Raw genomic sequence first — 55,832 nt, 5'->3', positions numbered from 1 at the left:
TTCGGCTCCACCCACCTGTTGTTTCTGCTCACCGGCCAATACCTGGAGTTCAGCCCCTTCTGGTGCGGGGTGACGGCGTTGTCGCTGTTGTTTGCCGCCTATGCCGCCCAGACCCTGCGTGGCGCGCTGAACGCGGTTTCCCGGGGGCAGCGCCAGGCCGCCCAGGCTCTGGGGTTGCCGCCGCTGTATACCTTTTTTCGTATCGTGCTGCCCCAGACCTGGCGCCACGCCCTGCCGGGGCTGGGTAACCAGTGGCTGATCCTGCTGAAGGACACCGCCCTGGTATCACTTATCGGGGTACACGACCTCATGTACCAGGCCAAGTCGGTGGCGGCCAGCACCTATCAGCCCTTCACCTGGTACGGTATCGCCGCCCTGATTTACCTGGCGATTACCGTGCTCAGCCAGCAGGGGCTGAAGCGGCTGCAGGGGAGGGTAACCCGCTATGACTAAGTGGCTCGACTACCTGCCGACCCTGTTGCAGGGGCTGGAAATTACCCTGACCATCACTTTTGCCGGCCTGCTGCTGGGGCTGTTCATTGCGCTCGGGCTGACCTGGATCCTGGATCGCCGGGTGCCGGTGCTGGCCCAGTTGGCGGAAGGCTACCTGCTGTTGCTGACCGGTACCCCGCTGCTGGTGCAGATTTTCCTGGTCTACTACGGCCCGGCCCAGTTCGACTGGGTAAAGCAAAGCTGGGCCTGGACCTATCTGCGCGAGCCCATGTTCTGCGCCATACTGGCGCTTGGCATGAATGCCGGTGCCTATACCTGCCGGCTGTTCAAGGGCGCCCTGGATGCGGTGCCCAGGGGCGAGACCCTGGCCTGCCAGGCGCTCGGCATGAGTGAGTGGCAGACCCTCAGCGTCAAGCTGCGCCATGCGGCGCGGCGGGTGATACCGGCCTATTCCAACGAGGTGGTGCTGGTGCTCAAGGGCAGCTCCCTGGCCAGTACCATCAGCATTATGGAGATCATGGGGCTGGCCCAGCGGATCAATGGCCAGACCTACGACACCCTGACGGTGTTCGGCGTGGCCGGCGGGATTTACCTGCTGATGAATGGCCTGCTGACCTGGCTTTTCCGCCTGCTGGAACGCCGAGCCCTGGCTTTTCAGCAGCAGGGGTGAGGGAGCCGTGCTGGCTCACAGAACCACAGATTCAATCGGCTTGGGCATTGTCTTTCCATGGCGGTTTCGCTATGTTGCTAATGCCCAAGGAAACGTATAACTATCCAATAATAAACGGAGTTCAGCTATGAAAGTTGCCGTACTCGGAGCTGCCGGTGGTATCGGTCAGGCTCTGGCCCTGCTGTTGAAGAACAACCTGCCCGCCGGTTCTGAATTAAGCCTCTATGATATCGCCCCCGTCACTCCCGGCGTTGCCGCCGACCTGAGCCATATCCCGACTCCGGTGAGCATTGTCGGCTTCAGCGGTGAAGATCCTTCACCGGCCCTGCAAGGCGCCGATATCGTGCTGATCTCCGCCGGCGTGGCGCGCAAGCCGGGCATGGACAGGGCCGACCTGTTCAATGTGAACGCCGGTATCGTCAAAAACCTGATTGAAAAATGCGCCGCCGCCTGTCCCCAGGCCTGCATCGGCATTATCACCAACCCGGTCAACACCACAGTGGCCATTGCCGCCGAAGTGCTGAAAAAAGCCGGTGTATACGACAAGAACAAGCTGTTCGGTATTACCACCCTGGACGTCATCCGTGCCGAGACCTTTGTGGCCGAAGCCAAGGGCCTGGACGTAACCCAGGTCAAGGTACCGGTGATCGGCGGCCACAGCGGCGTGACCATACTGCCGCTGCTGTCCCAGGTGGACGGCGTGTCCTTCTCCGACGAGGAAATCGAGAAGCTGACCTACCGCATCCAGAACGCCGGCACCGAAGTGGTGGAAGCCAAGGCCGGTGGCGGCTCCGCCACCCTGTCCATGGGCCAGGCCGCCTGCCGTTTCGCCCTGTCCCTGGTCAAGGCCATGCAGGGTGAAGCCAACGTGGTGGAATGCACCTATGTGGAAGGCGGCAGCGAACACGCTACCTTCTTCGCCCAGCCGGTATTGCTCGGCAAGAACGGCGTGGAAAAAGTGCTGCCCTACGGTGCGGTCAGCGCCTACGAGCAGGCCGCGATGGACGGCATGCTGGAAACCCTGCGCGGCGACATCGAGAAAGGTGTCGAATTCGTCAACCAGTAAGGCGACGGTACCGTCTGACACCAAAAGGGAGCTTCGGCTCCCTTTTTGCGTTCAGGCAACCTGATTTGAACGGTGGCACTATCCCTATTTCTCTTTTTTTGCGTGTCGAAGCAAGTAATCGACGCAAGGCAATTGCAATCTGGCGCTTTGCTTTTTATTGTAGCTGACTCGATTCAGCCTTCGGGCCGAGCACCGAGCCGTTACCCATGCCGACAGTGCAGCGCCGCCGGTTTGGGTAACCGCTTTGCTTCTTCTAACTTTATGACTCCACTTTCCGCAGGTAATGCTATGAACTCAGTGAACCCCCTCGATACCCGCGCCTGGCAGCAGCTTGGCGAGCTGGCGCAAACCGAGCGCACCCTTGCCACCCTGTTCGCCGAGGATCCGCAGCGGGCGCGCCGCTACAGCCTGGAGTTGGCACAGTGCCTCAAACTCGATTTTTCCAAGAACCTGATCGACGATAGGGTGCTGGGCGCCCTGCTGGCCCTGGCCGAGGAGACCGGGCTGCGCGACAACATCAAGGCGCTGTTCGCCGGCGAGACCATCAACCGCACCGAAAACCGGGCGGTATTCCACATGGCGCTGCGCAACCGGGCCGAGGAGCCCATGCCCCTGGCCGACGGCACCGACGTCATGCCCCAGGTGCGGGCGGTGCTGGCGCAGATGAAGGCGTTCTGCGCCGCGGTGCGCGGCGGCGGCTGGACCGGTTTCAACGGGCGGCCCATTCGTGACGTGGTCAACATCGGCATCGGCGGCTCGGATCTCGGCCCCTACATGGTGAGCGAGGCGCTCAAGCCCTACCATGGCGAGCTGCGGCTGCACTTCGTGTCCAACGTGGATGGCGCCCACCTGGCCCAGACCCTGCAAGGGCTGGACCCGGCCACCACCCTGTTTATCGTCGCCTCCAAGACTTTCACCACCCAGGAGACCATGACCAACGCCTTCAGCGCTCGGGAGTGGCTGCTGGCGGCGGCCGGGGACACCTCCGCCACCGCCAGGCACTTCGTGGCCCTGTCCACCAATGCCGCCAAGGTGGCCGAGTTCGGCATCGACACCGCCAACATGTTCGCCTTCTGGGAATGGGTGGGCGGCCGCTTCTCCCTGTGGTCCGCCATCGGTCTGCCGGTAGCCCTGGCCATCGGCTTCGAGGGTTTCGAGCAGCTGTTGTCCGGCGCCTGGGAGATGGATCAACACTTTAAGACGGCGCCGCTGGAGGCCAACATGCCGGTGCTGCTGGGGCTGCTCGGCATCTGGTACCGCAACTTCCTCAACGCCCCTTCCGAGGCGATACTGCCCTACGACCAGTGCCTGCACCGGCTGCCCGCCTACCTGCAGCAGGCGGTGATGGAGTCCAACGGCAAGTCGGTGGATCGCAACGGCCAACCGGTCGGCTATCACACCTCGCCCATCGTCTGGGGGGAGCCGGGCACCAACGGCCAGCATTCCTTCTACCAGCTGCTGCACCAGGGCACCCACCTGATCCCGGCTGACTTCATCATGCCGGCCCAGAGCCATTACCCCCTGGGCGATCACCATGCCAAGCTTATCGCCAACTGCCTGGCCCAGAGCCGGGCCCTGGCCTTCGGCCAGTCCGAGCAGGAGCTGCGCGCGCAGGGCGAGCAGCCGGAGCTGATCCCCTTCAAGGTGCACAAGGGCAATTCGCCTTCCAACACCCTGCTGCTGCCCAAGGTAACGCCCCACACCCTGGGGGCGCTGATCGCCCTCTACGAACACAAGATCTTCGTGCAGGGCGCGATCTGGAATATCTTCAGCTTCGATCAGTGGGGCGTGGAGCTCGGCAAGAAGCAGGCCAGCGTGCTGCTGCCCTGCATCACCGGCGACGGCGACACCAGCAGCCTGGATGCCTCGACCCGCAGCCTGCTGGCCCAGCTGAAAGACTGGGCCTGAGGGGAGCCGGAAGCTTGAGGCCTGAAGCGGGAAGAGTAAACTGCTAGCTTCTAGCTTCTAGCTTCTAGCTTCTAGCTTCTAGCTTCTAGCTTCTAGCTTCCTTCCCCACGCAAAGCCTGTTATGTTACTTGTAACATAACAGGCTTTTTGCATTTATATGACCAAGAAGAAAAGACCCACACTGCAGGACGTGGCCGACCGGGTCGGGGTGACCAAGATGACGGTCAGCCGCTACCTCAAGGATCCGGCCCAGGTGTCCGCCGCCGCCGGCGAGAAGATAGCCCAGGCCCTGGACGAACTCGGTTATATCCGCAACCGGGCGCCGGACATCCTTTCCAACGCCAAGAGCCACGCCATCGGCGTGCTGCTGCCCTCGCTGACCAACCAGGTGTTCGCCGAGGTGCTGCGCGGCATCGAGCAGGTGACCGAGGCGGCTGGCTATCAGACCATGCTGGCCCACTACGGCTACAGCGCCAAGGTGGAGGAGGAGCGCATCGCCTCGCTGCTGTCCTACAACGTGGACGGCCTTATCCTGTCCGAGAGCTACCATACCGCCCGTACCCTCAAGATGATCCAGACCTCCGGGGTGCCGGTGGTGGAGATCATGGATGTGTGCTCTTCCTGCATCGAGCAGGCGGTGGGTATCGACAACATCGCCGCCGCCCGGGCCATGGTGGAGGCGATGATAGCTCGTGGTTATCGCCATATCGTCTACCTCGGCGCCCGCCAGGACGTGCGCACCCTGCAGCGCCAACAGGGCTACGCCGCCGCCATGCAGCTGCACGGCCTGATGCCGCGCTCGCTGCTGACCGAACGTGCCTCTTCCTATTCCCTGGGGGCGGATCTGCTGGCCGAGGCACTGGACAAATACCCGGAGCTGGACGGCATCTTCTGCACCAACGACGATCTGGCGGTGGGCGCCATCTTCGAGTGCCAGCGCCGGGGCATAGCGGTGCCGGGGCGGATCGGCGTGGCCGGCTTCCACGGCCACGATATCGGCCAGGCGATAGTGCCCAGGCTGGCCAGCGTGATCACCCCGCGCAAGGCCATGGGGCAGGTTGCCGCCGAGCGGCTGCTGGCCCGGCTGCGCGGCGAGCCCATCGGTGAGCGCACCCTGGATCTGGGCTTCGAACTGAAGCTGGGAGAAAGCCTGTGAAGCCGGAAGCCTGAAGCTTTAAGCCGGAAGAAATTAAAAAGCCGCTTCCAACCCGAAGCGGCTTTTAACGTCATTTAGCTTCCAGTGCCGTAGGGCCCATTTCAATGGGCCATTCCCGCAGCGCCGCTATGATTCGGTCGAATAAATTCGACCCTACAAGCGATGTACTTCCAGCTTTCAGCCTTTTACCGCCGCCACCGCGTCCGCGGCCAGGCGGGTGATGCCGTCCCAGTCCTTGGCGGCGACCCGCTCCGCCGGCAGCATCCAGGAGCCGCCCACCGTCATCACCGACTTCACCGCCAGGTAGTCCCTGGCGTTGGCGGCGCTGACACCGCCGGTGGGGCAGAAGCGCAGCTGGGGCAGGGGGCCGGCCAGGGCCTTGAGCGCCTTGGCGCCGCCGTTGATCTCCGCCGGGAAAAACTTGAGGTGGGTGTAGCCCAGCTCCAGCGCCTGCATGGCCTCGGAGGGGGTGGCGATGCCGGGCATCAGCGGCACCGGGCCGGCCTTGGCATGCTTGAGCAGGGCCGGGGTGAAGCCGGGAGTGATCACGAATTTGGCGCCGGCGGCCACGGCGGCGTCGTACTGCGCCACGTTGAGCACGGTGCCGGCGCCCACCAGGGCCTCGGGCAGCTCGCGGGCGATGGCACTGATGGCGTCCAGCGCCGCGGCCGAGCGCAGGGTCACTTCAAACACCGTGATGCCGCCGGCGGCCAGGGCCTTGGCCAGGGGCACGGCGTCGGCGGCGTCTTCCACTACCATCACCGGGACCACGGGGGAGGCGGAAAAGACGTCGGCGGGGGAAAGGGTCCAGCTCATGGGTTACTCCTGATAAAAGATAGAGGCGCCGGTTTCCGCACTGGAAACCTGGCGGCGGAACAGGGCGAACAGCTCGCGGCCCAGGCCGCTCTGCTCGCCGGTCAAGTCCGGTTGCAGCGGGCTGCGCTGGTCGAGCGCGGCCTCGGTGAACAGCCGGCCGCTGGTGGCGTCCAGGGTGATGATATCACCGTCGCGCAGCCGGCCCAGGGGGCCGCCCTTGGCAGCTTCCGGGGTGATATGGATGGCCGCCGGGATCTTGCCCGAGGCGCCGGACAGGCGGCCGTCGGTGACCAGCGCCACCTTGAAGCCGGCCTTCTGGATATTGCCGAGGATGGGCATCAGCTTGTGCAGCTCGGGCATGCCGTTGGCGCCCGGCCCGTTGTGGTGCACCACCACTATGACATCCCGGTTGAGCTCGCCGTTCTGGTAGGCGCGCTCAACCGCATGCTGGCTGCTGAACAGGGCGGCGGGGGCGGTGATGAGCTGGTGCTCGGGCGCCACGGCGCTGACCTTGATCACCCCCCGGCCCAGGTTGCCGTCCAGCACCCGCAGGCCGCCGCTGACGCTGAACACCGTGTCCTGGGGCGGGATCACCGCCGGATCCCGGGTTTCCGGTACCGCTTGCCAGGCCAGTTGCTCCCCTGCCAGCATCGGCTGGCGGAAGTAGTCCTCGAGCCGGCCGAACATGGGGGTGGCGTCCCTGTGCAGCAGGCCGCGTTCGGCCAGCTTGTGCAGCAGCAGGGGCACGCCGCCCGCCTGCTGGAAGGCGTTGATGTCCGCCGGGCCGTTGGGGTAGACCCGGGCCAGCAGGGGCACCACCTCGGAGAGATCGCTGAAATCGTCCCAGCTCAGCACCAGGCCCGCGGCCCGGGCCACCGCCACCATGTGCAGGGTGTGGTTGGTGCTGCCGCCGGAGGCGAGCAGGGCGATCAGGCCGTTGACCAGGCCCTTTTCGTCCACCACCTCGGCAAGCGACCGGTAGTGGCCGCTGCCCTGGATCTGGCCGGCGAGGCGCAGGGCGGCGTGTTCGGTCAGCGCCCGGCGCAGGGCCGAGTGCGGGTGCACGAAGGCGGAGCCGGGCAGCATCAGGCCCATGGCCTCGAACACCAACTGGTTGGTGTTGGCGGTGCCGTAGAAGGTGCAGGTGCCGGGGGAGTGGTAGGCGTTGCACTCCATCTCCAGCAGCGCTTCCTTGCCCACTTCACCGGCGGCGTATTGCTGGCGTACCTTGACCTTTTCGTCGTTGCTGATGCCGGTGGCCATGGGGCCGGCGGGCACGAAGGCGGTGGGCAGGTGGCCGAAGCTGAGGGCGCCGATCAACTGGCCCGGGGCTATCTTGTCGCAGATGCCGAGCAGCAGGGTGGCGTCGAAGGTGTTGTGGCTGAGCGACAGGGCGGTGGCCTGGGCGATGACGTCGCGGGAAAACAGCGACATGTCCATGCCCGGCTGGCCCTGGGTGACGCCGTCGCACATGGCCGGCACGCCGCCGGCCACCTGGGCGCTGTGGCCCTGCTTCGCCAGCACCCGCTTGAGCTGCTCCGGGTAGCCGGCATAGGGCTGGTGCGCCGACAGCATGTCGTTGTAGGCGCTGACGATGGCGACATTGGCGCTGGTCAGGTCGAGGATGCGCTGTTTCTGCTCCGGGCCGCAGGCGGCCACCGCGTGGGCCAGATTGCCGCAACTGAGGCTGGCCCTGTGTTTGCCCTGTTCGGCCTGGGCCTGCATCCGGGCCAGGTAGTCTTCGCGTACCGCCCGGCTGCGCTCGAGGATGCGGTCGGTGACCCGGCGGACGACGGAGTGGAGTTCAGTTGACATGGGCTTCTCCCTTGATGGCGGCGAGGGCGCGGTTGACCACGTCGTCGAAGTCGCCGTCGATGCTGATGAAGGTAACGTCCGGCTCGTCGGCGCCGGGGCGTTCCAGCACCTCGAACTGGTTCTGCAGCAGGGACTCGGGCATAAAGTGGCCGTTGCGCCGGCGCAGCCGGGCCAGGATCAGCTCGAAGTCGCCGTCGAGAAAGAGAAAGCGCACCCGATCGTTGCCGGCGCGGATGCTGTCGCGATAATGGCGCTTGAGTGCGGAGCAGACGATGACCCCGGTTTCGCTCTTGTGGCGGATGCTGAATACCGCGTCGCGGATCCGCTCCAGCCAGGGCGCCCTGTCCTCGTCGCCGAGCGGTATGCCCTCGGCCATCTTGAGGATATTGGCCCTGGGATGCAGGTCGTCGCCGTCGATAAACTTGGCGTCCAGCGCCCGGGCCAGGGCGGCGCCCACGCTCGATTTGCCACAGGCGGTAACGCCCATCACTATGATGCTTTCTCCAGTCATGTTGACCTCTGTCCCTACTGGTAATCTTGCCCTGGGGCGGATAACCGACACTATGTCTGGTTACGGGTAACATGTTACTGGTAACCTTGCTCAATGTGAACAGTCCCTTGGCATCTGAGAAAACTACCCAGATATGAAATGATCAGGAAAAGGTACTGCGTTTTCTTATTAAGTTTTTAATTATCAATTGGTTGGTGTGTTTTTTTTGGTGCTGTCGGCAGGCGATGGCTTTTCCCCGTTTTTTGAAGCCAGTCCCATTTTTTAACTTTGTTGTCACGTTGAGCTTTATTGTTTTGAGTGGTTACGCGTAACATGTTACTGGTAACTTCCCACTGGGCAATGGAATGGAGTAGAAGCCATGGCGGAGATGTCCCCTAAACCCGTGTCCCTGCTGCGCCGTGCAGCGGAGGCCATGTTGGCCGTCAGCATGTTCGGCATGGTGTGCGCCGTGTTCCTGAACGTGGTGCTGCGTTATCTGTTCAACACCGGCCTGGCCGGCTACGAGGAAATTTCCCGCCTGCTGTTTGTCTGGCTGGTGTGCATCGGCGCCGTGCTGGCCACGGTCGACAACCAGCACCTGCGCTTCGACCTGGTGGTGGACCGGCTGCCGGCCCCGGCCAGGTTACTGTGCCGCTGGCTGAGCCGGCTCCTGATCGGCTGGGCCCTCTACCACCTGCTGGTGGGTGCCTGGGCCCAGATCCTGGTGGGCATCGACAGCCGCAGCCCGGTACTGGGCTACCCCCTGGGGCTGGCCGCCGCCGCCGTCTTCACCATGGCCGCCTGCATGGCGCTGCTGCTGCTGCGCGAGATGGCGCTGGAGCTGTTCTGCCGTCGCGCCGCCGGTTGCGAGCCGGCCTCAACATCGTCCGCCAAGTAAGGAGTACCCCATGTCCATCGCAATCTTCCTGGCGGTTCTGTTCAGCTCCATGAGCATCGGCGTGCCCATCGCCTTCGCCCTGATGCTGACCGCCCTGGCGCTGATGATCCAGCTCGACTTCTTCGACGCCCAGCTGCTGGCGCAGAACGTGCAGGCGGGATTCGACAACTTCCCCCTGCTGGCGGTGCCCTTCTTCGTGCTGGCCGGCGAGCTGATGACCGCCGGCGGCCTGTCGCGGCGCATCGTGGACCTGGCCCGGGTCTATTTCGGCCATGTGCGCGGCGGCCTGGGCTACGTGGCCATCGGCGCCTCGGTGCTGCTGGCCTCCATGAGCGGTTCGGCCATCGCCGACACCGCCGCCCTGGCCACCCTGCTGCTGCCGATGATGCGCCGCCAGGGCTACCCGCTCGGCAGCAGCGGCGGCCTGATCGCCTCCGGCGGCATCATCGGCCCCATCATTCCGCCGTCCATGCCCTTTATCATCTACGGAGTGACCACCAACACCTCCATCAGCCAGCTGTTCCTGGCGGGTATCGCGCCCGGCATCATGATGGCGGTGGCCATCGCCGTCGCCTGGGGCTGGATAGTGCGCGGCAAGGAGCTGCCGGTGGAGGAGAAAGCCAGCTGGAAGGAGCGCGGCCGGGTGATGCGCCGCAGCATCTGGGCCCTGTTGCTGCCGGTGATCATCGTCGGCGGCCTGCGCGGCGGCATCTTCACCCCCACAGAGGCGGCGGTGGTGGCGGCGGTCTACGCCCTGATCATCACCACCCTGGTATATCGGGAACTGGATCTGAAAGGGGTATACAAGGTGCTGATCGACGCCTCCAAGACCACCTCAGTGGTGATGTTCCTGGCCGGTGCCGCCATGGCGTCCTCCTACATGATCACCCTGGCGGATCTGCCGCGCCAGCTGATTGACCTGTTCGAGCCGGTGCTGGGCAGCCCCATGCTGTTTATGGCGCTGGTGGTGCTGTTCCTGCTGGTGATCGGCATGGTGATGGATCTCACCCCCGCCATCCTGATCCTGGCGCCGGTGCTGGCGCCCATGGCCGCCGCCGCCGGGGTGCACCCGGTGTACTTCGGCCTCATCTTCATCATGTCCGGCTGTATCGGGCTGATCACCCCGCCGGTGGGCACTGTGCTCAACGTGGTCTCCGGCGTGGGCAACATGAAAATGGAAGCGGTGGTGCGGGGCGTCATGCCCTTTATCGTCGCCTACTTCGCGCTGCTGGCACTGCTGGTGCTGTTCCCGCAGCTGGTACTCTGGCCACTGAGCTGGCTGTCCTGACCTCGGGTCTTGTTAACTTGATAAGGATATTCCCATGAAACTGAAAACCCTCGTACTGTCCGGCCTGATCGGCCTGGTGTCCGCCAACGCCATGGCGGCCGACATCCAGTCACGGATGATCCGCTTCGGCTATGGTCTGAACGAAGACTCCAACCAGGGCCGGGCGGTGCAGAAATTCGCCGCCGAGGTGGGCAAGCTGTCCGGCGACAAGATGAAGGTGCGTGCCTTCGGCGCCGCCACCCTGGGCTCGGATCTGCAGATGCAGCAGGCCCTGCTGGGCGGCGCCCAGGAGATGATGGTGGGCTCCACCGCCACCCTGGTCGGCATAGTGCCGGAAATGGCCATCTGGGATACCCCCTTCCTGTTCAACAATGCCGAGGAAGCCGACGCCGTGCTCGACGGCCCCGTGGGTGAGCAGGTGAAGGCCAAGCTGGAAGAAAAGGGGCTGGTCGGCCTGGTGTACTGGGAAAACGGCTTTCGCAACCTGACCAACAGCCAGCGGCCGGTGACCAGCCTGGAAGACATGGACGGCATCCGCCTGCGGGTGATGCAGAACAACGTCTTCCTCGACAGCTTCAAGGCGCTGGGCGCCAACGCCGTGCCCATGGCGTTTTCCGAGCTGTTCACCGCGCTCGAAACCCGCACCGTGGACGGCCAGGAAAACCCCTACAACACCATCCTCTCCAGCAAGTTCTACGAGGTGCAGAAGTACCTGACCGTGACCAACCACGTCTACAGCCCCTGGATAGTGCTGGTGAGCAAGAAGTTCTGGGACAAGCTGTCCGACGACGAGCGCCGGGTGCTCGAGCAGGCCGCCGCGGCCTCCCGCGATTTCGAGCGTCGCGATACCCGGGAAGAAGCGGCCTGGGCCCTGGCCGAGCTGAAGGAAAAGGGCATGGAAGTGAACGAGCTGGACGCGGCCCAGGTGGATCGCATGCGCGAGCGCCTGACCGAGGTCAACCAGGGCATCGCCAAGGAAGTGGGCCAGCAGCTGTGGGACGACGTACAGGCCGAACTGCAGAAGATCCGCGGCTGATACTGCCTTGATCCTGTACCTTGAAGGCGCCCGCGGGCGCCTTTTTAAATAACTGATCCTAATAGTGCTACATCGACTGGGCCCCGCACGCAGACTCGCCATGAACCCATCCCTGGGGGCTCCGCCGCGCCATCCCTGGCGCGGAGGGTCTGCTTAGCGGAACCCGGTCGCCGCCGACAGTGATTTACTATTCGGAGCAGCTATTTAAGTGCTTTATGCTCCTGATGGCGTCGGCCCAGTATCCTCCCCATAGTCCCTCTGCTGCTTGACGGCTCCATCCCCAGACGGCGTCGGGGCTTGAAAGAGACAACAGGGATGGCCTCCGCCGACCGTCACATGCCAAGGATGGCATGTGCGAGCGTACAGGGAGGTATTCACAGCGTGTCGTCGGAGGTCGCCCTGTTGTCTCTTTGCTAACAGCCAGACTAACCATTCATGGCCCGGCCCACCTTGGAGCCGTTTTCACGCCCCAGTTGCTGGCTTATCCAGTGCCCCGTTTCCACCAGCCTGGCCAGATCCACCCCCGTTTTGAAGCCCAGCCCGTGCAGCAGGTAGACCAGGTCCTCACTGGCCAGGTTGCCGGAGGCGCCCCTGGCATAGGGGCAGCCGCCCAGGCCCGCCACCGAGCAGTCGACGATGCGCACTCCCTCTTCCAGCACGGCGTAGAGGTTGGCCAGGGCCTGGCCGTAGGTGTCGTGGAAGTGGGCGGCGAGCCGCTCTATCGGCACCTCCCGGCGCACCGCCGCCAGCATGGCTTTGGCCTTGCCCGGGGTGCCGGTGCCGATGGTGTCGCCGAGGGAAATCTCGGCACAGCCCATTCGGTACAGGGCCCCTGCCACCCGGGCCACGGCATCGGGGCCGATGTCGCCCTCGTAGGGGCAGCCGAGCACGGTGGACACATAGCCCCGCACCCGGATCCGTCGGGCCCAGGCCTCGGCCAGCACGGGCGTGAAGCGCGCCAGGCTCTGCTCGATGGAGCAGTTGATGTTCTTCTGGCAGAACGACTCGGAGGCGGCGGTGAACACCGCCACCTCGTCGGCGCCGGCGGCCAGGGCCGCCTCCAGCCCCCTGAGATTGGGGGTGAGCGCCGAGTAGACCACCCCGGCCTTGCGGCGGATGCCGGCCAGCACGGCGGCGCCGTCGGCCATTTGCGGCACCCACTTGGGCGAGACGAAACTGGCCGTCTCTATATGCCGCAGGCCGCAGTCGGCCAGCCGTTCGACCAGGGCTATCTTGATGTCGGTGGGGACCAGGGCGGCCTCGTTCTGCAGCCCGTCCCGCGGGCCCACCTCCACCAGCTTGACCCTATCCATCCGCTCCCTCCAGCCGCAGCAGTTCGTCCCCTTCGCTTACCTGGTCGCCTGCCCGGCAGAAAATGTCCGCCACCCTTCCGGCGGCGGGGGCGCGCAGGGGGTGCTCCATCTTCATCGCCTCCAGCACCAGCAGGGTCTGGCCGGCGACGACGGTGTCGCCCACCGCCACCCGCAACTGGCCGATGATCCCGGGCATGGGCGCCCTGAGGCCGGCCTGGTGACTGCCCTGGTGCCGGGCGACCTCGAGCGGGGCCAGGCGCAGGTCGTGGCGCTCGCCCCGGTGGAACAGCCACAACTGGTCGGCGTGGCGGGCGCAGTGGCAGGCCAGGGCCTCGCCATCCAGTTCTGCCTGCAGCCGGTCGCCGTCGAGGCGGGTGCGGAGGCGGTGGCAATGGGCACCGACCTCCACCCGCCAGCCATCGGCGTCGGCCTCCAGCACCACCCGGTGCCGCTCCCCGCCGTATTCCAGCTCCAGTTGGCGCCTTTCTGGCAGGTTAAGCCACCAGCCCGAGTGGCCGGCGAAGGGAGCACTCTCGTCGTTCGGCTCCAGCGCCAGCCAGCCGGCGGCGGCCAGGGCCAGCACCCGGGAGGGGGACAGGGCGGGCGGGGCAAAGAGCAGCGCCCGGTGCTGCTCGATAAAGCCGGTGTGCAGCTCGGCGGCGAGCAGCGGCGCCGAGCCCGCCAGGGCGTGCAGAAAGCGCAGGTTGGTCCTGACCCCGCCGATGCGGTACTGGGCCAGGGCCCGGGCCAGCCAGTGCAGGGCCAGCTCGCGGCTGTGATCCCAGACGATCAGCTTGGCGACCAGGGGATCGTAGTGAATGCCCACCTCGTCGCCCTCGCGCACCCCGGTATCCAGCCGCACCTGGGGGCCGGTGGCCGGCTCGCGCAGGTAGTGCAGGGGACCGGCGGCGGGCAGGAAGCCCTGGTCGGCGTCTTCGGCGTAGACCCGTGCCTCGACGGCGTGGCCGCGGACGATCACCTGCTCCTGGGTCAGCGGCAGCGGCTCGCCCGCCGCCACCCGCAGCTGCCATTCCACCAGATCCAGGCCGGTGACCAGCTCGGTCACCGGGTGCTCCACCTGCAGCCGGGTGTTCATCTCCATAAAGTAGAAGCGGCCGTCCTCCTGGTAGAGGAACTCGACGGTGCCGGCGCCCTGGTAGTCGATGGCCTGGGCGGCGCGCACCGCCGCCTCGCCCATGGCCACCCGGGTTTCGGGGGCGAGATTGGGGGCGGGGGCCTCCTCCAGCACCTTCTGGTGGCGGCGCTGCACCGAGCAGTCCCGCTCGGCCAGATAGAGGCCCTGGCCGAATTGGTCGCAGAACACCTGCACCTCCACGTGGCGGCTCCTTGGCAGGTAGCGTTCCAGCAGCATGGCGTCGTCGCCGAAGGCGGCCCTGGCCTCGCGCCGGGCCGCCGCCAGGGCCTCGTCGAATTCAGCGAGATGGTTGACTATGCGCATGCCCTTGCCGCCGCCGCCGGCCACCGCCTTCAGCAGCAGCGGAAAGCCGCAGCGTCCGGCCTCCTGCCGCAGCCGCTCGGGGGATTGTTCTGGGTCGTGGTAGCCGGGTACCACCGGCACCCCGGCCGTTTCCATCAGCGCCTTGGCGGCGGACTTGGAGCCCATGGCGGCGATGGCCTCGGCGGGCGGGCCGACGAAGACCAGGCCGGCGGCGGCGCAGGCGCGGGCAAAGTCGGCGTTTTCCGACAGGAAGCCGTAGCCCGGGTGCACCGCCTGGGCGCCAGAAGCCCGGGCGATGGCCAGCAGCCGGTGCTGGTTCAGGTAGCTCTGGGTGGCCGGCGCCGGGCCCAGGTGCCAGGCTTCGTCGGCCAGGGCCAGATGGCGGGCGTTCCGGTCGGCGTCGGAGTAGACCGCCACGCAGGCGATGCCGAGCCGGTGGGCGGTGCGGATGATGCGGCAGGCGATTTCGCCCCGGTTGGCGACCAAGAGCTTAGTGAACATCCTCATCCTCCCAGGCCGGCGGCCGTTTTTGCAGGAAGGCGCCGATGCCCTCTTGCGCCTCGGCGCCGGCCCGCAACTCGGCGATGCGGCGGGCGCTGTCTTCGATCAGCGGCCCGTTGATGGGGCGGTAGGCGAACTCCCGGATCAGCTGCTTGGCGGCGGCCAGCGCCACCGGGCCATTGCGCAACAGCGCCCGGATCAGGGGCGCCGCCGCCTCGTCCAGGCTCTGGCCGGGCTCGGCCAGCAGGTGCACCAGGCCCAGCCGTTCGGCCTCCCGGGCGGGAATGAGCTCGGCGGTCAGCATATAGCGCCGGGCCTGGCGCGGCCCCAGGGCGCGCAGCACATAGGGGGCTATGGTGGCGGGAATAAGCCCCAGGCGCACCTCGCTCAGGCAGAAGCGGGCATCGGCGGCGGCGACCACCAGGTCACAGCAGGCGACCAGGCCCAGGGCGCCGCCGTAGGCCGCCCCCTGCACCAGGGCCAGGGTGGGGCCGGGGAACTGATCCAGCCGCCGCAGCAGCAGGGCCAGTTGCTCGGCGTCGGCCAGGTTCTGCCGCCGGCTGTAGCCCGCCGCGCGCTGCATCCAGGCCAGATCCGCGCCGGCACTGAAGTGCCTGCCCGTGCTGCGCAGCACCAGCAGCCGCAGATCGAGCAGATGGGCGGCGTTATCAAGCTGCTGGATCATGGCGGCAATCAGCGCGTCGTCGAAGGCGTTGTGGCAGCCGGGCCGGTTCAGCACCAGCTCCCAGACGCCGGGCGCCGCAGGCCGCAGCAACAGGGATTCGTTCATGGCTTCTCCTTAGAACCTGTTTACGATCTACTGTGCTTGGCCATCCGTCGTTGGAAAATGGCTCAAAATGCTCATGTACTACTTATACACTCCGCTTTTTCGCCCTTTTCCGCCTCGTCTGGCCATCGCTCGTGACGATCGTAAACAGGCTCTTACATACGGAACACCCCGAAGCGGGGTTCATCCATGGGCCGGTTCAGGGCCAGGGCCAGGCTCATGGCCAGCACGGCGCGGCTGTCCCTGGGGTCGATGACGCCGTCGTCCCATAGCCGGGCGCTGGCGTACCAGGGATGGCCCTGGCGCTCGTAGCGCTCGACGATGGGCGCCCGGAAGGCGGCCTCGTCCTCGGCGCTCCAGGATTCGCCGGCCTTTTCCCTGGCGTCCCGCCGCACCGTGGCGAGCACGCCGGCGGCCTGCTCGCCCCCCATCACCGAGATGCGGGCGTTGGGCCAGATCCACAGAAAGTCCGGATCATAGGCCCGGCCGCACATGCCGTAGTTGCCGGCGCCGAAACTGCCGCCGATGATCAGGGTCAGCTTGGGCACATTGGCGCAGGCCACCGCCATCACCAGCTTGGCGCCGTGCTTGGCGATGCCCTCGGCCTCGTATTTCCGGCCCACCATAAAGCCGGTGATGTTCTGCAAAAACAGCAGGGGAATGCGGCGCTGGCAGCACAGCTCGATAAAGTGCGCGCCCTTCTGGGCCGATTCGCTGAACAGCACCCCGTTGTTGGCCAGTATGCCCACCGGGTAGCCGTGCAGCCGGGCGAAGCCGGTGACCAGGGTGGGGCCGAAGTCGCGCTTGAACTCGTCGAAGGCCGAGTCGTCCACCAGCCGGGCGATCACCTCGCGCACCTCGAAGGCCTTGCGCAGATCGGTGCCGACGATGCCGTACAGCTCCTCGGCCGGGTAGCGGGGCGGCAGCGGCGGCTGAGGCGGGGCCGGCAGCGGCGGCCGGTTGAGGTTGGCCACCAGCCGGCGGGCCAGGTACAGGGCATGGGCGTCGTCCTCGGCGATATGATCCGCCACCCCCGAGACGCGGGTGTGCACCTCGGCGCCGCCCAGCTCCTCGGCGCTGACCACCTCGCCGGTGGCGGCCCGCACCAGGGGTGGGCCGCCGAGGAAGATGGTGCCCTGGCCGCGCACTATGATGGACTCGTCCGCCATGGCCGGCACATAGGCGCCGCCGGCGGTGCACAGCCCCATTACCACCGCCAACTGGGGGATGCCGGCGGCGGACATCCGCGCCTGGTTGAAGAAGATGCGGCCGAAGTGATCCCGGTCCGGGAACACCTCGCCCTGGCTGGGCAGGTGGGCGCCGCCGGAATCCACCAGGTAGAGGCAGGGCAGCCGGCAGCGTTCGGCGATGGCCTGGGCGCGCAGGTGCTTCTTGACCGTGAGCGGGTAGTAGGTGCCGCCCTTGACGGTGGCGTCGTTGGCCACCAGCATGCACTCCACCCCGCACACCCGGCCGATGCCGGCCACCAGCCCCGCCGCCGGCACCGCCTCGTCGTAGACCCGGTGGGCGGCGAGCTGGGACAGCTCGAGGAAGGGGGCGCCCGGATCCAGCAAGCGGCGGATGCGCTCCCGCGCCAGCAGTTTGCCCCGCTGTTGGTGGCGCTGGCGGCTGATCTCGTCGCCGCCCGCTTCGATGCCGGCCACCAGCTCGCGCAGCGCCGCCACCTCGGCGGCCATGGCGCTATGATTGGACCTGAACTCCTCCGACTCGGGCCTGATCTGGCTGGTCAGTATGGTCATGGCTGGCTCCTCACCGGTTCTGCACCAGTTCCCGGCCGATCAGCATGCGGCGGATCTCCGAGGTGCCGGCGCCGATTTCGTACAGCTTGGCGTCCCGCAGCAGCCGGCCGGCGGGAAACTCGTTGATATAGCCGTTGCCGCCCAACAGCTGGATGGCAACCAGCGCCAGCCGGGTGGCGGTTTCCGCCGCCAGCAGTATCACCCCGGCGGCGTCCTTGCGGCCGAGTGCGCTCCTGTCCGCGGCCATGGCCACCATGTAGGTGTAGCTGCGGGCGGCGTTCATGCGGGTGTACATGTCGGCGAGCTTGCCCTGCACCAGCTGGAAGTCGCCGATGGCCTGGCCGAACTGTTTGCGCTCCCGCACATAGGGCACCACCAGATCCATGGCCGCCTGCATGATGCCGAGCGGCCCGCCGGCCAGCACCAGCCGCTCGTAGTCGAGCCCGCTCATCAGCACCCCGACCCCGCCGTTCAGGGCGCCGAGCACATTGTCCGCCGGCACCCGGCAGTCCTGGAACACCAGCTCGCAGGTGTTGGAGCCGCGCATGCCGAGCTTGTCGAGCTTCTGGGCCTGGCCGAAGCCGGGGGTGTCGCGTTCGACGATAAAGGCGGTGATGCCCCGGGCGCCGGCGTCGGGCTCCGTCTTGGCGTACACCACGAACACCTGGGCGTCGGGGCCGTTGGTGATCCACATCTTGGTGCCGTTCAGCACGAAGTGGTCGCCGTCGGCCCGGGCGGACAGGCGCATGGACACCACGTCGGAACCGGCATTGGGCTCGGACATGGCCAGGGCGCCGATGTGTTCGCCACTGAGCAGTTTGGGCAGGTAGCGGGCTTTCTGCGCCTCGCTGCCGTGGCGGTGGATCTGGTTGACGCAGAGGTTGGCGTGGGCGCCGTAGGACAGGCCCACCGCCGCCGAGGCCCGGCTGATTTCCTCCATCGCCAGCACCTGGGCCAGGTAGCCCATGTCCACGCCGCCGTGGCGTTCGGCCACGGTGATGCCGAACAGCCCAATGTCGCCGAGTTTGGGCCAGAGTTCGGCGGGAAAGCGGTTGTCCCGGTCGATGGCCTCGGCCAGGGGGGCGATCTCCCGGCTGGCGAAAGCGGCGACCTGGTCGCGCAGCAGGTCCAGGGTTTCGCCCAGGCCGAAGTCCAGTTGCGGATAGGGGGCCATGAGAACCTCCTTGCTGATGATGGGGTTGGGCTCGTTTGCTACCAATGTTGCTGAATTAACTATAGTTGTTATGGGACTGTTAGGGTTGGCTAAGCTTGAATAGATAAAGGATTTTCAGGTTGCCACTGATGATTGGGTGCAGGGTGATAAAAGGAACGACACGCCGACACGCCACAGTAGATGACACTCTCGGTTTCAGCCTGCTGCGAACATTCTCTGGATGTTCGGTCAGGCTGAAACCTCTCGTCACGGCGAGACAAGCTCGCCCCTGTAGGCTCGGACATGCCATCCATGTCACGGTTGGTGAAAGCAATCCCTGTTGCTTCTTTCTTGCTTCGCTGTTGTCTGAGGGGGCTCGCCAACAGGCGGCGCTGAGTTTTGGGGAGGACAAAGGGTGCTGCTTTGCCGACCCTTCGCGCCAGGGATGGCGCGGCGGAGCCCCCAGGGATGGGTTTACGGCGTGTCGGTGGAGCAGTGCGCTTTGGCCGAGTACACCAGATTTCACGGTGAGTCGGCCCTTTGTCCGATTGAACCAGGTCAGACAGACGCGTTTTACTCCGTTTTCGGAGCAGATGGAGCCACCATGGCAAAGAGCGAGATAGTGATAGTGAGTGCGGCCCGGACCCCCATGGGGGCCCTGCTGGGCGATTTCGGCGCCGTGCCGGCGCCCGGGCTGGGGGCCGCGGCCATCGGGGCCGCCCTGAGCCGGGCCGGGGTGGCGACCGAACGGGTGGATGAGGTGGTGATGGGGTGCGTACTGCCCGCCGGCCAGGGCCAGGCGCCGGCCCGGCAGGCGGCGCTGGGGGCCGGGCTGCCGGTGTCCGTCGGCTGCACCACGGTCAACAAGATGTGCGGCTCGGGCATGAAGGCGCTGATGCTGGCCCACGATCAACTGCTGGCGGGCTCTGCCCGGCTGATGGTGGCGGGCGGCATGGAGAGCATGAGCCTGGCGCCCTACCTGTTGCCCAGGGCGCGGGCGGGGCTGCGCATGGGCCACGGCCAGTTGCTGGATCACATGTTCTATGACGGCCTGGAGGACGCCTACGAGGGGGGACTGATGGGCAGTTTCGCCCAGCGGACGGCGGACAAATTCGGCATCGGCCGGGAGGCGATGGACGACTTCGCAATCACTTCCCTGACTCGGGCCCAACTGGCCATCGCCGAAGGGGACTTTGCCGAGGAAATCGTGCCGGTCGAGGTGGCGGAGCGCCAGGGCAGCCGGCGGGTGGATACTGACGAACAGCCGGGCAAGGCCAGGCCCGACAAGATCCGTACCCTCAAGCCCGCTTTCGCCCAGGACGGCACCATCACCGCCGCCAATTCCAGCTCCATCTCCGACGGCGCGGCCGCCCTGGTGGTGACCACCGCCGAGCAGGCGGCGGCGCTTGGCCTCAGGCCCCTGGCCCGGGTACTGGCCCACGCCACCCACGCCCAGTTGCCCGCCGAGTTCACCCTGGCGCCCATCGGCGCCATCCACAAGTTATTGAACAAGGTCGGCTGGCAGGCGAGCGAGGTGGATCTGTTCGAGATCAACGAGGCCTTCGCGGTGGTCGCCCTGCTGGCCATCCGCGAGCTGGGGCTGGATCCGGCACGGGTCAACGTCAACGGCGGTGCCTGCGCCCTGGGCCACCCCATCGGGGCCAGCGGCGCCCGCATCCTCGTCACCCTGCTGCATGCCCTGCGCCGGCGCGGGCTCAGGCGGGGGGTGGCGGCCCTGTGCATCGGCGGCGGCGAGGCCACGGCGGTGGCGGTGGAATTGCGCTAGGAGGACAGGAAAATGACATACCAGGTACCGCTGCTGATCGGCGGCAATATGGTGCAAAGCCGCACCCAGGAGTGGCTGGAGGTGAACAACCCGGCCACCCAGGAGATCATTGCCCGCCTGCCCTGCGCCACGGCCGAGGAGGTGGAGGCGGCGGTGGCGACGGCGAGCCGGGCCTTCGTCGAGTGGCGGGAGGTGCCGGTGCCGGAGCGGGCCCGGCTGATGCTGCGCTACCAGGCGCTGCTGAAGGAGCATCATGACGACATCGCCCGCCTGCTCAGCGAGGACACCGGCAAGACCTTCGAGGACGCCAGGGGCGACGTGTGGCGGGGCATAGAGGTGGTGGAGCAGGCCGCCAACATCGCCTCTCTCAGCATGGGCGAGACCCAGGAGAACGTGGCCCGGGGCGTGGACTGCTACAGCTTCACCCAGCCGCTGGGGGTCTGCGTCGGCATCACGCCGTTCAACTTTCCGGCCATGATCCCGCTGTGGATGTTTCCGCTCGCCATCGCCTGTGGCAACACCTTCGTGCTCAAGCCGTCGGAGCAGGATCCCCTGGTATCTATGCGGCTGGCCGAGCTGTTCAAACAGGCCGGCGCCCCCGACGGCCTGCTGCAGGTGGTGCACGGCGGTAAGGAAGTGGTGGACCGGTTGCTGGTGCACCCTGAGGTGTGCGCCATCTCCTTCGTCGGCTCGGTGGCTGCCGGCCAGCATATCTACCAGACCGGCACCGCCCACCTGAAACGGGTGCAGGCCTTCGCCGGCGCCAAGAACCACATGGTGGTGCTGCCCGACGCCAACCAGCAGCAGGTGATCAACAACCTGGTGGGCTCCTCTGTGGGCGCCGCCGGCCAGCGCTGCATGGCGATATCGGTGGCGGTGCTGGTGGGCGAGGCCAAGGAATGGATTCCGGAGCTGAAAGACGCCATGGCCCGGGTGCGACCCGGTGCCTGGGACGACCCCGACGCCGGCTACGGCCCGTTGATCAGCAAAGCGGCCCGGGAGCGGGTGCTGCGGCTGATTGCCGGGGGCAAGGCCGAGGGCGCCGAGTGCCTGCTCGACGGCAGCCACTGCACGGTGGACGGCTACCCCCACGGCAACTGGGTGGGGCCCACCCTGTTCCGCGGCGTCACCCCCGAGATGGCCCTCTACCGGGAGGAGATCTTCGGCCCGGTGCTGTTGCTGATGGAAGCGGACAGCCTGGACCAGGCCATCAATCTGGTCAACGCCAACCCCTACGGCAACGGCACCTCCATCTTCACCGCCTCGGGCGCGGCGGCACGCAAATACCAGCACGAGATCAAGGTGGGGCAGGTGGGCATCAACGTGCCCATACCGGTGCCGCTGCCCTTTTTCTCCTTCACCGGCTGGCGCCGCTCCTTCTACGGCGATCTGCACGCCTACGGCAAGCAGGCGGTGCGCTTCTACACCGAAACCAAGACCATTACCGCCCGCTGGTTCGAGGACGAAGCGGTGGCCGGGCCCAATATGTCGATTCATCTGAAATAGCCGGAGAGCGGCTGGAAGCAACAGCAGGCAGCGGCGGGGTCGGGTGGAGGGCAAAGGGCCGACAGTCAACGGATATTAAGGAGAGGCCATGGACTTTGAACTGAGCGACGAACAGCGGGCCTTTGCGGCCCTGGCCGACGACTTCGCCCGCAACGAGCTGGAGCCCCATGCCGCCGACTGGGACCGGGATCACTACTTCCCGGTCGAGACCTTGCACAAGGCGGGCGGGCTGGGCCTCTGCGCCATCTATACCCCCGAGTCCGCCGGCGGCCTGGGGCTGAGCCGGCTTGATGCCAGCATCATCTTCGAGCGCCTGGCCATGGGCTGCACCTCCACCACCGCCTTCCTTACCATCCACAACATGGTGACCTGGATGGTGGCGAGCGCCGGCAGTGCAGAGACCTGGGCGCGCTGGGGCGAGGGGCTGGTCAGTGGACGGCTGCTCGGTTCCTACTGCCTGACCGAGCCCAACGCCGGCTCCGACGCCGCCGCCCTCAGGACCAGCGCCCGCCGCGACGGCGACCAGTATGAGCTGAACGGCAGCAAGATGTTTATCTCCGGCGCCGGCAGCACCCAGGTGCTGGTGGTGATGGCCCGCACCGGCGGCGAGGGCGCGGGCGGCATCTCCGCCTTCGCCCTGGACGCCGACAGCCCCGGCATCGTCTACGGCCGGCCCGAGGACAAGATGGGCTGGAACAGCCAGCCCACCCGCACCGTCACCTTCGAGCGGGTGCGGGTACCCGCCGGCCAGCGGCTGGGGGCGGAGGGCGAGGGCTTCAAGCTGGCGATGAAGGGGCTGGACGGAGGCCGTATCAACATCGCCAGCTGCTCGGTGGGCACCGCCCAGCAGGCCCTCAACAAGGCGCGCCAGTACCTGCAGGAGCGCAGTCAGTTCGGCTGCAAACTGGCCGAGTTCCAGGCGCTGCAGTTCAGCATCGCCGACATGGCCACCGAGCTGGTGGCGGCGCGTCAGCTGGTGCGGCTGGCGGCAAGCCGACTCGATGCGGGCCATCCGGACGCCACCACCTACTGCGCCATGGCCAAGCGCTTTGCCACCGACGCAGGCTTCAAGGTGTGCGATCAGGCGCTGCAGCTGTATGGCGGCTACGGCTATATCCGCGAATACCCGCTCGAGCGTTACCTGAGGGATACCCGGGTGCACCGTATCCTGGAGGGCACCAACGAGATCATGCGGCTGCTGATCGCCCGCCGGGTACTGGCGGAAGGCAGCGGGGAGCTGTGATGGGTTCGCAGAGGGCTCTTGAGTTGAGGTCAGTACCTGTGTGCCAGTTCGGTGATGCCGTCCGTGAGATGGGCGGAGGAGACCAAAGGGGGCCGCTCGCCGACACGCTGCAAGCACGTCCATGTGGGCTCGGACATGCCATCCCTGGCATGTCACGGTCGGCTCCTCGGCCCCCTTTGGTCTCCTTTTGAACATGAGCGGCGTCTGCGTCATAGCTGTTCCCGGCGTTCTATCGCCACTGGCCATAGTCATAGAGAGGTGCACCCATGACCACCACCATCCGTTTTGAACAACAAGGCCATACCGCCATCCTGACCATGGACAACCCGCCCGCCAATACCTGGACGGCGGCAAGCCTCTCGGCCCTGGCCGAGTGGGTGGCGCAACTGAACGCCGACCGGGAGATCTGGAGCCTGGTGCTGACCGGGGCGGGGGACAGGTTCTTTTCCGCCGGGGCCGATCTCAAGCTGTTCGCCGACGGCGACCGGGCGGTGGCGCGGGAGATGGCGCGGCGCTTCGGCGAGGCCTTCGAGGCCCTGAGCCGGTTTCGCGGCCTGTCCATCGCCGCCATCGACGGCTACGCCATGGGCGGCGGCCTGGAGGCGGCTCTGGCCTGCGATCTGCGCGTGGCCGGCCGGCAGGCGGTGATGGCCCTGCCCGAGGCCAAGGTGGGGCTGCTGCCCTGCGCCGGCGGCACCCAGAACCTGACCTGGCTGGTGGGCGAGGGCTGGGCCAAGCGCCTTATCCTCTGCGGCGAGCGGCTGGATGCCGAGCGGGCCCTGGCCATCGGCCTGGTGGAGGAGGTGGTGCCACAGGGGCAGGCCCTCGATCGGGCCCTGGCGCTGGCCCGCCAGGCGGAGCAGCAGAGCCCCTCGTCGCTGGCCGCCTGCAAGCGGCTGATCCAGTCGGCCCGCAGCCAGCCCCTGGCGCAGGGCTATATCCGGGAGCGGGAGGAGTTTGTGGATTTGTTCGACACCGAGGATCAGCGGGAAGGAGTCAACGCCTTCCTGGAGAAACGCCCGCCCCAATGGCGCAACCGCTAAGAGAGGACGGGCAGCGCTGGGGAGTGTGGTGAGGACAAAGGGGGCTGCTCAGCCGACCCTCCGCGCCAGGGAGGGCGCGGCGGAGCCCCCATGGATGGGTTTACGGCGTGTCGGCGGGGCAGGACGCTTTGGCCGAAAACTCCAGATTTCAAGCAGGTTTCAAGGAGGCTGAATGAGCCTGATAGTCGAAGAGCATGCCACGGGCGGCGGCCGGCGTATCGGCCGGCTGGTGCTCGACAACGCGCGCAGCCTCAACGCCCTGAGCCTGGAGATGATAGAGCGGATGCTGCTCCAACTGGCCGCCTGGCGGCAGGATGAGGGGCTGGTGGCGGTGCTGCTCGAAGGCGCCGGTGACCGGGCCTTCTGCGCCGGCGGCGACGTGGTGGGGCTGTACCGGGCCATCACCTCGGCCCGGGAGACTGGCCCCCTGGATGACCTGGGCCTGGGGCCCATCCCCGAGCCGGCAGCGCGTTTTTTCGAGCGGGAATACCGGCTGGATTACCTGCTGCACCGCTACCCCAAGCCGGTGATCTGCTGGGGCGGCGGCATCGTCATGGGCGGCGGCCTGGGGCTGTTCACCGGCAGTCATCAGCGCATCGTCACCGAGCACAGCCGGCTGGCGATGCCGGAGGTGACCATCGCCCTCTACCCGGACGTGGGCGGCAGCTGGTTCCTCAACCGCCTGCCGCCGGGACTGGGGGAGTTTATCGCCCTCACCGGCTGCCAGCTCAATGCCAGCGACAGTCTCTGGCTGGGGCTGGCCAACAGGGCCATCGCCGCAAGCCGGCGGGCCGAGTTGCTGCCCCGCCTGCAGGACGTGGCCGAGTGGCGGGATCCCACCGCGGCGGTGGGGCTGGTGCTGCGGCAATTGGAAGCGGCGTCGCTTGATGTCTTCACCGGCCAGTCCTCGCCCCTGCGGGAGCACCAGGACGCCATCCGCCGGCTGATGGACCGGGATCGCCTGGCGGACCAGGTGGCAGCCATCCTCGGCGCCGACATCGATTCCCCTTGGTTCGAGCGGGCCCGGCAGGGCCTGGCGGCGGGCAGTCCGCTGGCCATCCGGGTGATAGCAGAACAACTGCACCGTTGCCGGTACGGCTCCCTGGCCGAGGTGTTCCGCCTGGAGCTGGCGTTGTCGGTGCAGCTGTGCCGGCATCGGGAGTTCGCCGAAGGGGTGCGGGCCCGGCTTATCGACAAGGACAACCACCCCGGCTGGAGCTTCGGGACCCTGGAGCAGGTGGACGAGGCGCTGCTGGCGGCCCTGTTTACCCCGCCCTGGCCCCGGAGCCCATTGCAGGATCTGTAACGGAGGCAAGCACCATGGCAACCATCGCATTTATCGGTTTAGGCAATATGGGCGGCCCCATGGCCGCCAACCTGGTCAAGGCCGGACACAGGGTACAGGTGTTCGATCTGCAGCCCGAGGCGGTCGGCCGGGTTGCCGGGGCCGGCGGTATCCCGCAAGCCAGCGCCACCGAGGCAGTCAAGCATGCCCAGGTGGTGATCTCCATGCTGCAGAGCGGCCGCCAGGTGGAGGCGCTCTATATGACGGGCCAGGATCCCCTGTTCGGGCGGATGGCGCCGGGCACCCTGGTGATCGACTGCTCCACCATAGATGCGGCCACCGCCAAGGCCACGGCCCAGCGGGCCACGGCCCATGGCCTGGACTTTATCGATGCTCCCGTGTCCGGCGGCGTGGCCGGGGCCCAGGCCGGCACCCTCACCTTTATCGTCGGCGGCAGCGAAGATCAGTTCGCCCGGGCCGAGCCGGTGCTGCACCAGATGGGCAAGAAGGTGTTCCATGCCGGCCCCCACGGCGCCGGGCAGATGGCCAAGGCCTGCAACAACATGCTGCTGGCGGTGTTGATGGCGGGCACCTGCGAGGCGCTCAACATGGGCATCAACAGCGGCCTGGATCCCAAGGTGTTGTCGGAGATCATCAAGCAGAGTTCGGGCAACAACTGGGCGCTGCAGCTCTACAACCCGGTGCCGGGGGTGATGGAGCAGGTGCCCGCCGCCCGGGGCTACCGGGGCGGCTTTCAGGTCAACCTGATGTGCAAGGATCTGAACATCGCCATGGAGCTCAGCCGGGACAGCGGCTCGCCGGTGCCCATGGGCGCCGCCGCCAAGGCCCTGTTCAACCTGCACCAGGTGGCGGGCCACGGCGAGTTCGACTTTTCCAGCCTGTTTAGGATGTTCCGGCAAGGAGGCGAATAGCCATGGAGATCAGGGGCAAGGTGGTGGTGATCACCGGTGCCGGCCGGGGCCTGGGACAGGCCATGGCCCGGCAGCTGGCGCGCCAGGGTGCCAGTCTGGCGCTGGTCGACAACAACGAGCAGGATCTGGCCAAAAGCGGCGAAATGGTGGCCGCCACCGGGGCCCGGGTGGCGGTGCACCTGTGTGACATTGCCGACGAGCAGCAGGTGGCGGACAGCTTCGGCCACATAGTACGGGAGCTGGGCGGGCTGGACGTGTTGGTCAACAACGCCGGCCTGATGCGCGACGCCCTGCTGATCAAGCTGGAGGAGGGCAAGCCGGCCGGCAGGATGAGCCTGCAGCAGTGGCAGCAGGTGGTGGACGTCAACCTCACCGGCACCTTCCTGTGCGGCCGGGAAGCGGCGGCCATCATGGCCGAGCGGGGCCAGGGCGGCCTTATCGTCAACATTTCCTCGGTGGCCCGGGCCGGCAACCGGGGCCAGAGCAACTACGCGGCCACCAAGGCCGGGGTGGCGGCCCTGGTGGTATGCTGGGCCGGCGAGCTCAGCCGCTACGGCATCCGGGTGGCGGGCATTGCCCCCGGGGTGATCGCTACCGCCATGACCGCCCAGATGAAACCCGAGGCGATGGAGCGCATCACCCGCAACATCCCCCTGGGGCGCCTGGCCACAGTGGAAGAACTGGTGCACAGCCTGGAGTACATCATCGAGAACGACTACTTCCATGGCCGTATCCTGGAAATGGACGGCGGCCTGCGGCTGTAGGACTAAAGTCTAGCTTGTCTGAATGCTCGTCCGGGAGTAATGTTTTTGCAACGCAAGGCAACGGACGTGCCTCTCTGCGTTAACAGAGCGAACAAGAAAACCCTAATAACCACAGCCATATCCCTGAATGCAATGATTCCCTCCACTCATGGGATCACTGCCTTCAGGGTTTTTTTATGGCTACATATTGGGGTAGTTGGGGCCGCTGCCTCCTTCCGGCGGCACCCAGCGGATATTCTGGGCCGGATCCTTGATGTCGCAGGTTTTGCAGTGCACACAATTGGCGGCGTTGATCTGGAAGCGGGCTTGTCCTTCCTGCTCCACCACCTCGTAGACCCCCGCCGGGCAATAGCGCTGGGCCGGTTCGTCATAGCGGGGCAGGTTGTCCCGCAGCGGGACTGCCGGATCCTGCAGTTGCAGGTGGCAGGGCTGGTCTTCGTCGTGGCCGGTGTTGGCCAGATAGACCGACGACAGCCGGTCGAAGGAAAGCCTGCCGTCCGGCCTGGGATAGTCCGGCTTGCGGCTCTTCGCCGCCGGGGCCAGGGTGGCGTGATCCGGCGTTCTGTCGTGCAGGGTGAAAGGCAGCCAGCCCCCCAGCAAGTTGTGGCTGAGGACATTGAGGGCGCCGCCCAGCCAGGGCCCCAGTTTGTGCAGGGCGGGCACGAAGTTGCGGCTTTGATGCAATTCCTGGTGCAGCCAGGACGAGCGCAGGGCGCTGGGGTAGGCGGCCAGGCTGTTGCCGCCGGTATCCCCCGCCGCCAGGGCCTGCACCACCGTCTCGGCGGCCAGCATGCCGGATTTCATGGCGGTGTGAATGCCCTTGACCTTGGCGCCGTTGAGGGTGCCGGCGTCGCAGCCCAGCAGCAGGGCGCCGGGCATTGTCATGCGCGGCAAGGAATTCAGGCCGCCCTTGGTGATGGCCCGGGCACCGTAGGCCAGCCGCTTGCCATCGTACAGATGGCGGGCCAGCAGCGGATGGTGCTTGAGGCGCTGGAACTCGTCGAAGGGGCTGAGGTGGGGGTTGCGGTAGTTGAGATCCACGATAAGCCCCACCGCCGCCTGGCCCTCGTCGCCGTGGTAGAGAAAGAAGCCGCCGCCGCTGTCTTCCTCGAGTGGCCAGCCGGCCCCGTGCAGCACCAGGCCCGGCCGGTGGCGCGCCGGATCGAGCTGCCACAGCTCCTTGATGCCGATGGCGTAATGCTGGGGATCCCGGCCCTGATCCAGGCCGAAGCGGGCGATCAGCTCTTTGCCGATATGGCCGCGGCAGCCCTCGGCGAACAGGGTGTAGCGGGCGCGCAGTTCCAGGCCCGGCACGTGACTGGCCTTGGGGCTGCCGTCCGCCGCCAGCCCCATATCGCCGGTAAGCACCCCGGTCACCCGGCCCTGCCCGTCGTAGAGGGGCGCCTGGGCGGCGAAACCGGGAAAGACGGCCACCCCCAGTTGCTCGGCCTGAACGGCCAGCCAGCGGCACAGGTTGCCGAGGCTCACGATAAAGTTGCCCCTATTGTGCAGGGGGGCGGGCACCAGGGCGGAGGGCAGCTCCAGGCCGCCATGTTCGCTGCTCAGCATATAGAAACGATCCTCGGTGACCGGGATGTGCACCGGGGCGCCCCGTTCCCGCCAGTCGGGAAACAGCTCGTCCAGGGCCCGGGTCTCCAGCAGGGCGCCGGACAGGATATGGGCGCCCACCTCGGCGCCCTTCTCTACCAGGCAAACGCTCAGGGCCAGATCCCGGGACGCGGCTTGCTGCATCAGCCGGCAGGCGGCGCTCAGGCCGGCCGGGCCGGCGCCCACTATGACCACGTCAAATTCCATCGACTCCCTTTCCATGTTCCGGCTCCGAACCTGGGCACATGGCTAAAGTATTGTATTGGTTGCGGTATTTAACAAACCCCCGGGCGGCAGGATCGGCGGGGATGGATTAGTATTAAGTCATTGTTCCCAATAGCGCAGCATCGACCGGGTACCGGACGCAGACACGCCGTAAACCCATCCCTGGGGGCTCCGCCGCGCCATCCCTGGCGCGGAGGGTCTGCTTACCGATACCCGGTCGCAGCCCGGAGCAACCACTGGTTATCCAACACATATCCCACAGAGCCGGGGGCAGGCATGAAGGTACTGGTCACGATAAAGCGGGTGATTGACTACCACGTCAAGGTCAGGGTCAAGGCGGATCAGAGCGACGTGGATCTGGCCAACGTCAAGATGGCGGCCAACCCCTTCTGCGATATCGCGGTGGAGGAGGCGGTGCGCATGAAGGAGAAGGGCTGGGTGTCGGAAATCGTCGCCGTCTCCGTCGGCCCCGCCGCGGCCCAGGAGCAACTGCGGGCGGCGCTGGCGCTGGGAGCGGACCGGGCGGTGCTGGTGCAGAGCGACGAGGTCGCCGAGCCGCTCACCGTGGCCAGGCTGCTGGCCGCCTTGTGCGAGCGGGAGCGGCCCGGGCTGGTGCTGCTCGGCAAGCAGTCCATCGACACCGACAACAACCAGGTGGGGCAGATGCTGGCGGCGCTCACCGGCTGGCCCCAGGGGACCTTCGCCTCGCGCATCGAGCTTGAAGGCGATGAACTCCGGGTCACCCGGGAGGTGGACGGCGGCCTGCAGACCCTGGCGCTGGCCCTGCCGGCGGTGGTGACCACGGATCTCCGGCTCAACGAGCCGCGCTATGCCTCCCTGCCCAATATCATGAAGGCCAAGCAGAAACCCCTGGAGACCCTGACCCCGGATGAACTCGGCATCACGCCCAGGGCCCATTGCCGGGTGCTCAGGGTGACGCCGCCGCCGGTGCGCAAGGCCGGCATCAAGGTGGCCGACGTGGCCGAACTGGTGGACAAGCTCAAGCACGAAGCGAAGGTGATCTGATGACGACCCTGGTGATAGCGGAACACGACAATGAATCCCTGAAACCGGCCACCCTGCATGTGCTGGGGGCCGCCGCCCGGCTGGGGACGGACATCGAGCTGCTGGTGATGGGCCAGGGCTGCCGGGCGGTGGCCGAGGCCGCCGCCCGGCTCGGGGTGTGCAAGGTTTTGCTGGCGGATCACGACGGCCATAAGCACCAGCTGGCGGAAGCGGGCGCGGCCCAGGTGGCGGCCCTGGCGGGCGGCTACAGTCACCTGCTGGCGCCGGCCACCACCTTCGGCAAGAACCTGATGCCGAGGGTGGCGGCCCTGCTCGACCTAGGCATGGTGTCCGAGGTGATCGCCATCGAGGCGCCGGATACCTTCGTCCGTCCCATCTATGCGGGCAACGCCATCGCCACCGTGCAGTCCCTCGACGCCATCAAGGTGCTGACGGTGCGCGCCACCGCCTTCGAGGCGGTGGTGCCGGGGGAGCAGGCCGCCCCCATCGAGCCGCTGGCGCCCGTCGCCGGCCCGGCTGGCAGCCGGTTCGTGGGCGAGGAGCTGAGCCCGAATGAGCGGCCCGAACTCACCTCGGCGCGGGTGGTGATCTCCGGCGGCCGGGGCCTGGGCTCGAAGGACAACTTCGCCTTGCTGGAACGGCTGGCGGATCGGCTTGGCGCCGCCGTCGGCGCCAGCCGGGCGGCGGTGGACGCGGGCTTTGCCGCCAACGACATGCAGGTGGGCCAGACCGGCAAGATAGTGGCGCCCGAGCTCTATATCGCCGTGGGCCTGTCCGGCGCCATCCAGCACCTAGCGGGGATGAAGGACTCCAGGGTGATAGTGGCCATCAACAAGGATGCGGAGGCGCCCATCTTCCAGGTGGCGGATTACGGCCTGGTGGCGGACTTGTTCGATGTGCTGCCCGAGCTGGAGCGACGGCTGGAATCCTAGACATGGCTTTGTCTGATCGGCATCAAATTTTGATGGTTACATTTTGTTGTAAAAAAACTACAAGCGGCGTTATAGTGGTGCTCAGTCTGCCGCCGGCAGCCGGTTCGAATGCAGAGTCGGAAAGGGGTCTGGTGCCGAGCCAGGGCATTGTTTCATTGTCGTTATAGGGCATCTTGCGTATACTATGACCCCGTCTTGAATTCCACACTTCATTCGTTCCCTAGCTTTCTTCAGGTTCAGCATGACGACTAAATATATTTTTGTTACTGGCGGGGTTGTATCCTCTCTGGGTAAAGGCATTGCAGCCGGTTCCCTGGCGGCCATCCTCGAGGCTCGCGGTCTCAACGTGACCATCATGAAGCTGGATCCCTACATCAACGTGGATCCGGGCACCATGAGCCCCACCCAGCACGGTGAAGTCTTCGTGACAGACGACGGGGCGGAAACCGACCTGGACCTGGGCCACTACGAGCGTTTCATCCGCACCAAGATGACCCGCCGCAACAACTTTACCACCGGTCGGATTTACGCCGATGTGCTGCGCAAGGAACGGCGCGGCGACTACCTGGGCGCCACCATTCAGGTGATCCCCCATATCACCAATGCCATCAAGGACAGGGTGATCGCGGGCGCGGAAGGCCACCAGGTGGCCATAGTGGAAATCGGCGGCACCGTCGGCGACATCGAGTCCCTGCCTTTCCTTGAGGCCATCCGCCAACTGGCGGTGGAAGTGGGCCGTGAAAATACCCTGTTCATGCATCTGACCCTGGTTCCCTATATGGCGGCGGCCGGCGAAGTGAAAACCAAGCCGACCCAGCACTCGGTGAAGGAGCTGCTGTCCATCGGCATTCAGCCCGATATTTTGATTTGCCGCAGTGATCGGGCCATCCCCGCCAACGAGCGCAGCAAAATCGCCCTGTTCTGCAACGTGTCCGAAAAGGCCGTTATCTCCCTGAAGGACGTGGACTCCATTTACAAGATCCCGGCGCTGCTGCGTTCCCAGGGGCTGGACGAACTGGTGGTGCGTCGTTTCGCGCTGGATTGTCCGGTCGCCGATCTGTCCGAATGGGAACAGGTGATTTACGAGGAAGCCAATCCGGTGGGGGAAGTGACCATCGGCATGGTGGGCAAGTACGTTGAATTGCCCGATGCCTACAAGTCGGTGAACGAGGCGCTCAAGCACGGTGGCCTGAAGAACCGGCTCACCGTCAATATCAAGTATATCGACTCCCAGGATCTGGAAAGCAAGGGCCTGGGGCTGCTCGAGGGCCTGGATGCCATCCTGGTGCCCGGCGGCTTTGGCGAGCGCGGGGTCGAGGGCAAGATCATGGCGGCCCGTTACGCCCGGGAAAACCGGGTGCCTTACCTGGGTATCTGCCTTGGCATGCAGGTAGCCTTGATCGAATACGCCCGCAATGTGGCCGGCCTGGAGGGAGCCCACTCCACCGAGTTCGACAAGCAGAGCCCCTACCCGGTAGTGGGCCTGATCACCGAATGGGTGGACGAAGAAGGCAAGGTGGAAGTGCGCGATGAGCTGTCGGATCTGGGCGGCACCATGCGCCTGGGAGCCCAGCTGTGCCACCTGGAGCCGGGCTCCAAGGTACATGCCCTGTACGGCTCCGATACCATCTATGAGCGCCATCGCCACCGTTATGAAGTGAACAACCGGCTGCTGCCCAAGATTGAAGCGGCGGGCCTGAAGGTGACCGGCCGTTCCGCCGATAAAAAACTGGTGGAGATCATCGAAAACCCGGATCACCCCTGGTTTGTGGCAGCCCAGTTCCACCCGGAATTTACCTCTACGCCCCGCGATGGCCATGGCCTGTTTGCCGGCTTTGTGAAAGCGGCCGGACAGTATCAGCAGGGCGAGCTGGAATAACCTGATCCTGCGGCCGAGCCAGCTGGCTTGGCCGTATTTTTTAGTGCTTTGTTATTTTTGCTTTCAACTCATGAGGAAATTGAGAATGGCTAAGATCGTTAACGTGATCGGTCGTGAAATCATCGACTCCCGCGGCAACCCCACAGTGGAAGCCGATGTCTATCTGGAAGGTGGTTTCATGGGCCGCGCCGCGGCGCCCTCCGGTGCCTCCACCGGCTCCCGCGAAGCCCTGGAACTGCGTGACGGCGACAAATCCCGCTTCCTGGGCAAGGGCGTGCAGACCGCCGTGGCCAACATCAACGACAAGATCGCCGCCGCCCTCGCCGGCAAGGACGCCACCCAACAGGCCGAGATCGACCAGATCATGATCGACCTGGACGGCACCGACAACAAGGCCAGCCTGGGCGCCAACGCCATCCTGGCCGTGTCCCTGGCCACTGCCAAGGCCGCCGCCGCCGCCAAGGGTATGCCCCTGTACGCCTGGATTGCCGAGCTGAACGGCACCCCGGGCCAGTTCTCCATGCCGCTGCCGATGATGAACATCATCAACGGCGGCGAGCACGCCGACAACAACGTCGATATCCAGGAGTTCATGATCCAGCCGGTCGGCGCCAAGAACATCAAGGAAGCCCTGCGCATCGGCGCCGAGGTGTTCCACAACCTGGCCAAGGTACTGAAGGCCAAGGGCCTGTCCACCGCCGTGGGTGACGAGGGTGGTTTCGCCCCCGACCTGGAGTCCAATGCCGCCGCCCTGGCCGCCATCAAGGAAGCCGTGGAGCAAGCCGGCTACGTGCTGGGCAAGGACGTGACCCTGGCCATGGACTGCGCCGCCTCCGAGTTTTTCGACAAGGAAAAGGGCAACTACAACCTGAAGGGCGAAGGCAAGATCTTCTCCTCCCGGGAATTCACCCACTACCTGGAAGCACTGACCCAACAGTACCCGATCGTCTCCATCGAAGACGGCCTGGACGAGTCCGACTGGGACGGCTTTGCCTACCAGACCCAGGTGCTGGGCGACAAGATCCAGCTGGTGGGTGACGATCTGTTCGTGACCAACACCAAGATCCTGAAAGAAGGCATCGACAAGGGCATTGCCAACAGCATACTGATCAAGTTCAACCAGATCGGCTCCCTGACCGAGACCCTGAACGCCATCAAGATGGCCAAGGACGCCGGCTACACCGCCGTCATCTCCCACCGCTCCGGTGAGACCGAAGACGCCACCATCGCCGACCTGGCCGTGGGCACCTGTGCCGGCCAGATCAAGACCGGCTCCATGAGCCGTTCCGACCGTATCGCCAAGTACAACCAGCTGATCCGCATCGAGGAAGAGCTGGGCGCCAAGGCGCCCTACCGCGGTCTGGCCGAGGTGAAAGGCCAGGCCTGAAGCCCGCGTCAGCACTGACTGCAAGTGAAACCCCGCCCAGTGCGGGGTTTCTTTTGTTCGGCCTGCGAATATGGGAAACTAGCGCGTCATCGAGGAGGACCCATGCGTACGCTGACGCTGATACTGCTTGCCTTGCTGGGTGCCCTGCAGCACCACCTGTGGCTGGGCAAAAACGGCCTGGCCGAATACCATCAGGCACAGGCCAATGTAGCCCGCCAGATGCAGGACAACCAACTGCTGGTGGAGCGCAACGCCCTGCTTTACCGGGAAATAGAAGATCTCAATAGCGGCCTGGCGGCGGTGGAAGAGCTGGCGCGCAACGATCTGGGCATGATCAAGCCCGGTGAAACCTTCTACCGCTTGCTGCCCGCCGAAGACCGGAGCGTGCGATGAGTCGCGGCATCACCGCCGTGGTACCCGCCGCCGGTGTGGGCCGGCGCATGGCATCGGTCGTTCCCAAGCAATACCTTTCCCTGGCCGGTCGTACCGTGCTGGAGCATACGGTGCTGGGGCTGCTCGAACATCCGGCGATTGACCGGGTGGTGGTGGCCATAGGCGCGGAGGATGCGTGGTTTGGCGAACTGGGGCTGGCCCGTCATCCGCGTATCCGCCGGGCGCCGGGTGGGCGGGAGCGGGCCGATTCGGTGCTCAATGCCCTGGCCCTGGTGGAAAGCCGGCGGGTGCTGGTGCACGACGCGGCCAGGCCCTGCCTGCATCCGGCCGATCTCGATGCCCTGCTGGCGGTGGCGGATCACCCCCAGGGCGCCATCCTGGCCTGCCGGGTCCGGGATACCATGAAGCGGGGCGATGGCCGGGGTGCCATTGCCGAAAGCGTGCCCCGGGAAGAGCTGTGGCATGCCCTGACGCCCCAGTGTTTTGACACCGGCGTGTTGCGCCGGGTACTGGCCGATGCCCTGGCCGCCGGCCAGGCGGTGACCGACGAAGCGTCGGCCATGGAGTGGGCCGGTTTCCATCCCTTGCTGGTGGAAGGCCGGGCCGACAATATCAAGATTACCCGCCCGGAAGATCTGGCCCTGGCCGAATTTTTCCTGCAGCAGCGACAAGAGAGTAACAGATGATGCGAATCGGGCACGGTTTTGACGTGCACAAATTTGGTGGTCAGGGACCCTGTATCCTGGCCGGGGTGGCGGTGCCCTACGAACAGGGGCTGCTGGCTCATTCCGACGGTGATGTGGTCCTTCACGCCCTTTGCGATGCCCTGCTCGGGGCTATCGGCGCCGGTGACATCGGCCGCCATTTCCCGGACACCGACGCCGCCTTCGCCGGTATCGACAGCCGCATCCTGCTGCGCGACGTTTACAACCGGGTTCGGCAGGCCGGCTGGGTGCTCGGCAACGCCGATATCACGGTGCTGGCCCAGGCCCCGAAGCTGGCGCCCCATATCGACGCCATGGTGGCCAATATCGCCGCCGATCTGGAAACGGAGGCCGGCCGGATCAATGTCAAGGCCACCACCACCGAACAACTCGGCTTCGTCGGCCGCAAAGAGGGCATGGCGGCGGAAGCCGTGGTGCTGCTGGTGAACCCATGAACCCCTGGCATTATCTCCATGGCGAGCCGGAGCTGAGCGGCCGCCTCAAGGTCGTACCCGAAGATTTCGTGGTGCGGGAAGATCTGGGCTTTTCCCCCAGTGGCGAGGGTGAGCATATCCTGCTGCACGTGCGCAAGCGCGGCCAGAATACCCAGTGGGTGGCCCGGGAGCTGGCCCGGCTGGCGGGGGTGGCTCAGCGCGATGTGACCTGGGCCGGGCTCAAGGACCGGCACGCGGTGACCGAGCAGTGGTTCGGGGTGCACCTGCCGGGCAAGGATATGCCCGATTTTTCGCCCCTGGAAAACGAGGATGTACAGATCCTGGCCATTGCCCGCCACCATAAGAAGCTAAAGACCGGTGCCCTGAAAGGCAATTATTTCGAACTGATCATCAGCGACTTGAGCGGCGCCGGCGATCTGGATGTCCGCCTGGCCGCCATTGCCGCCCGGGGGGTGCCCAACTACTACGGCGACCAGCGTTTCGGCCGGGATTACGGCAACCTGGAGCAGGCCAGGGCCATGTTTGCCGGTCGGCGTATCAAGGATCGCAACAAGCGTTCCCTGTTTCTGTCGGCGGCGCGCAGCTACCTGTTCAATCTGGCGGTGAGCCACCGGCTGGCGGCGGGGCTGGGCGAGCAGTTGCTCGATGGCGACTGCGTTATGCTGGCCGGCAGCCAGTCGTTTTTTACCCTGGGCGAGGACAACCCGCTGGATGAGGCCATGCAGGTGCGCTTCGCCAGCGGCGATATTCGCCTGAGTGCGCCCCTGTGGGGGCGGGGACGGCTGCCGAGCCTGGATGAGGCCGCTGCCCTGGAACAAGCGGCGCTGGCCGATCAGGAAGCATTCTGTAGCGGGCTCGAGGCCAATGGCCTCAAGCAGGAGCGGCGAGCCCTGCTGCTCAGGCCCGACGATCTGGCCTGGCAGCGCGAGGGCGACCGGCTGCGGTTGTCGTTCTGGTTGCCGGCGGGCAGTTATGCTACCAGCCTGGTCAGGGAAATCTGCAAGGACACGGGACATGATGAAGATACTGGTGAGTAATGATGACGGGGTCAATGCCCTCGGTATCAAGACCCTGAGCCGGGTCCTGTCGGAGTTCGCGGAAGTGGTGACGGTAGCCCCCGATCGCAACCGCAGCGGGGCCAGTCACTCCCTGACCCTGGAGGTGCCGCTGCGGGTCGACAAGCTCGATGAAACCGGTTTCTATTCGGTCAAGGGCACCCCCACCGACTGTGTGCACTGGGCCGTCAACCACCTGCTCGAACCGGATCCGGACCTGGTGGTGGCGGGTATCAACCACGGCGCCAACCTGGGCGACGACGTACTCTATTCCGGTACCGTGGCGGCGGCCACGGAGGGGCGCCACATGGGGCTCCCTGCCGTGGCGGTATCCCTGTGCGGCGACCGCCATTTCGAGTCCGCAGCCCACTACGCCGGCCTGCTGGTGCGGGCATTGCTAAGGGCCCCCCTGGCCTCGGATCAGATCCTCAACGTCAATGTTCCCGACTTGCCGCTGACGGAGATTCGGGGTATCAAGGTGACTCGTCTGGGGAACCGGCATCGTTCGGAAGGGGTGCTCAGGGAATTCGACCCCAGGGGCAAGCCGATTTACTGGATCGGTCCTCCCGGCGCCAAGCAGGATGCGGGCGAGGGAACCGATTTTGACGCAGTGGAGCGGGGGTTTGTCTCGATCACGCCATTAACCATCGACATGACCGCCCATGGCCGGATGGCGGCGCTGAATGACTGGATAAAAGAAGTGGAGTAACGCCGTGCTGACGTTAGCGGGACAGCAGCTGTATCGCCTGCTGCAGCAACAGGGGATCAGGGATGAAAGCGTGCTGGCGGCAGTGGCCTGCCTGCCGCGTGAACAGTTTGTGGATGAAGCCATGGCGCACAAGGCGTGGGACAACAGCGCGCTGCCCATCGGCTTTGGCCAGACCATCTCCCAGCCCTATATAGTGGCGCGGATGACCGAAATCCTGCTGGCGGAGCCGCCGCGGCGGGTATTGGAAATCGGCACCGGCTCCGGTTTCCAGACCGCTGTGCTGGCCCAGCTGGTGGAGCAGGTGTTTACCATAGAGCGGATCAAGGCACTGCAATACCAGGCCCGGCGCCGGTTGCAGCGGCTGGACCTGCACAATGTAGCCACCAAGCATGGCGATGGCTGGCAGGGATGGCGCAGCAAGGCGCCTTTTGATGCCATTATGGTAACGGCAGCGGCACGGACCACGCCCGATGCCTTGCTTGAACAGTTGGCGGACGGCGGCCGTATGGTGATTCCGGTCGGCGAAAGCCGCCAGTTCCTGTGGCTGTATCAGCGCCGCGGCGACGATATTGTACGCACCGAGCTCGAGGCGGTGCGTTTTGTTCCTTTGATTCAGGGTGATGTTGAGTGAAGCTGTTTTCTCGTTTGTACCGGCAGGTGATGATGTGGGCGGTGCACCGCCATGCTCCCCTTTATTTGTCGATGACCAGTTTTGTCGAGTCGATTTTCTGGCCGGTGCCGGTGGACGTCATGCTTGCCCCCATGGCCCTGGCGCGTCCGCAGAAAGCCTGGTACTACGCGGGTCTGGCGACCCTGTTCTCGGTGCTGGGGGCGGCGTTCGGCTACCTGCTGGGTTATGCCCTCTGGGATCCCGTGGTTGAACCCTTCATCTCGGCCATGGGTTACCATGACAAAATAGACGTGGCCCGCCAGTGGTTCAGCGACTGGGGGATTTGGGTGATCTTCATCGCCAGTTTTACTCCCGTTCCCTACAAGGTCTTTACCGTGACCGCCGGCCTACTGCACATGGCTTTTCTGCCCTTTATCCTGATTTCCCTGGTGGGACGGGGCATGCGCTTTTTCCTGGTCTCCGGGTTGATGGTCTGGGGCGGTGTGAGAATGGAGCGCAAGCTTATTCAGTATATCGATCTCCTCGGCTGGCTGTGCGTGGTGGCCGCGGTGATTGCCTACCTGTTGCTGAGGAACTGATGCAAAGGCGGGGCAAGGGTGCCGTACCCGGGGTGATTGGCCTGTTGCTGCTCACCCTGCTCACGGCCTGCTCCGCCCCTCGCCCGGCTCCTGTGGTGGGTGCCGGCGTTCATGCCCGTGGCAGCATGCAGGCCAATGGCCAGCGTTATGTGGTGGCCCGCGGCGATACCCTCTACTCCATCGCCTGGCAGGCGGGGACCGATGTCACCAGCCTGGCCCGGCACAATGGCATTGGGCCTCCTTATAACATCTATCCAGGCCAGGTGCTGCGCCTTGACGTACCCGGCCGCCGGCAGGCGGTCTACCGAGTGCGTAAAGGAGATACGCTGAGCGGTATCGCCCGGCGCACCGGCCATACGGTGGCGGATTTGGCCACCCTCAATGGCCTGCGGCCGCCCTACCGCATCTATGTGGGCCAGGCGCTGACCCTGCGCTCTGCCGGTACCGGCAGCGAACCGGCCAGGTCGGCATCAGCCCCGGCGCCGCGGCCGGTGGCCTCGGCATCGGGCGCAAAGGCGACCACTGCCGCAAAATCGACCAAGCCCCTTGCGTCGGCCAAGGGAAAAGAATACGCTGGTTCCAAAGTACAAAAAAGTCCCGCTGTCAATACCGCTATTGTCTGGCAATGGCCGGCCCAGGGGCCCATCATTTCGGGCTTCTCCCTGGCCGAAACCGGCAACAAGGGCATTGATATCAGGGGCAGCAGGGGACAGGCCGTCAAGGCCGCCGCTGCCGGTAAGGTGGTTTACGCAGGGAATGCGCTACGTGGTTACGGCAACCTGATCATCATCAAGCACAACGATGATTATTTGTCGGCCTATGCCCACAATGAAGTGCTCCGGGTCAAGGAGCAGGACACGGTGAATGCGGGCCAGCACATAGCCGATATGGGTAGCAGTGACACCACTGATGTCCGGTTGCACTTCGAGATCCGGTATCAGGGGACATCGGTCGATCCGATGCGATATCTGCCAAAGCGATAGCTTCCGGGAGTCAGGGAGTACCCGGATTTAGGGAGAACTGCCATGAGCCATAGTAAAGAAGTCATCCACGACGAAGAAGTGGATTTCGATGCTGACGTTGAACTGGACGCCGCCGAGAACCGCGACGAGCAGGAAAGTATTCAGGAAGAAGAAATCCTCAGCGTTTCCAGCCAACGCACCCTGGATGTTACCCAGTTGTATCTGGGTGAGATCGGGTTTTCTCCACTGCTGACCGCGGAGGAGGAAGTGCATTACGCCCGCCGGGCGCTACGCGGCGACCTCGCCGCCCGCAAGCGGATGATTGAATCCAACCTGCGGCTGGTGGTCAAAATTTCCCGCCGTTATAACAACCGCGGCCTGGCCTTGCTCGATCTGATTGAGGAAGGCAACCTGGGTCTTATCCGGGCGGTGGAGAAGTTCGATCCCGAGCGCGGTTTCCGGTTTTCCACCTACGCCACCTGGTGGATCCGTCAGACCATAGAGCGGGCCATCATGAACCAGACCCGCACCATCCGTTTGCCCATCCACGTGGTCAAGGAACTCAACGTTTACCTGCGCACCGCCCGGGAGCTGGCCCACAGGCTAGACCACGAGCCCACCGCCGAGGAAATTGCCGAGGCCCTCGACAAACCGGTGGAGGATGTCTCCCGCATGCTCAAGCTGAACGAGAAAATAAGCTCGGTGGACACCCCCATCGGGGGGGACGGCGACAAGGCCCTGCTCGATGTGATCACCGACGAGCGTGATACGGATCCGGAAACCGAGACCCAGGATGACGACATGCGCCTGAGCCTGGTGCACTGGCTGGAAGAGCTCAACCCCAAGCAACGGGAAGTGCTGGCCCGGCGCTTTGGCCTGCTCGGCTACGAAGCCTCGACCCTGGAGGATGTGGGCCGGGAAATCGGCCTGACCCGGGAGCGGGTGCGGCAGATCCAGGTGGAGGCCCTGCGGCGGCTGAAGGAAATCCTGACCCAGCAAGGGCTGTCCATCGATACCCTGTTCCATAGCGACTGATAAACCACCAAGACATGACCTCAAAAAAGCGGCGGCAGAAACCTTGTTTCTGCCGCCGCTTTTTTATGCTTTTGACGCCTCACGCCGCGCCTGTTTCAGCTGGTACAGCAGCTCCAGGGCCTGGCGCGGGCTCAGCTCGTCCGGCTGCAGGCCGTCGAGCAGTGCCAGGGCCGGATCCGGCTCGGCATCGAACAGCGGCAGCGAGGGCTGGACTTCAGGCTTTTGCCCGCCCCTGGCGGCCGGTGGCGGATGGCCCTGCTCCAGCTCGGCCAGCTTCTGCCGGGCCAGGGTCAGCACCGGCTTGGGCACCCCCGCCAGGGCGGCTACCTGCAGGCCGTAGGAGCGGCTGGCGGCGCCCTCCTGTACTGCGTGCATAAAGGCGATGCCGTCCTGGTGCTCGACCGCATCCAGGTGCACGTTGGCGACCCTGGGCCAGAGCCCGGCCAGCTCGGTCAGCTCGAAGTAATGGGTGGCGAACAGGGTGTAGGCGTGCAGCCGGTTGGCCAGGGCGTCGGCGCAGGCCCAGGCCAGGGCCAGGCCGTCGTAGGTGCTGGTGCCCCGGCCGATCTCGTCCATCAGCACCAGGCTGTGGCGGCTGGCGTTGTTGAGGATATTGGCGGTTTCGGTCATCTCCACCATAAAGGTGGATCGGCCCGAGGCCAGGTCGTCGGAAGCGCCAATGCGGGTGAAGATGCGGTCTACCCGGCCGATGCGGGCCTGTTGCGCCGGTACGAAGGAGCCGATGTAGGCCAGCAGCACGATCAGTGCCGTTTGCCGCATGTAGGTGGATTTTCCTCCCATGTTCGGCCCCGTTATCACCAGCATCTTGCGGTTTTCCGAGAGGGAGAGGGGATTGGCGATAAAGGGCTCGTTCATCACCTGCTCTACCACCGGATGGCGTCCTTCCTCGATTTCGATGACCTCGTCGTCGGTCAGCTCGGGACGGCAGTAGTCCAGGCTTTCCGCCCGCTCCGCCAGGTTGGCGAACACGTCCAGCCGCGCCAGAGAGCCCGCGCTCCGCTGCAGCGGGGCCAGTTGTTCGAGCAACCGGTCGAGCAGGGCTTCGTAGAGTTTTTTCTCCAGGGCCAGGCCCTTGCCCTGGGCGTTGAGCACCTTGTCCTCGTACTCCTTGAGTTCGGGGATGATATAGCGCTCGTTGTTCTTCAGGGTCTGGCGGCGTACATAGTGCACCGGCACCTGGTGGGCGCTGGCCCGGCTCACCTCTATGTAGAAGCCGTGCACCCTGTTGTAGGCCACCTTCAGGGTATGGATGCCGGTGGCGGCCTTTTCCCGCGCTTCCAGCTCCTCCAGGTAGCGGTGGGCGCCGGCGGCCAGCTCGCGCAGCTCGTCCAGCTCGGGGCTGAAGCCGTCGCGGATCACCCCGCCGTCGCGGATCACCACCGGCGGGTTGTCGATGATGGCCCGTTCCAGCAGATCCGCCAGCTCGGGAAACTGGCCGATGCCCTCGGCCAGGGGATCCAGGCAACCGGGGGAGCACTCGGTCAGCTGTTCCTGCAGTTCGGGCAGGGCCTGCAGGGCGGCGCGCAGCCGGCTCAGATCCCGGGGCCGGGCCGAGCGCAGCGCCAGCCGGGCCAGCACCCGCTCCAGGTCGCCCACCTGGCGCAGCAGGGGGCGCAGCCCCTCGTGGCGGCCCTGCTCCATCAGGGTGGCGATCATGTCCTGGCGTGCGGCCAATTCCTGCCGATCCCGGCTGGGCTGGTGGATCCAGCGCTTGAGCAGGCGGCTGCCCATGGGGGTGGCGGTGTTGTCCAGCACTTCCGCCAGGGTGTTGTCCTGGGTGCCGGACAGGTTGAGGGTCAGCTCCAGGTTGCGGCGGGTGGCCGCGTCCATGATCACCATATCCTGGCTGCGTTCCAGGCGGATGCTATTGATGTGGGGCAGGGCGGTGCGCTGGGTGTCCTTGACGTATTGCAGCAGGCAGCCAGCGGCACAAAGGGCGGTGGCCGACTGCTCCACTCCAAAACCGACCAGATCCCGGGTGCCGAACTGCTGGCACAGCAGGTGGCGGGCGGTGCCCAGATCGAATTCCCATTCGGGGCGGCGGCGCAGGCCCTTGCGCTGTTCGAGAAGGTGGAACCAGCCGAAGCCTTCCGGATAGAGCAGCTCAGCGGGCTGCGTGCGCTGCAATTCGGCGATCAGGTCTTCTTCCTTGCCGAACTGGTTGACCACGAAGCGGCCGGTGCTGACGTCGATGATGCCGTAGCCGAACTGCTGGCCGTCGTGGTAGACGGCCGCCAGGCAGTTGTCCTGGCGTTCGTGCAGCAGGGCCTCGTCGGACAGGGTGCCGGGGGTGACGATGCGCACCACCTGCCGCTCCACCGGCCCCTTGCTGGTGGCCGGATCGCCGATTTGCTCGCAGATGGCCACCGACTCGCCCAGTTGCACCAGCCGGGCCAGGTAGTTTTCCACCGCGTGGTAGGGCACGCCCGCCATGGGGATGGGGGTGCCGGCCGACTGGCCGCGCTTGGTGAGGGAGATGTCCAGCAGCCGGGACGCCTTCTTGGCATCGTCGTAGAACAGCTCATAAAAATCCCCCATGCGGTAGAACAGCAGTATGTCCGGGTGTTGTGCCTTGAGGGAGAGATATTGCTGCATCATAGGTGTGTGTTGGTGTGATATCTCTTCTTTTTTCATGATGTTAGATGCCGCTAGTTGCTGTATTTAAAGGATTTTTACTTTTTTCTGTTTTCTCTGACCGTATCATGTTGTCCCAATGAATCTCACTGAAGCCTACACAAAAGTGTAGGTTTTAGTGTAGGTAGTAGTGTAGGATTTTGACCATACACCTTTGATAGCCTGAAAAGCCACGCGACAAGCAGGCTGCACTATGCCACCACCATGCATAGAAGCTGGGAACCTGACCATGAAAGCCGAGAAGATTAGCAAACCTCTTACTACAAGAACAATCGAAGCGCTGAAGCCTGGAGCGGCGGATCTTGCTGATGTGGGTGAGTACAGGGGACTGAGGGTCACCTGTGGCCGGACTGGATTAAAAACATTCTTTTATCGATATAATAGCCCTGAAACTCAAAAGCTGGTCCAAGCGAAAATTGGCAACTATCCTGATGTGTCGCTGGCGCAGGCAAGAGCGATACTTCAGGAGTGGAAGCTTCAGCGACGCTATGGGATATGTCCAGCAGCTCAAATAAAGCGAGCCAAGCAAGAAGCTCAGGAGCGGGAAGAGAGTATCAATCGAGTTGAGGATCAGCTCACGATACAGGGACTGATTGAGCTTTATCTGACTGAGTACATTGAAGATAAAAGATCCCCTAGTGGCAAGATTTTGCCAGGGGCGCGTAAGCCAAAAGGTCAGAGTGAAACTCGCAGAACACTCTATGGCGATGCTGTCCCTGAGTTGGGTAGCCGGCCTGCTTCCGAAATATCCCGCCAGGATGTAGTGGATCTAGTCATGAAGATCGTCAGGCGTGGCGCTAATGTGCAAGCGGGGAATGTGTTGCGTGAGCTTTCAGCTGCCTATGAGTTTGCAATAGGTATCGGCCGCTTGCCGAACGATGTTGCTAACCCGGCTTTGCTGGCCAAAGCAAGCTTAAGACAAGCAAAAGTGAAGTTAACACATCAGCCCGGAAAGCGGATTCTTTCGGATAAAGAACTGATCAGGTTGTTAGCCTGGCTTCCAGACTCTGCATTCACCCCTGCGCAGAAAAATATAATAAAGCTTACGTTGTATACAGGATGCCGTAGTGGTGAATTGTGTGCGGCAGAGTGGGGGGATGTGGACTTTAAGAAGAAAACCTTACACCTGAGAGAAACAAAAACTGATGTTGAGCGTTATGTGCAACTTCCACGGCAAGCCGTAGATTTGTTGAAAAAGCTTCCATCACATGGCAAGTCAAAGTATTTGTTCCCTTCCCAACGCACAGGGTTGCCCGTACAGCAAAAGAAGCTGACAGAACAAACCTGGGTAATGAGGAAAAAAGGGATTATGCTGGACCTTCCTCGCTGGACTCCGCATGATTTGAGGAGGACTGTAAGAACTTCACTGGCTAGATTGCAATGTCCTAATGAAGTTGCAGAAGCTATACTCGGCCACTCTCGCTCAGGTATTGAAGGGACCTATGACCTTCACCGTTATGAAAAGGAAAGTCGCCATTGGTTGCAGGTGTGGGCGAACTATCTTGATGAATTGACCTTGTAAGCGAGTTTTACTAGATGTATTTCGTGTGCGACTGAAATTTTCACTTTAAGTTATACTTTGAGGTTGGCCAATTTTATTATGGATTGGCTTTTTATCAGATTGCATCTTTGTTATCTCCTGAGTTAGGTATGGGTGACCTGGTGGTGAGTGGTATGGGTTGGAGACCTTTTGCCATCGCTAAAAAATGACTACATGTAGTGTACTCGGGCCCGGTAGGTATATCACCTGTTGATGGGTAGTGTTTTTTGGCTGCTGCCTTTCTTCCTTTCTTTTGTTTTGACTTTATTTTCTCAGCATTTTCAATAAGAAGCTCTAGCACCGCACTTTGAGATATGTTCATCTCTTCCGCTACTCTCTCTAGCTTTTCCTTATGATCTCTTCCTATCGATGCTGATATTCTAACTTTACCCGAGTGCAGCGTATGTTTCACCTGGCGGCAGTGAGCGGTCATCTTCTGAAACATTAACCATCCTTCTGTTGGGTGAAGGCTAAATGGAGTTAGTCCGCCTGTGAGTAGATAAATCAATGATTGTCGAGGGTTTGGAGCGGGCGGGAGTTCAAACCCCTTGCTCTGTATGTAGCTAGTGGCGTGGTAGATCTGTACATCCGTTGCTTTATAAACCCATTTCTTTATCAGGCCTGGCTTGTTGTCTTTCATTAGATTTCCTTGAGGCTGAAAATGTTGGAGGTTTTGCAGGTTGAGAGTCTCTCAGATTTTCGTTTGTGTCAACGTTTGTGTAAACGTTTGTTTCAACGTTAAATAATCGTTTATGGATATTATCATTTTTTATAGGTATTATTTGTCCTTTATTGGTCTATGGTGCGTATTGTGCTTCACTATTACTTGCTCAAAAATGGCTTCGGTGAGCTGATGCAGCTTGCCCCAGTACAGAACAGTGCAGTGCTGGAAAAGGGCAGTGATCTCCCCCCAGAAGCCAGGCTTTTCATCATCAGGTTGTTCGTGATACATGGGGCATCGGTCTCGTTCTCCGGCACAGTGAAGAGCTTGGTGAAGGAGTGCGACTCTGATGATCGGGCTGTGAGAAAAGGTATGGACTACCTAAAGCAGGCAGGCTTGATTACCCAGGTAAGAGACTCATCGGGTAAAACTCTTTACCAAGTCAGCGGCTTCATTCAGCAGTACATAGTAAGCAGATCACCGGCAGGATCACCTCCGCCACCTTTACATGAGCAGATATACGCTGTGCTTTTCCCTGAGCATGGAGATAACCCAGAACGTGTGAAGCGCGGAGGCTTTAGTCGCGCCAGCAGATACCTTTTGGCCGTGATGCTGGCTCACTCTGATGCTTTAGGTATGGTTACTGGGGTGTCGAATGCTGAGTTGCGCAAGCTGACAGGTATGACGGAGCAGCGCCTACGAGGGCAGATTAAAAATTTACTTGATAGCTCTATCCTTTGTGGTTACATGCCAGGGTTTAATGGGAGGGCTGTGCTAGGGAAGGTGAAAAGTGAATTTTCTTTGTGGCTGCCCCATGCTGTCTTTGGAGCTTGCTCTTCGAGGTATGGTTCTATTGAGTATGTAGAAGATAGGCTTTCAAAATCGGATCGCAATGAAATTTCAGTTATAGATAAAATGTACAGCTTGGCCAACTTGAAATCTTTGGAGAGAATCAAGGTTAACATAGCAAGGCCAGCCTTCTTTGGTGTTCATTTTTCCGTAGAGGAAATTAATTCTGTTATTGATGAGTGTGGTGGCGATTATTTGCGTTGGGCTGTGCTAGCGGTAGCCTCTCACTTGATTCGTGAAGGGGAGTTTTTTATTGAAGCAGGAGAGCTATTTACTGTTTTTGAGATTTTGCTAGACAGCCCCCGTAAAGTAAAGCCCTATGAGCTGAAAGTGTGTTCCTTCATCGCCTGCAGATTTATGAATGAAAAAGCTGGTTACCGCTTTGATGAGTCTGATATGGGCGGCTTTAATTCAGGCTCGCTTCAGTTGCGTTTCAAGGTGGCGTTGTTTATTTGTCGTGCATCCTTGATGCTGGCATCTAGAGTAAATCGAGCTCTGGATCTTGTTAGGGAGAGTAGGCCTGATTTTTGTTTTCTTATGCTCATGAAAAGCAGGGGAGATTATACCGTTAGGAATTTTTCCATTCAGTTCTTTAACTCAGAATATATGATAACGCCATCCCCAAGTCATAGTTTAAAGATTTTCGCAAGTGGTGGGCATCTTGATTCTGGAGAAAAAGCCGGTAGGGAGATTGAGCTTTTTGAAGTTTCCGAAGGGGTGAGTAAATTGCTCGTTAGTCGCCTTGATGACTTCAGTATGTAAAATCTTACACCTCCGCCGTATCTCATGAACCATATTCAAGGAGCTGGTCATGAGATTTTTAAGACTTAAAGACGTCATCGATAAAACTGGCCTTTCTCGTTCTACTATCTACCGTCAGATTGCTGAGGGCTGTTTCCCTAAAGGTATTCCTCTCGGAGGTAAAGCCACCGGCTGGCTTGAAAGCGAGATAGAGGATTGGATGCTGGAACGCTTAGCCAAGAGAAATGGCTAAGAGGGTAATCACTAAATATTTCCCTTCTGTTTTGATTTTTTTGGAGAGTTGAACTCTTGCCGTTAACATCTGATTTCATCGGTGCCTGTTTATTTTCTATTGCTTGTTTCTCTTTGTTTTAGATGGTGCTGTTGTCGGTATAGTAATATTGGGTAAATTAATTTATTGAAGGTGGTTATGAATAACGTTAGAGTTGAAATGAATACTAACTTAAGTAGATGGCATAATGAGGAGTATAACGGTATGCCAGTACTAACTGGCAATGGGCCTTGCATCACTGAGTACCTTCATAAAACACACCAGGTAATTAACACACACTTGGCATACCACAACCGAGTGTTTGCCATACGCCTGGACTTGAGGTTTCCAAGTTTTGTGAACACAGAGTGTTACTCAAGCGACGTGATAAACAGATTCATTTGCTCCCTTAGAGCAAAGCTGAAGCATGCCTATCAAAGTGCCCTGCGTCAAGGTCGCAGGGTGCATGAGCCAGGCTTGAGGTATTTATGGGCAAGGGAATTGGGCCAGGATGGTCATCCGCACTATCACTTATTACTACTGTTAAACCGGGATGCTTACTTTACCCTAGGGGACATGAGGAGCTCGGAAGGAACTCTTTACAGCAAGCTAAACTCGGCCTGGGCAACCGCTCTGGGCATTGAAGAGTTTGATACGCGAGGACTGGTGAATGTTGCAGGTACGTTCCATTGGAAGTCTGGTGAGGATATCGGGCCGCTCTTCCAAGCTGCAAGCTACATGTGCAAAGAGCACTCCAAGGAGTTTGGCATACGTCAGCATGCCTTCGGCAGCTCCAGAGGGTAGCTCTTTTCTCAGTTCTAGAGTCATGTTTAAGCCCTGATATCTTCCTTCTCTTGCCCTTCCCTACACCTGAAAATATACTGTATTAATATACAGTGAAAAGGTGTTCATATGACCATCATACTGGGCTCTCTCAGAGCCGACTCCGACTCTCTGCTGCCATTACTGGTAGAGCGTGCATCATGCGGCTTTCCTAGCCCGGCACAGGACTATGTGGAGCAGGGGATTGACCTTAACGCCTACTGTATCCGACATCCTGCGGCTAGCTATCTGGTGCAGGCCAGCGGAGACAGCATGGTGGGTGCGGGAATTTACTCTGGTGACTTACTGGTGGTGGACCGCTCTATAGAGGCGGCCCATCACCATATCGTGATTGCATGCGTAAACGGCGAGATGACCTGCAAGCGGCTGGAGCTGAAACCCCGGTTCCGGCTGGTGGCCGAAAATCCGGTATACCCGCCCATTGAGCCTGAGGAAGGAGATTCGATGGAGATTTTTGGTGTGGTAACCAACATCATCCGCCGGTTGCCGCTGTGAAACCGGTCTTTGCCCTGGTGGACTGCAATAATTTTTATGCTTCCTGCGAGCGCCTGTTTCGGCCAGATCTGAATGGCCGGCCAATCGTTGTGCTATCCAATAACGATGGCTGTGTGGTCGCTCGCAGTGCTGAAGCCAAGGCGATGGGGATTGGTATGGGCGTTCCCTATTTCAAGATTAAAGAGGCTTATGAGCGTGCCGGTGGCGTAGTATTTTCAAGCAACTACGCACTCTATGCTGACCTTTCTCGCCGGGTGATGACGGTACTGGAAATGCAGGTGCCACGGGTAGAGGTCTACTCCATTGATGAAGCTTTTCTTGATTTGAGTGGCCTCGAACACCTGGTTGCTTTGAGTGAGTTTGCGGCCGACATTCGGCAGCGTGTGCTGCGTTGGGTTGGGATCATGGTCGGCGTAGGGATTGCACCGACCAAAACCTTGGCCAAGCTTGCCAACTATGCAGCCAAACGCTGGCCGGCGACAGGTGGCGTGGTGGATTTGCGTGACCCAATAAGACAGCAGAAGTTGCTGCAGTTGGTGCCGGTGGAAGAAGTGTGGGGCATCGGTCGTCGCCTGGCCCGACAGCTTAATGAGATGGGAATACGCACAGCCTGGCAACTGGCCAGGGCAAACCAGAAGGTGATCCGACGCCAGTTCTCCGTGGTGGTGGAACGGACTGTCTGTGAGCTGAATGGTCTGAGCTGCTTGGCGCTGCATGAGCAGCCTGAGCCTAAAAAACAAATTATCAGTAGCCGTAGCTTTGGCGAGAGAATAACTGAGTTTCAATCTATGCGAGAGGCTGTAAGCAAATACACCAGCCGAGCGGCGGAAAAGCTCAGAGCACAGCAGGAGTACTGCCGGCTTGTGCAGGTATCGCTCCGAACCAGTCCGTTTTCTCCGCAGGAGCCGTTCTACAGCAACAGTGCTATCGTGGAGCTGGGACTCCCAACGGCTGATAGTCGGGAGCTTGTACAGGCTGCCTGTCAGGGCTTAAGACAGATCTGGAAAGCCGGCTACCGTTATCAGAAGGCATCGGTGATGCTCACCGACTTCTGGCCGCCGGGCAGTTACCAACAAAACCTGTTCGAAACACCGTGCAGCAAGCCGAAAAGCCAAGCCTTGATGCAGGTGATGGACAACATCAACTCCTCCGGAAAGGGGAGAGTGTTCCTGGCAGCTGAAGGCATTGAGCAAGAGTGGCAGATGAAACGGGGTTTTTTGTCACCGGCATACACCACCCGTATAAGTGATATTCCTAAAGTGAGTTAACTTAACTGGCATTGACTCGAAATATGGTAAGACGCATCTGGTGTTCAGAGTGAAACCCCATATCGCGATTACAAAAAAGCTCGGGGGTGTAACCGGCCTCACGGATGGCGCGCTCGACCGCGTCTATGTCTGTAACGCCTTCTACGGCTACTCGACGTGCGGAGAGGTCCACCTCAATGTCCGCCTGCGGAGCGGCGGTGGTTATTGCGGCTCGTATAACGCCCGCACAGTGACCGCAAGTCATGTCATTTACCTGAAAATTGACCATTGACGTTCCTTCTCTTGGTTCGTGATTGAATACCTGTACGATAAACCTTCCCACCATGGTAAGGTCAACACAAGAGGTACTCGTATTCTCCGGGCATTGTAAAAATTCCGACTCGTCTCCGATTGGGACGCGTCCACCGCAAGCATTGACAACCTTGCCAAGCGCACAGATACAAACTATTTCATTCGTCCGCGCCTCGCGATAGATGACAAATATGTAATCGGCCTGCAATGCGTCCGACAGGGTCACCCCGCTACAGTTCTTCTAATGGTCGCACAACGTTGGCCATGCTGAGAGTTCAGCGCAGCTCGCACAAGGAGAACACTATGAAATGCGATATCAAGATGATGCTGAAAGCGGGGGCCGGCCTGGCCGCTGTGGTAGCCGTTGCCTACGCCACCTTTCCCGCCGCCCGTGAATTGATCACTGCCTGGGCGCCAGCATTGTTCTTCCTGATTTGTCCCGTGATGATGTTCTTCATGATGAAAGGCATGCAGTCTTGCCACAAAGAACAAGACATCAGGAAGCCTGAAGCACGACCGGTGCCGCTACCCGATACGAAAAACATTCTTGATGAGCGGCGTTGACGAGGCCAGTTCGACGACTGTTGTTCAACAGCGTCCAACATGCATTTGAGCCGTCTCTTCCCCCAAAACCACCTGCTTCAATTCTGGAGATTAAAATGCAGAAGTTCCGCGTTAGCTTGATTACAGCTGTTCTCGCCGCCACCATAGGAGTTGCGAATGCAGCTTCGCTAGCCAATGGAGTCGTTTATAGCGCTAATGAGGGCGATGGGTCCATCAGCGTGATCACACTAAGTTCGGGCGAAGTCCGTACGGTGGATATTCCCGTCGTGCCTCATAACGTACAAATATCGCCCAATGGCAAACTTCTCCTAGCCGTTGGCACGTCTTCCAGTGGCCATGGAGGCCATGGTGGCGAGAAGAGCGAGCCAACGACTTCAGCCGCCACGCACGGCCATGGCAGTCAGGCGAGCCTGGTGCTTTTGGATGCAGGCAAGCCAGGGGAATTAATCGCGACGCTGCCCTCCGGCGACCATCCTGCCCATGTCGTCACCAGCAAGAGCGGCGACTTCGCCTATATAACCAATGCTGATACGAATCAGGTAACGGTAGTCGATATCAGCCGGAAAGCCGTTGTCGCCGAAATTCCTACCGGCAGTTATCCCCATGGTTTGCGTCTCAGCCCGGATGGGCGTGAACTATACGTAGCGAACGTTACTGACAATAGCGTGTCAGTAATCGACGCGGAGAATCTGAAAGAATCTGCACGTATCCCTGTGGGTAAAGCGCCGGTTCAGGTGGCTTTTACACCCGATGGGGCACAGGTCTATGTGTCTCTGCGCGACGAGAACAGTGTTGCGGTCATCGATACGAGCACTCGGAAAGTCGCCGGTAATATCCAAGTGGGGCGCAACCCGATCCAGCTTTTTTCCACGCCAGACGGCAGCAGAATGTATGTGGCCAATCAAGGCAGTGACAGCAATCCCGATAATACGGTGTCTGTAATTGATATCGGGACGCAGCGCGTTGTCGATACTGTAACGACGGATATGGGCGCGCACGGGGTGGTGGCGAGTGATGATGGCAAATTGGTGTTCATTACGAACAACAAGGCCGATACCGTGAGCGCCATCGACACGAGCACGCAGGCAGTAGTCGGGACCTATAAGGTCGGCCCCGCTCCAAACGGCATCACTTATCGCGCGCTTCCATAAGGCGTTGCCTGCATGGGCAGCTACTGCGGGACGTCGGTAGCTGACCTGCGGGCCAGGTCAGCCTGCTGTTTTCGCGCGTGTTCGATGCTCTCGGAGACCACCTTTGCTGCATCCGAATCAGGTGGAAGCACTTCCAGTAGTTTACCCCAGTAATTAATGGCGGCAGGATAGTCTTCACGTTGCATGGCTGCCGCGCCAGCAAGTGTTAGGGGCATCGGTGACCCAGGGCTGAGCGACAATGCGCGCTCAAGCAACCGGGTCGGTTCTCCCTCAAAGCCCGAGCTTCGTGTTCGTGCTAGTGTCTCCGCATATTCTGCCAATGCCAATGGATCGGTCTGGACGAGATTCGTGGCATTTGAGAATGCGTTGGCGGCTTCTTCGTATCGTCCAAAATGTCGATAAGAACGAGCCAACATGAGCCAGCCTGCCGGATCGTCGGGATTCTGTTTCAGTCGCCCCTCCAGAGAAGCTACCATGGCCTGCACATCCGCTTGCGTGATTGCACTGGTGCCTGGAGCCGAAGACGGACTTATCGCGGCAGGATTTCCCAAGTACAGATACGTCAACGTCGCCGCAACAGGCAGCACAATGGCAAGCGCTATTGCGCTGCGCCTGCTTCCGGCGTTGATAACTGAACCCGCGTTCGACGATGTCGCTTCGTCCAGAGCGCGTCGTTGCAAGTCGGCCCTGGCATCAGCCAAATCGTTGGCCGAAATAGTGCCGTGGGCATGGTCCCGCTCAAGTTCGGCCCATTGGTCGCGCAGCACGGCGGTATTCACGCCGCCGCGCTCTACGGGGTTTGTCTGCTTAGGACCTCGCCAAAGTATTGCACAGAGCCACAGAGTGGCACTGCCGATTAGCAAGGCTGCGATGATGAGAAAGATCAGATTCATAGTCAATCAGGGATATTGTTGGGCTCGCTCAACAGAGCTTCGGCTTGTTTGCGTTCTTCGTTGCTTAGCATCGTGCCCTGGGCCTGGGTTATACCTATCTCGACACTGAACAGTTGACAGATGTTAACATAGGCAACGAGCTTCGAAATGCGCCGCGCCATCACGTGAGTGCCGACGCCGTCTATCGTACCGGCCTATGGACTGCCAGCGCCACTGCCCTGTTCGCGTCCAGCAGTTTCAGCGACGCCGCCAACACCGTCGACGAAGACAGCATGGGCAGCGTCGGTGAGCTGCCGTCCTACACCCTGGTCAACACTCGCCTGGGTCGGGACATTCCCCTGGACAACGACATGACCCTGAACGTGGGCATGGGCGTGAACAACCTGTTGGATGACGACGCCTACTTCCGCGGCGCCGACGTCAGCCCGGTGGGCCGTGTGCCCATGCCCGGCCGCACCTATGTGCTGGAAGGTGAGCTCAGCTTCTAAGGTGAAGCACTCCAAGATGATACAGGGGCTGCATAAGCAGCCCCCTTTTTTCAGAAAACATAAATGTTAAAAGTACTCTAAAGCATGCCAGTCATATCATCATGGATAAAAGATTGGGGAGGATGTAACGGTGATGAACAATCTACAGTTATCGAACTTCTGGTGATTATCAGACTGCAATTAATTACGGGTAAGCGGATTAAATGGTTGATCTTACCTTTGCATGAGAGTGAGACAGACCGGCATCTCATCGGATTATCTGGTTGATGCTTCACCTACTGCTGGTGCATGTTTCCTTCGCTAATTCCAGCAAGAACCCCACACGCCTCAACTTCCCGGTCATCGTTGCAACTCGCTCTCAGTGAAACGAGTTGTTTCTCAAGCGCTTGCAGAGCGGTTATCTGCGACCGCACATGAGAGATGTGATCATCGAGCAAGGTGTTGACGGCGGTACAAGGCTGATGAGGGTCGTCCTGATAGCTCTGTAGTTCGTGAATCTCAGCCAGTGACAGGCCCAGGATTCTGCAGCGACGGATGAAGGCCAGCCCCTCACCATGCTTCTCGGTATAGACACGGTAACCGTTGTCCTGCCGATCAGGCGGCGGCAACAAGCCCTGCTGTTCATAGAAGCGGATCGTCTGTGTTTCGACCCCTACCAACTGCGCCAACTGACCAATGCGCATCAGCCTCCTCCCCAACGGATTCTTTACTCTATTGACCTTATAGTAGCTTTATAGTTTTAAATGGTACCACAACATTGTTCAAGTGGAGTCGTATCATGAGCAAATCCTGTGGTGGCGCCTGTGGCGCCTGTGGCGGTGATGCAACGTCCGCAGCGGATACCGATATACAGGCCTCCTCCGAGGCGCCAGGGAGATGGGTCAGTGTTTATGCCGTGCCGAAGATGGACTGTCCATCAGAAGAACGAATGATTCGCCTAGCCCTGAACGGCTTTGAGGAGGTTCGGGCGCTGTCCTTCGACTTGTCGAACCGCCGGCTGAAGGTCGTGCATGACGGCGAGGTCGAGCCCGTCACCTCGAAACTGAAGACCTTGGGGCTAGGCGCCTCGCTTCAGGAAACCGTCGCTGCAAATCCGGAGACCATCAAGGCCGCCGAGTTTTCGGCAGCTTCTGCTAAGCAAGAATCCGGGACCCTGCGCTGGTTGCTCGGCATCAATGCACTTCTGTTCGTGGTGGAAATGACTGCCGGTCTGATCGCCCGGTCCACCGGCCTGATTGGAGAATCCCTGGACAATTTTGCCGATGCGGCGGTGTACGGGCTTGCCCTTTATGCGGTTGGACATAGCGTGAAAATGCAGGTACGTGCCGCGCATCTTGCTGGTGTACTGCAACTGATCTTGGCTGTGGGCGTACTCATAGAGGTGGTGAGACGCTTTGTATTCGGTAGTGAGCCTGAATCGCTGGTGATGATGGCTATCGCATTCGTCGCATTGATTGCCAATACCAGTTGTCTGCTGCTCATATCCAAACATCGGGAGGGCGGGGCGCACATGAAGGCAAGCTGGATATTCTCGGCCAACGACGTGGTGATCAACCTGGGGGTCATCACCGCCGGCGCTCTGGTCGCGTGGACCGGGTCCAATTATCCGGATCTGATTATCGGCACCATCGCGGGGGTAATTGTACTTAACGGTGCTAGACGCATTCTGGCGCTCAAGGATTAAGCAATGTCCATTTTTGGCAAACATCTGTCACCGTACGCTCTGTTGTCCATCTCCGGCCTGCTGGCAGCGTCTGATCAGGCCGTAAAATGGCTGGTGCAACAATCAATGGCATATGGCGAGTCTATTTCAGTGACCTCATTCTTTAACTGGGTACACGTATGGAATACCGGTGCCGCATTCAGTCTTTTTGCGAATGGTGGAGGCTGGCAGCGCTACTTTTTTATCGGAATCGCGGTAGTGGTCTCGATTTTTCTGATCAAGCTGATCCTTGAAAATCGTCATAAAGGAGAAGCCATCGCTTACAGTCTTATCCTCGGTGGCGCCATGGGCAACCTGATTGACCGGGTCTTTCGCGGCTATGTTGTGGATTCCTTTGATTTCTATTGGCGAGACTGGCATTGGCCGGCCTTCAACCTGGCTGATATTGCAATTGTCCTCGGTGCCTTACTTTTAGTTTCCAGCAGCTTGTTGGGTAAAAAAGCAAACACCAATGCCGAGTCGGATGGATCTGACTGACACCTACGCCTATACAATTCCGCGCCTTCCGGGGTGAAGGCGGCATCGAGCGGAATTTCTTTGCAGCATACGCAGCAGGTGGTGCAACCAGGGTGAGATCGCGAACGTTTTTTGGACACTTCGTTCTATTTGACCCGCAGATCGTGTTGTGATCTGATACTCCCTTTTTGGGAGAGCCATGATGAGCCTTGATGCATTTTCTCAGTATTTCGGTG

The 55,832-nt window shown here is 62.3% G+C and carries 53 protein-coding genes and 1 pseudogene (1 of these 54 running past the window's edge); 39 read left to right on the top strand and 15 right to left on the bottom strand.

Translation table 11 applies throughout. The annotated features are described in order from the left end of the window. The 5 genes from artQ to gntR form a co-directional block, all read left to right on the top strand. Positions 1-453: the 3' portion of an arginine ABC transporter permease ArtQ gene (gene artQ / locus C7I36_RS13505; protein ID WP_106454226.1), read on the top strand. Its footprint begins 195 nt before the window's first position; only the last 453 of its 648 coding nucleotides appear in the window; its start codon lies off the left edge, out of view; the stop codon is at positions 451-453. Further along, a complete protein-coding gene (artM, locus tag C7I36_RS13500; protein ID WP_106454225.1) occupies positions 446-1,123 on the top strand; it encodes an arginine ABC transporter permease ArtM in 678 nt (225 codons plus the stop codon). The genes artQ and artM overlap by 8 nt, the downstream gene beginning before the upstream one ends. A gap of 127 nt (positions 1,124-1,250) precedes the next feature. Continuing rightward, complete coding sequence (mdh, locus tag C7I36_RS13495) at positions 1,251-2,189, top strand: malate dehydrogenase (RefSeq protein WP_106454224.1); 939 nt, start codon at positions 1,251-1,253, stop codon at positions 2,187-2,189. 288 nt (positions 2,190-2,477) lie between these two features. Further along, positions 2,478-4,097, top strand: a complete 1,620-nt coding sequence (gene pgi / locus C7I36_RS13490) for a glucose-6-phosphate isomerase (RefSeq protein WP_106454223.1) — start codon at positions 2,478-2,480, stop codon at positions 4,095-4,097. A gap of 157 nt (positions 4,098-4,254) precedes the next feature. Continuing rightward, positions 4,255-5,253 (top strand): gluconate operon transcriptional repressor GntR, encoded by a 999-nt coding sequence (gntR, locus tag C7I36_RS13485; RefSeq protein ID WP_106454222.1) that lies wholly within the window; start codon positions 4,255-4,257, stop codon positions 5,251-5,253. A 177-nt stretch (positions 5,254-5,430) separates the two neighbouring features. Here gntR and C7I36_RS13480 read toward each other — a convergent pair whose 3' ends face one another. Genes C7I36_RS13480 through C7I36_RS13470 form a run of 3 tightly spaced genes read right to left on the bottom strand, consistent with a single transcriptional unit; the run spans position 5,431 to position 8,395 of the window. Beyond that, on the bottom strand, positions 5,431-6,069 hold the full coding sequence (locus C7I36_RS13480) for a bifunctional 4-hydroxy-2-oxoglutarate aldolase/2-dehydro-3-deoxy-phosphogluconate aldolase (RefSeq protein ID WP_106454221.1): 639 nt from the start codon (positions 6,067-6,069) through the stop codon (positions 5,431-5,433). Between the two features lie 3 nt (positions 6,070-6,072). Continuing rightward, positions 6,073-7,884, bottom strand: a complete 1,812-nt coding sequence (gene edd / locus C7I36_RS13475; RefSeq protein ID WP_106454220.1) for a phosphogluconate dehydratase — start codon at positions 7,882-7,884, stop codon at positions 6,073-6,075. Then, positions 7,874-8,395, bottom strand: a complete 522-nt coding sequence (locus tag C7I36_RS13470; RefSeq protein WP_106454219.1) for a gluconokinase — start codon at positions 8,393-8,395, stop codon at positions 7,874-7,876. The genes edd and C7I36_RS13470 overlap by 11 nt, the downstream gene beginning before the upstream one ends. A gap of 367 nt (positions 8,396-8,762) precedes the next feature. Here C7I36_RS13470 and C7I36_RS13465 point away from each other — a divergent pair, with 367 nt between their 5' ends. Genes C7I36_RS13465 through C7I36_RS13455 form a run of 3 tightly spaced genes read left to right on the top strand, consistent with a single transcriptional unit; the run spans position 8,763 to position 11,596 of the window. After that, positions 8,763-9,272 (top strand): TRAP transporter small permease, encoded by a 510-nt coding sequence (locus C7I36_RS13465; RefSeq protein WP_219899656.1) that lies wholly within the window; start codon positions 8,763-8,765, stop codon positions 9,270-9,272. 10 nt (positions 9,273-9,282) lie between these two features. Beyond that, positions 9,283-10,560, top strand: a complete 1,278-nt coding sequence (locus C7I36_RS13460) for a TRAP transporter large permease (RefSeq protein WP_106454217.1) — start codon at positions 9,283-9,285, stop codon at positions 10,558-10,560. A 34-nt stretch (positions 10,561-10,594) separates the two neighbouring features. Then, positions 10,595-11,596, top strand: a complete 1,002-nt coding sequence (locus C7I36_RS13455; protein ID WP_106454216.1) for a TRAP transporter substrate-binding protein — start codon at positions 10,595-10,597, stop codon at positions 11,594-11,596. Positions 11,597-12,021: 425 nt separating this feature from the next. On the opposite strand, the gene C7I36_RS13450 is transcribed toward C7I36_RS13455, so the two are convergent. From C7I36_RS13450 to C7I36_RS13430, 5 genes are all read right to left on the bottom strand, one after another. Continuing rightward, on the bottom strand, positions 12,022-12,909 hold the full coding sequence (locus C7I36_RS13450) for a hydroxymethylglutaryl-CoA lyase (RefSeq protein WP_106454215.1): 888 nt from the start codon (positions 12,907-12,909) through the stop codon (positions 12,022-12,024). Next, a complete protein-coding gene (locus C7I36_RS13445; protein ID WP_106454214.1) occupies positions 12,902-14,869 on the bottom strand; it encodes an ATP-binding protein in 1,968 nt (655 codons plus the stop codon). The genes C7I36_RS13450 and C7I36_RS13445 overlap by 8 nt, the downstream gene beginning before the upstream one ends. Next, positions 14,859-15,659: an enoyl-CoA hydratase-related protein gene (locus C7I36_RS13440; RefSeq protein WP_106454213.1), complete on the bottom strand. Its 801-nt coding sequence runs from the start codon at positions 15,657-15,659 to the stop codon at positions 14,859-14,861. The genes C7I36_RS13445 and C7I36_RS13440 overlap by 11 nt, the downstream gene beginning before the upstream one ends. Before the next feature lie 152 nt (positions 15,660-15,811). Continuing rightward, positions 15,812-17,416 carry a carboxyl transferase domain-containing protein gene (locus C7I36_RS13435; protein ID WP_106454212.1) on the bottom strand — a complete coding sequence of 535 codons (1,605 nt, stop codon included), beginning with the start codon at positions 17,414-17,416 and terminating at the stop codon, positions 15,812-15,814. Between the two features lie 10 nt (positions 17,417-17,426). Then, positions 17,427-18,590 carry an isovaleryl-CoA dehydrogenase gene (locus C7I36_RS13430; protein WP_106454211.1) on the bottom strand — a complete coding sequence of 388 codons (1,164 nt, stop codon included), beginning with the start codon at positions 18,588-18,590 and terminating at the stop codon, positions 17,427-17,429. A gap of 583 nt (positions 18,591-19,173) precedes the next feature. Between C7I36_RS13430 and C7I36_RS13425 the strand changes: the two genes are divergently transcribed. The 7 genes from C7I36_RS13425 (at position 19,174) to C7I36_RS13395 (ending at position 27,128) form a co-directional block, all read left to right on the top strand. Next, the gene (locus tag C7I36_RS13425; protein WP_106454210.1) at positions 19,174-20,355 is read left to right on the top strand and encodes an acetyl-CoA C-acyltransferase; all 1,182 of its coding nucleotides are present in this window, start codon (positions 19,174-19,176) and stop codon (positions 20,353-20,355) included. Positions 20,356-20,367: 12 nt separating this feature from the next. Next, on the top strand, positions 20,368-21,861 hold the full coding sequence (locus C7I36_RS13420) for a CoA-acylating methylmalonate-semialdehyde dehydrogenase (protein WP_106454209.1): 1,494 nt from the start codon (positions 20,368-20,370) through the stop codon (positions 21,859-21,861). Between the two features lie 88 nt (positions 21,862-21,949). After that, positions 21,950-23,104, top strand: a complete 1,155-nt coding sequence (locus C7I36_RS13415; RefSeq protein WP_106454208.1) for an acyl-CoA dehydrogenase family protein — start codon at positions 21,950-21,952, stop codon at positions 23,102-23,104. A 266-nt stretch (positions 23,105-23,370) separates the two neighbouring features. Continuing rightward, entirely contained in the window at positions 23,371-24,147 is a 777-nt protein-coding gene (locus C7I36_RS13410) for an enoyl-CoA hydratase (protein ID WP_106454207.1), read from the top strand. Between the two features lie 172 nt (positions 24,148-24,319). Then, positions 24,320-25,453: an enoyl-CoA hydratase/isomerase family protein gene (locus tag C7I36_RS13405; RefSeq protein ID WP_106454206.1), complete on the top strand. Its 1,134-nt coding sequence runs from the start codon at positions 24,320-24,322 to the stop codon at positions 25,451-25,453. Between the two features lie 14 nt (positions 25,454-25,467). Then, on the top strand, positions 25,468-26,364 hold the full coding sequence (gene mmsB, locus C7I36_RS13400) for a 3-hydroxyisobutyrate dehydrogenase (protein WP_106454205.1): 897 nt from the start codon (positions 25,468-25,470) through the stop codon (positions 26,362-26,364). A gap of 2 nt (positions 26,365-26,366) precedes the next feature. Next, entirely contained in the window at positions 26,367-27,128 is a 762-nt protein-coding gene (locus C7I36_RS13395; RefSeq protein WP_106454204.1) for an SDR family NAD(P)-dependent oxidoreductase, read from the top strand. Between the two features lie 180 nt (positions 27,129-27,308). Here the strand turns inward: C7I36_RS13395 and C7I36_RS13390 are convergent, their stop codons facing one another. Then, positions 27,309-28,958: an electron transfer flavoprotein-ubiquinone oxidoreductase gene (locus tag C7I36_RS13390; RefSeq protein ID WP_106454203.1), complete on the bottom strand. Its 1,650-nt coding sequence runs from the start codon at positions 28,956-28,958 to the stop codon at positions 27,309-27,311. A 279-nt stretch (positions 28,959-29,237) separates the two neighbouring features. Here C7I36_RS13390 and C7I36_RS13385 point away from each other — a divergent pair, with 279 nt between their 5' ends. The 13 genes from C7I36_RS13385 (at position 29,238) to rpoS (ending at position 40,707) form a co-directional block, all read left to right on the top strand. Beyond that, positions 29,238-29,987, top strand: coding sequence for an electron transfer flavoprotein subunit beta/FixA family protein (locus C7I36_RS13385; protein ID WP_106454202.1), 750 nt, complete (start codon positions 29,238-29,240; stop codon positions 29,985-29,987). Continuing rightward, positions 29,987-30,919, top strand: coding sequence for an electron transfer flavoprotein subunit alpha/FixB family protein (locus C7I36_RS13380; protein ID WP_106454201.1), 933 nt, complete (start codon positions 29,987-29,989; stop codon positions 30,917-30,919). Before C7I36_RS13385 ends, C7I36_RS13380 begins: the two co-directional genes overlap by 1 nt. Positions 30,920-31,160: 241 nt before the next feature. Further along, entirely contained in the window at positions 31,161-32,798 is a 1,638-nt protein-coding gene (gene pyrG, locus C7I36_RS13375; RefSeq protein WP_106454200.1) for a glutamine hydrolyzing CTP synthase, read from the top strand. An 85-nt stretch (positions 32,799-32,883) separates the two neighbouring features. Further along, the gene (gene eno, locus C7I36_RS13370) at positions 32,884-34,185 is read left to right on the top strand and encodes a phosphopyruvate hydratase (RefSeq protein WP_106454199.1); all 1,302 of its coding nucleotides are present in this window, start codon (positions 32,884-32,886) and stop codon (positions 34,183-34,185) included. A 102-nt stretch (positions 34,186-34,287) separates the two neighbouring features. Continuing rightward, a complete protein-coding gene (gene ftsB, locus C7I36_RS13365; RefSeq protein WP_106454198.1) occupies positions 34,288-34,578 on the top strand; it encodes a cell division protein FtsB in 291 nt (96 codons plus the stop codon). Then, positions 34,575-35,264 (top strand): 2-C-methyl-D-erythritol 4-phosphate cytidylyltransferase, encoded by a 690-nt coding sequence (gene ispD, locus C7I36_RS13360; RefSeq protein WP_106454197.1) that lies wholly within the window; start codon positions 34,575-34,577, stop codon positions 35,262-35,264. Before ftsB ends, ispD begins: the two co-directional genes overlap by 4 nt. Then, a complete protein-coding gene (gene ispF / locus C7I36_RS13355) occupies positions 35,261-35,737 on the top strand; it encodes a 2-C-methyl-D-erythritol 2,4-cyclodiphosphate synthase (protein ID WP_106454196.1) in 477 nt (158 codons plus the stop codon). Before ispD ends, ispF begins: the two co-directional genes overlap by 4 nt. Next, positions 35,734-36,774 carry a tRNA pseudouridine(13) synthase TruD gene (gene truD, locus C7I36_RS13350; RefSeq protein WP_106454195.1) on the top strand — a complete coding sequence of 347 codons (1,041 nt, stop codon included), beginning with the start codon at positions 35,734-35,736 and terminating at the stop codon, positions 36,772-36,774. The genes ispF and truD overlap by 4 nt, the downstream gene beginning before the upstream one ends. Continuing rightward, the gene (gene surE / locus C7I36_RS13345; protein ID WP_106454235.1) at positions 36,755-37,501 is read left to right on the top strand and encodes a 5'/3'-nucleotidase SurE; all 747 of its coding nucleotides are present in this window, start codon (positions 36,755-36,757) and stop codon (positions 37,499-37,501) included. The genes truD and surE overlap by 20 nt, the downstream gene beginning before the upstream one ends. Positions 37,502-37,505: 4 nt before the next feature. Next, positions 37,506-38,132 (top strand): protein-L-isoaspartate(D-aspartate) O-methyltransferase, encoded by a 627-nt coding sequence (locus C7I36_RS13340; RefSeq protein ID WP_106454194.1) that lies wholly within the window; start codon positions 37,506-37,508, stop codon positions 38,130-38,132. Then, complete coding sequence (locus C7I36_RS13335; RefSeq protein ID WP_106454193.1) at positions 38,129-38,710, top strand: YqaA family protein; 582 nt, start codon at positions 38,129-38,131, stop codon at positions 38,708-38,710. The genes C7I36_RS13340 and C7I36_RS13335 overlap by 4 nt, the downstream gene beginning before the upstream one ends. Further along, complete coding sequence (locus C7I36_RS13330) at positions 38,710-39,693, top strand: peptidoglycan DD-metalloendopeptidase family protein (RefSeq protein WP_106454192.1); 984 nt, start codon at positions 38,710-38,712, stop codon at positions 39,691-39,693. The genes C7I36_RS13335 and C7I36_RS13330 overlap by 1 nt, the downstream gene beginning before the upstream one ends. 42 nt (positions 39,694-39,735) lie before the next feature. After that, positions 39,736-40,707, top strand: coding sequence for an RNA polymerase sigma factor RpoS (gene rpoS / locus C7I36_RS13325; protein WP_106454191.1), 972 nt, complete (start codon positions 39,736-39,738; stop codon positions 40,705-40,707). 63 nt (positions 40,708-40,770) lie between these two features. Here rpoS and mutS read toward each other — a convergent pair whose 3' ends face one another. After that, on the bottom strand, positions 40,771-43,362 hold the full coding sequence (mutS, locus tag C7I36_RS13320) for a DNA mismatch repair protein MutS (protein ID WP_245880117.1): 2,592 nt from the start codon (positions 43,360-43,362) through the stop codon (positions 40,771-40,773). A gap of 229 nt (positions 43,363-43,591) precedes the next feature. On the opposite strand from mutS, the gene C7I36_RS13315 reads away from it, so the two are divergent. Next, a complete protein-coding gene (locus C7I36_RS13315; RefSeq protein WP_106454189.1) occupies positions 43,592-44,884 on the top strand; it encodes a tyrosine-type recombinase/integrase in 1,293 nt (430 codons plus the stop codon). A 94-nt stretch (positions 44,885-44,978) separates the two neighbouring features. Here the strand turns inward: C7I36_RS13315 and C7I36_RS17320 are convergent, their stop codons facing one another. Beyond that, positions 44,979-45,542: a ribbon-helix-helix domain-containing protein gene (locus tag C7I36_RS17320; protein WP_146137340.1), complete on the bottom strand. Its 564-nt coding sequence runs from the start codon at positions 45,540-45,542 to the stop codon at positions 44,979-44,981. 171 nt (positions 45,543-45,713) lie between these two features. On the opposite strand from C7I36_RS17320, the gene C7I36_RS13310 reads away from it, so the two are divergent. The 5 genes from C7I36_RS13310 to umuC all read left to right on the top strand — a co-directional run bounded on the left by C7I36_RS13310 (position 45,714) and on the right by umuC (position 50,030). After that, positions 45,714-47,174, top strand: coding sequence for a hypothetical protein (locus C7I36_RS13310; RefSeq protein WP_106454188.1), 1,461 nt, complete (start codon positions 45,714-45,716; stop codon positions 47,172-47,174). 49 nt (positions 47,175-47,223) lie between these two features. Further along, on the top strand, positions 47,224-47,406 hold the full coding sequence (locus C7I36_RS13305) for a helix-turn-helix transcriptional regulator (RefSeq protein ID WP_106454187.1): 183 nt from the start codon (positions 47,224-47,226) through the stop codon (positions 47,404-47,406). Positions 47,407-47,583: 177 nt separating this feature from the next. Beyond that, a complete protein-coding gene (locus tag C7I36_RS17995; RefSeq protein ID WP_106454186.1) occupies positions 47,584-48,228 on the top strand; it encodes an inovirus Gp2 family protein in 645 nt (214 codons plus the stop codon). Between the two features lie 108 nt (positions 48,229-48,336). Continuing rightward, positions 48,337-48,762 carry a translesion error-prone DNA polymerase V autoproteolytic subunit gene (gene umuD / locus C7I36_RS13295; RefSeq protein WP_106454185.1) on the top strand — a complete coding sequence of 142 codons (426 nt, stop codon included), beginning with the start codon at positions 48,337-48,339 and terminating at the stop codon, positions 48,760-48,762. Beyond that, complete coding sequence (gene umuC / locus C7I36_RS13290; RefSeq protein WP_106454184.1) at positions 48,759-50,030, top strand: translesion error-prone DNA polymerase V subunit UmuC; 1,272 nt, start codon at positions 48,759-48,761, stop codon at positions 50,028-50,030. The genes umuD and umuC overlap by 4 nt, the downstream gene beginning before the upstream one ends. Before the next feature lies 1 nt (position 50,031). Here umuC and C7I36_RS17990 read toward each other — a convergent pair whose 3' ends face one another. Then, the gene (locus tag C7I36_RS17990) at positions 50,032-50,274 is read right to left on the bottom strand and encodes a heavy-metal-associated domain-containing protein (RefSeq protein WP_245880121.1); all 243 of its coding nucleotides are present in this window, start codon (positions 50,272-50,274) and stop codon (positions 50,032-50,034) included. Positions 50,275-50,624: 350 nt separating this feature from the next. Here C7I36_RS17990 and C7I36_RS13280 point away from each other — a divergent pair, with 350 nt between their 5' ends. After that, positions 50,625-50,885, top strand: coding sequence for a DUF2933 domain-containing protein (locus C7I36_RS13280; protein WP_159078896.1), 261 nt, complete (start codon positions 50,625-50,627; stop codon positions 50,883-50,885). A 95-nt stretch (positions 50,886-50,980) separates the two neighbouring features. Beyond that, positions 50,981-52,036 (top strand): YVTN family beta-propeller repeat protein, encoded by a 1,056-nt coding sequence (locus tag C7I36_RS13275; protein ID WP_106454181.1) that lies wholly within the window; start codon positions 50,981-50,983, stop codon positions 52,034-52,036. 20 nt (positions 52,037-52,056) lie between these two features. On the opposite strand, the gene ccmI is transcribed toward C7I36_RS13275, so the two are convergent. Continuing rightward, entirely contained in the window at positions 52,057-52,929 is an 873-nt protein-coding gene (gene ccmI, locus C7I36_RS13270) for a c-type cytochrome biogenesis protein CcmI (RefSeq protein WP_106454180.1), read from the bottom strand. A 77-nt stretch (positions 52,930-53,006) separates the two neighbouring features. On the opposite strand from ccmI, the gene C7I36_RS13265 reads away from it, so the two are divergent. Further along, the gene (locus C7I36_RS13265) at positions 53,007-53,417 is read left to right on the top strand and encodes a TonB-dependent receptor domain-containing protein (RefSeq protein WP_342749487.1); all 411 of its coding nucleotides are present in this window, start codon (positions 53,007-53,009) and stop codon (positions 53,415-53,417) included. Between the two features lie 275 nt (positions 53,418-53,692). Here C7I36_RS13265 and cadR read toward each other — a convergent pair whose 3' ends face one another. Continuing rightward, complete coding sequence (gene cadR, locus C7I36_RS13260) at positions 53,693-54,100, bottom strand: Cd(II)/Pb(II)-responsive transcriptional regulator (protein WP_007148576.1); 408 nt, start codon at positions 54,098-54,100, stop codon at positions 53,693-53,695. 95 nt (positions 54,101-54,195) lie between these two features. Between cadR and C7I36_RS13255 the strand changes: the two genes are divergently transcribed. Beyond that, positions 54,196-55,101, top strand: coding sequence for a cation efflux transmembrane domain-containing protein (locus C7I36_RS13255; RefSeq protein WP_106454179.1), 906 nt, complete (start codon positions 54,196-54,198; stop codon positions 55,099-55,101). Positions 55,102-55,104: 3 nt separating this feature from the next. Then, the gene (gene lspA, locus C7I36_RS13250; RefSeq protein ID WP_004813174.1) at positions 55,105-55,617 is read left to right on the top strand and encodes a signal peptidase II; all 513 of its coding nucleotides are present in this window, start codon (positions 55,105-55,107) and stop codon (positions 55,615-55,617) included. 11 nt (positions 55,618-55,628) lie between these two features. Here the strand turns inward: lspA and C7I36_RS13245 are convergent. Beyond that, positions 55,629-55,736 (bottom strand): annotated as a pseudogene (locus C7I36_RS13245) (DUF3330 domain-containing protein); the annotation flags it as partial. Positions 55,737-55,832 lie beyond the last annotated feature (96 nt).

The organism is Zobellella taiwanensis (assembly GCF_003012795.1).
GTDB lineage: Bacteria > Pseudomonadota > Gammaproteobacteria > Enterobacterales > Aeromonadaceae > Oceanimonas > Oceanimonas taiwanensis.
This window is presented reverse-complemented; position numbering and strand designations above follow the sequence as displayed.

Bases quoted from the DNA above. Each gene is read 5' to 3' on its own strand.
- C7I36_RS13465 (WP_219899656.1), top strand. From the start codon at position 8,763: ATGTCCCCTAAACCCGTGTCCCTGCTGCGCCGTGCAGCGGAGGCCATG.
- C7I36_RS13280 (WP_159078896.1), top strand. From the start codon at position 50,625: ATGAAATGCGATATCAAGATGATGCTGAAAGCGGGGGCCGGCCTGGCC.
- mdh (WP_106454224.1), top strand. From the start codon at position 1,251: ATGAAAGTTGCCGTACTCGGAGCTGCCGGTGGTATCGGTCAGGCTCTG.
- edd (WP_106454220.1), bottom strand. From the start codon at position 7,884: ATGTCAACTGAACTCCACTCCGTCGTCCGCCGGGTCACCGACCGCATC.
- C7I36_RS13275 (WP_106454181.1), top strand. From the start codon at position 50,981: ATGCAGAAGTTCCGCGTTAGCTTGATTACAGCTGTTCTCGCCGCCACC.
- ispD (WP_106454197.1), top strand. From the start codon at position 34,575: ATGAGTCGCGGCATCACCGCCGTGGTACCCGCCGCCGGTGTGGGCCGG.
- C7I36_RS13405 (WP_106454206.1), top strand. From the start codon at position 24,320: ATGAGCCTGATAGTCGAAGAGCATGCCACGGGCGGCGGCCGGCGTATC.
- C7I36_RS13435 (WP_106454212.1), bottom strand. From the start codon at position 17,416: ATGACCATACTGACCAGCCAGATCAGGCCCGAGTCGGAGGAGTTCAGG.
- C7I36_RS13430 (WP_106454211.1), bottom strand. From the start codon at position 18,590: ATGGCCCCCTATCCGCAACTGGACTTCGGCCTGGGCGAAACCCTGGAC.
- gntR (WP_106454222.1), top strand. From the start codon at position 4,255: ATGACCAAGAAGAAAAGACCCACACTGCAGGACGTGGCCGACCGGGTC.
- C7I36_RS13480 (WP_106454221.1), bottom strand. From the start codon at position 6,069: ATGAGCTGGACCCTTTCCCCCGCCGACGTCTTTTCCGCCTCCCCCGTG.
- C7I36_RS13440 (WP_106454213.1), bottom strand. From the start codon at position 15,659: ATGAACGAATCCCTGTTGCTGCGGCCTGCGGCGCCCGGCGTCTGGGAG.
- pyrG (WP_106454200.1), top strand. From the start codon at position 31,161: ATGACGACTAAATATATTTTTGTTACTGGCGGGGTTGTATCCTCTCTG.
- lspA (WP_004813174.1), top strand. From the start codon at position 55,105: ATGTCCATTTTTGGCAAACATCTGTCACCGTACGCTCTGTTGTCCATC.
- ccmI (WP_106454180.1), bottom strand. From the start codon at position 52,929: ATGAATCTGATCTTTCTCATCATCGCAGCCTTGCTAATCGGCAGTGCC.
- surE (WP_106454235.1), top strand. From the start codon at position 36,755: ATGAAGATACTGGTGAGTAATGATGACGGGGTCAATGCCCTCGGTATC.
- truD (WP_106454195.1), top strand. From the start codon at position 35,734: ATGAACCCCTGGCATTATCTCCATGGCGAGCCGGAGCTGAGCGGCCGC.
- ispF (WP_106454196.1), top strand. From the start codon at position 35,261: ATGATGCGAATCGGGCACGGTTTTGACGTGCACAAATTTGGTGGTCAG.
- C7I36_RS13315 (WP_106454189.1), top strand. From the start codon at position 43,592: ATGAAAGCCGAGAAGATTAGCAAACCTCTTACTACAAGAACAATCGAA.
- C7I36_RS13380 (WP_106454201.1), top strand. From the start codon at position 29,987: ATGACGACCCTGGTGATAGCGGAACACGACAATGAATCCCTGAAACCG.
- C7I36_RS13450 (WP_106454215.1), bottom strand. From the start codon at position 12,909: ATGGATAGGGTCAAGCTGGTGGAGGTGGGCCCGCGGGACGGGCTGCAG.
- C7I36_RS13255 (WP_106454179.1), top strand. From the start codon at position 54,196: ATGAGCAAATCCTGTGGTGGCGCCTGTGGCGCCTGTGGCGGTGATGCA.
- ftsB (WP_106454198.1), top strand. From the start codon at position 34,288: ATGCGTACGCTGACGCTGATACTGCTTGCCTTGCTGGGTGCCCTGCAG.
- C7I36_RS13330 (WP_106454192.1), top strand. From the start codon at position 38,710: ATGCAAAGGCGGGGCAAGGGTGCCGTACCCGGGGTGATTGGCCTGTTG.
- C7I36_RS13395 (WP_106454204.1), top strand. From the start codon at position 26,367: ATGGAGATCAGGGGCAAGGTGGTGGTGATCACCGGTGCCGGCCGGGGC.
- C7I36_RS13305 (WP_106454187.1), top strand. From the start codon at position 47,224: ATGAGATTTTTAAGACTTAAAGACGTCATCGATAAAACTGGCCTTTCT.
- C7I36_RS13390 (WP_106454203.1), bottom strand. From the start codon at position 28,958: ATGGAAAGGGAGTCGATGGAATTTGACGTGGTCATAGTGGGCGCCGGC.
- rpoS (WP_106454191.1), top strand. From the start codon at position 39,736: ATGAGCCATAGTAAAGAAGTCATCCACGACGAAGAAGTGGATTTCGAT.
- C7I36_RS13420 (WP_106454209.1), top strand. From the start codon at position 20,368: ATGACATACCAGGTACCGCTGCTGATCGGCGGCAATATGGTGCAAAGC.
- C7I36_RS13415 (WP_106454208.1), top strand. From the start codon at position 21,950: ATGGACTTTGAACTGAGCGACGAACAGCGGGCCTTTGCGGCCCTGGCC.
- C7I36_RS17320 (WP_146137340.1), bottom strand. From the start codon at position 45,542: ATGAAAGACAACAAGCCAGGCCTGATAAAGAAATGGGTTTATAAAGCA.
- C7I36_RS13385 (WP_106454202.1), top strand. From the start codon at position 29,238: ATGAAGGTACTGGTCACGATAAAGCGGGTGATTGACTACCACGTCAAG.
- C7I36_RS13425 (WP_106454210.1), top strand. From the start codon at position 19,174: ATGGCAAAGAGCGAGATAGTGATAGTGAGTGCGGCCCGGACCCCCATG.
- umuD (WP_106454185.1), top strand. From the start codon at position 48,337: ATGACCATCATACTGGGCTCTCTCAGAGCCGACTCCGACTCTCTGCTG.
- C7I36_RS13445 (WP_106454214.1), bottom strand. From the start codon at position 14,869: ATGTTCACTAAGCTCTTGGTCGCCAACCGGGGCGAAATCGCCTGCCGC.
- eno (WP_106454199.1), top strand. From the start codon at position 32,884: ATGGCTAAGATCGTTAACGTGATCGGTCGTGAAATCATCGACTCCCGC.
- C7I36_RS13470 (WP_106454219.1), bottom strand. From the start codon at position 8,395: ATGACTGGAGAAAGCATCATAGTGATGGGCGTTACCGCCTGTGGCAAA.
- C7I36_RS13455 (WP_106454216.1), top strand. From the start codon at position 10,595: ATGAAACTGAAAACCCTCGTACTGTCCGGCCTGATCGGCCTGGTGTCC.
- C7I36_RS17995 (WP_106454186.1), top strand. From the start codon at position 47,584: ATGAATAACGTTAGAGTTGAAATGAATACTAACTTAAGTAGATGGCAT.
- cadR (WP_007148576.1), bottom strand. From the start codon at position 54,100: ATGCGCATTGGTCAGTTGGCGCAGTTGGTAGGGGTCGAAACACAGACG.
- artM (WP_106454225.1), top strand. From the start codon at position 446: ATGACTAAGTGGCTCGACTACCTGCCGACCCTGTTGCAGGGGCTGGAA.
- C7I36_RS13410 (WP_106454207.1), top strand. From the start codon at position 23,371: ATGACCACCACCATCCGTTTTGAACAACAAGGCCATACCGCCATCCTG.
- C7I36_RS17990 (WP_245880121.1), bottom strand. From the start codon at position 50,274: ATGACTTGCGGTCACTGTGCGGGCGTTATACGAGCCGCAATAACCACC.
- pgi (WP_106454223.1), top strand. From the start codon at position 2,478: ATGAACTCAGTGAACCCCCTCGATACCCGCGCCTGGCAGCAGCTTGGC.
- mmsB (WP_106454205.1), top strand. From the start codon at position 25,468: ATGGCAACCATCGCATTTATCGGTTTAGGCAATATGGGCGGCCCCATG.
- C7I36_RS13460 (WP_106454217.1), top strand. From the start codon at position 9,283: ATGTCCATCGCAATCTTCCTGGCGGTTCTGTTCAGCTCCATGAGCATC.
- mutS (WP_245880117.1), bottom strand. From the start codon at position 43,362: ATGAAAAAAGAAGAGATATCACACCAACACACACCTATGATGCAGCAA.